At 41.1% G+C, this 57487-nt stretch carries 59 protein-coding genes, 1 tRNA gene and 1 pseudogene (1 of these 61 cut by a window edge); 49 read left to right on the plus strand and 12 right to left on the minus strand.

From position 1 onward, the window contains the following. The first annotated feature begins 102 nt into the window (after window positions 1–102). The 7 genes and pseudogenes from HFM85_RS14165 to HFM85_RS14195 all read left to right on the plus strand — a co-directional run bounded on the left by HFM85_RS14165 (window position 103) and on the right by HFM85_RS14195 (window position 9023). Window positions 103–507, plus strand: coding sequence for an LptM family lipoprotein (locus tag HFM85_RS14165; RefSeq protein ID WP_119235663.1), 405 nt, complete (start codon window positions 103–105; stop codon window positions 505–507). A 51-nt stretch (window positions 508–558) separates the two neighbouring features. Beyond that, complete coding sequence (locus tag HFM85_RS14170) at window positions 559–954, plus strand: DUF6483 family protein (protein WP_005337294.1); 396 nt, start codon at window positions 559–561, stop codon at window positions 952–954. A 54-nt stretch (window positions 955–1008) separates the two neighbouring features. Then, the gene (locus tag HFM85_RS14175; RefSeq protein ID WP_243873897.1) at window positions 1009–1371 is read left to right on the plus strand and encodes a DUF3784 domain-containing protein; all 363 of its coding nucleotides are present in this window, start codon (window positions 1009–1011) and stop codon (window positions 1369–1371) included. Further along, a pseudogene (locus tag HFM85_RS14180) lies at window positions 1362–3764 on the plus strand (LPD16 domain-containing protein). Before HFM85_RS14175 ends, HFM85_RS14180 begins: the two are co-directional and overlap by 10 nt. A 724-nt stretch (window positions 3765–4488) precedes the next feature. Further along, window positions 4489–6591, plus strand: a complete 2103-nt coding sequence (locus HFM85_RS14185; RefSeq protein ID WP_173738616.1) for a penicillin-binding transpeptidase domain-containing protein — start codon at window positions 4489–4491, stop codon at window positions 6589–6591. Between the two features lie 40 nt (window positions 6592–6631). Then, on the plus strand, window positions 6632–7789 hold the full coding sequence (locus tag HFM85_RS14190) for a DUF6070 family protein (protein ID WP_062807810.1): 1158 nt from the start codon (window positions 6632–6634) through the stop codon (window positions 7787–7789). After that, a complete protein-coding gene (locus HFM85_RS14195; RefSeq protein WP_173738617.1) occupies window positions 7776–9023 on the plus strand; it encodes a DUF6070 family protein in 1248 nt (415 codons plus the stop codon). Before HFM85_RS14190 ends, HFM85_RS14195 begins: the two co-directional genes overlap by 14 nt. A 27-nt stretch (window positions 9024–9050) precedes the next feature. Here the strand turns inward: HFM85_RS14195 and HFM85_RS14200 are convergent, their stop codons facing one another. Both HFM85_RS14200 and HFM85_RS14205 read right to left on the minus strand, forming a co-directional pair. Continuing rightward, the gene (locus HFM85_RS14200; protein ID WP_117628248.1) at window positions 9051–10847 is read right to left on the minus strand and encodes a BlaR1 family beta-lactam sensor/signal transducer; all 1797 of its coding nucleotides are present in this window, start codon (window positions 10845–10847) and stop codon (window positions 9051–9053) included. Window positions 10848–10857: 10 nt separating this feature from the next. Next, window positions 10858–11232, minus strand: coding sequence for a BlaI/MecI/CopY family transcriptional regulator (locus HFM85_RS14205; protein WP_092073165.1), 375 nt, complete (start codon window positions 11230–11232; stop codon window positions 10858–10860). 118 nt (window positions 11233–11350) lie between these two features. Between HFM85_RS14205 and HFM85_RS14210 the strand changes: the two genes are divergently transcribed. Beyond that, entirely contained in the window at window positions 11351–11764 is a 414-nt protein-coding gene (locus HFM85_RS14210) for a winged helix-turn-helix domain-containing protein (RefSeq protein WP_005426519.1), read from the plus strand. A 23-nt stretch (window positions 11765–11787) separates the two neighbouring features. On the opposite strand, the gene HFM85_RS14215 is transcribed toward HFM85_RS14210, so the two are convergent. Next, a complete protein-coding gene (locus tag HFM85_RS14215) occupies window positions 11788–13167 on the minus strand; it encodes a relaxase/mobilization nuclease domain-containing protein (protein ID WP_173738618.1) in 1380 nt (459 codons plus the stop codon). Further along, on the minus strand, window positions 13116–13457 hold the full coding sequence (locus HFM85_RS14220) for a MobC family plasmid mobilization relaxosome protein (RefSeq protein ID WP_173738619.1): 342 nt from the start codon (window positions 13455–13457) through the stop codon (window positions 13116–13118). Before HFM85_RS14220 ends, HFM85_RS14215 begins: the two co-directional genes overlap by 52 nt. A gap of 400 nt (window positions 13458–13857) precedes the next feature. Between HFM85_RS14220 and HFM85_RS14225 the strand changes: the two genes are divergently transcribed. Then, a complete protein-coding gene (locus tag HFM85_RS14225) occupies window positions 13858–14217 on the plus strand; it encodes an MmcQ/YjbR family DNA-binding protein (RefSeq protein WP_173738620.1) in 360 nt (119 codons plus the stop codon). Window positions 14218–14265: 48 nt separating this feature from the next. Here HFM85_RS14225 and HFM85_RS14230 read toward each other — a convergent pair whose 3' ends face one another. The 3 genes from HFM85_RS14230 to HFM85_RS14240 all read right to left on the minus strand — a co-directional run bounded on the left by HFM85_RS14230 (window position 14266) and on the right by HFM85_RS14240 (window position 15122). Then, window positions 14266–14604 (minus strand): type II toxin-antitoxin system RelE/ParE family toxin, encoded by a 339-nt coding sequence (locus HFM85_RS14230; protein ID WP_055059021.1) that lies wholly within the window; start codon window positions 14602–14604, stop codon window positions 14266–14268. Continuing rightward, window positions 14591–14764, minus strand: coding sequence for a hypothetical protein (locus tag HFM85_RS14235; RefSeq protein WP_005426514.1), 174 nt, complete (start codon window positions 14762–14764; stop codon window positions 14591–14593). Before HFM85_RS14235 ends, HFM85_RS14230 begins: the two co-directional genes overlap by 14 nt. A 94-nt stretch (window positions 14765–14858) precedes the next feature. Next, window positions 14859–15122 carry a helix-turn-helix domain-containing protein gene (locus HFM85_RS14240; protein WP_173738621.1) on the minus strand — a complete coding sequence of 88 codons (264 nt, stop codon included), beginning with the start codon at window positions 15120–15122 and terminating at the stop codon, window positions 14859–14861. Between the two features lie 170 nt (window positions 15123–15292). Between HFM85_RS14240 and HFM85_RS14245 the strand changes: the two genes are divergently transcribed. Next, window positions 15293–15628, plus strand: coding sequence for a hypothetical protein (locus tag HFM85_RS14245; protein ID WP_243873898.1), 336 nt, complete (start codon window positions 15293–15295; stop codon window positions 15626–15628). A gap of 63 nt (window positions 15629–15691) precedes the next feature. Here the strand turns inward: HFM85_RS14245 and HFM85_RS14250 are convergent, their stop codons facing one another. Continuing rightward, the gene (locus HFM85_RS14250) at window positions 15692–16051 is read right to left on the minus strand and encodes a helix-turn-helix domain-containing protein (RefSeq protein ID WP_015524620.1); all 360 of its coding nucleotides are present in this window, start codon (window positions 16049–16051) and stop codon (window positions 15692–15694) included. Window positions 16052–16782: 731 nt separating this feature from the next. On the opposite strand from HFM85_RS14250, the gene HFM85_RS16855 reads away from it, so the two are divergent. The 8 genes from HFM85_RS16855 (at window position 16783) to HFM85_RS14295 (ending at window position 23154) form a co-directional block, all read left to right on the plus strand. Next, window positions 16783–17433 carry a tyrosine-type recombinase/integrase gene (locus HFM85_RS16855; protein ID WP_330594919.1) on the plus strand — a complete coding sequence of 217 codons (651 nt, stop codon included), beginning with the start codon at window positions 16783–16785 and terminating at the stop codon, window positions 17431–17433. A gap of 279 nt (window positions 17434–17712) precedes the next feature. Next, the gene (locus HFM85_RS14265) at window positions 17713–18978 is read left to right on the plus strand and encodes a sn-glycerol-1-phosphate dehydrogenase (RefSeq protein ID WP_173738970.1); all 1266 of its coding nucleotides are present in this window, start codon (window positions 17713–17715) and stop codon (window positions 18976–18978) included. A gap of 56 nt (window positions 18979–19034) precedes the next feature. Next, window positions 19035–19526 carry a 2-C-methyl-D-erythritol 2,4-cyclodiphosphate synthase gene (gene ispF / locus HFM85_RS14270; RefSeq protein ID WP_274602653.1) on the plus strand — a complete coding sequence of 164 codons (492 nt, stop codon included), beginning with the start codon at window positions 19035–19037 and terminating at the stop codon, window positions 19524–19526. 1 nt (window position 19527) lies between these two features. After that, window positions 19528–20937 carry a cysteine--tRNA ligase gene (cysS, locus tag HFM85_RS14275; RefSeq protein ID WP_173738971.1) on the plus strand — a complete coding sequence of 470 codons (1410 nt, stop codon included), beginning with the start codon at window positions 19528–19530 and terminating at the stop codon, window positions 20935–20937. Further along, entirely contained in the window at window positions 20922–21356 is a 435-nt protein-coding gene (locus HFM85_RS14280; protein WP_173738972.1) for a Mini-ribonuclease 3, read from the plus strand. The genes cysS and HFM85_RS14280 overlap by 16 nt, the downstream gene beginning before the upstream one ends. Before the next feature lies 1 nt (window position 21357). Then, window positions 21358–22083, plus strand: coding sequence for a 23S rRNA (guanosine(2251)-2'-O)-methyltransferase RlmB (rlmB, locus tag HFM85_RS14285; protein WP_173739009.1), 726 nt, complete (start codon window positions 21358–21360; stop codon window positions 22081–22083). Window positions 22084–22115: 32 nt separating this feature from the next. Then, the gene (gene sigH / locus HFM85_RS14290; protein WP_173738973.1) at window positions 22116–22700 is read left to right on the plus strand and encodes an RNA polymerase sporulation sigma factor SigH; all 585 of its coding nucleotides are present in this window, start codon (window positions 22116–22118) and stop codon (window positions 22698–22700) included. Between the two features lie 88 nt (window positions 22701–22788). After that, entirely contained in the window at window positions 22789–23154 is a 366-nt protein-coding gene (locus HFM85_RS14295) for a hypothetical protein (protein WP_173738974.1), read from the plus strand. An 82-nt stretch (window positions 23155–23236) separates the two neighbouring features. On the opposite strand, the gene HFM85_RS14300 is transcribed toward HFM85_RS14295, so the two are convergent. Both HFM85_RS14300 and HFM85_RS14305 read right to left on the minus strand, forming a co-directional pair. Then, a tRNA-Thr gene (locus HFM85_RS14300) sits at window positions 23237–23309 on the minus strand. Between the two features lie 195 nt (window positions 23310–23504). Next, window positions 23505–24218, minus strand: a complete 714-nt coding sequence (locus HFM85_RS14305; RefSeq protein WP_173738975.1) for a hypothetical protein — start codon at window positions 24216–24218, stop codon at window positions 23505–23507. A 211-nt stretch (window positions 24219–24429) separates the two neighbouring features. Here HFM85_RS14305 and HFM85_RS14310 point away from each other — a divergent pair, with 211 nt between their 5' ends. From HFM85_RS14310 to HFM85_RS14345, 8 genes are all read left to right on the plus strand, one after another. After that, window positions 24430–26097: a glutamine--tRNA ligase/YqeY domain fusion protein gene (locus HFM85_RS14310; protein ID WP_173738976.1), complete on the plus strand. Its 1668-nt coding sequence runs from the start codon at window positions 24430–24432 to the stop codon at window positions 26095–26097. A 121-nt stretch (window positions 26098–26218) separates the two neighbouring features. Further along, on the plus strand, window positions 26219–26824 hold the full coding sequence (locus tag HFM85_RS14315) for a Maf family protein (RefSeq protein ID WP_173738977.1): 606 nt from the start codon (window positions 26219–26221) through the stop codon (window positions 26822–26824). 4 nt (window positions 26825–26828) lie between these two features. After that, on the plus strand, window positions 26829–27494 hold the full coding sequence (locus HFM85_RS14320; RefSeq protein ID WP_173738978.1) for an HAD family hydrolase: 666 nt from the start codon (window positions 26829–26831) through the stop codon (window positions 27492–27494). Beyond that, entirely contained in the window at window positions 27487–28290 is an 804-nt protein-coding gene (locus HFM85_RS14325; RefSeq protein ID WP_173738979.1) for an HAD family hydrolase, read from the plus strand. The genes HFM85_RS14320 and HFM85_RS14325 overlap by 8 nt, the downstream gene beginning before the upstream one ends. Window position 28291: 1 nt before the next feature. Continuing rightward, window positions 28292–28549 (plus strand): glyoxalase, encoded by a 258-nt coding sequence (locus HFM85_RS14330; RefSeq protein ID WP_173738980.1) that lies wholly within the window; start codon window positions 28292–28294, stop codon window positions 28547–28549. Window positions 28550–28679: 130 nt separating this feature from the next. Beyond that, window positions 28680–31448, plus strand: a complete 2769-nt coding sequence (locus HFM85_RS14335; protein WP_173738981.1) for a choice-of-anchor D domain-containing protein — start codon at window positions 28680–28682, stop codon at window positions 31446–31448. Between the two features lie 225 nt (window positions 31449–31673). Beyond that, the gene (htpG, locus tag HFM85_RS14340; protein WP_173738982.1) at window positions 31674–33725 is read left to right on the plus strand and encodes a molecular chaperone HtpG; all 2052 of its coding nucleotides are present in this window, start codon (window positions 31674–31676) and stop codon (window positions 33723–33725) included. 298 nt (window positions 33726–34023) lie between these two features. Continuing rightward, window positions 34024–34362 (plus strand): sporulation initiation factor Spo0A C-terminal domain-containing protein, encoded by a 339-nt coding sequence (locus tag HFM85_RS14345; protein WP_173738983.1) that lies wholly within the window; start codon window positions 34024–34026, stop codon window positions 34360–34362. On the opposite strand, the gene HFM85_RS14350 is transcribed toward HFM85_RS14345, so the two are convergent. Then, a complete protein-coding gene (locus tag HFM85_RS14350; protein ID WP_173738984.1) occupies window positions 34363–34866 on the minus strand; it encodes a DUF5721 family protein in 504 nt (167 codons plus the stop codon). Window positions 34867–35025: 159 nt separating this feature from the next. Between HFM85_RS14350 and HFM85_RS14355 the strand changes: the two genes are divergently transcribed. Together HFM85_RS14355 and HFM85_RS14360 are read left to right on the plus strand one after the other, a co-directional pair. Then, window positions 35026–35865 (plus strand): DegV family protein, encoded by an 840-nt coding sequence (locus HFM85_RS14355; protein WP_173738985.1) that lies wholly within the window; start codon window positions 35026–35028, stop codon window positions 35863–35865. Between the two features lie 81 nt (window positions 35866–35946). Next, window positions 35947–36201 (plus strand): hypothetical protein, encoded by a 255-nt coding sequence (locus tag HFM85_RS14360; RefSeq protein WP_173738986.1) that lies wholly within the window; start codon window positions 35947–35949, stop codon window positions 36199–36201. A 277-nt stretch (window positions 36202–36478) separates the two neighbouring features. On the opposite strand, the gene HFM85_RS14365 is transcribed toward HFM85_RS14360, so the two are convergent. Continuing rightward, complete coding sequence (locus tag HFM85_RS14365) at window positions 36479–36679, minus strand: cold-shock protein (protein WP_015525894.1); 201 nt, start codon at window positions 36677–36679, stop codon at window positions 36479–36481. A 313-nt stretch (window positions 36680–36992) separates the two neighbouring features. Between HFM85_RS14365 and HFM85_RS14370 the strand changes: the two genes are divergently transcribed. From HFM85_RS14370 to HFM85_RS14470, 21 genes are all read left to right on the plus strand, one after another. Then, window positions 36993–38285 carry a dihydroorotase gene (locus tag HFM85_RS14370; RefSeq protein WP_173738987.1) on the plus strand — a complete coding sequence of 431 codons (1293 nt, stop codon included), beginning with the start codon at window positions 36993–36995 and terminating at the stop codon, window positions 38283–38285. Window positions 38286–38287: 2 nt separating this feature from the next. After that, complete coding sequence (pyrF, locus tag HFM85_RS14375; protein WP_173738988.1) at window positions 38288–39214, plus strand: orotidine-5'-phosphate decarboxylase; 927 nt, start codon at window positions 38288–38290, stop codon at window positions 39212–39214. 15 nt (window positions 39215–39229) lie between these two features. After that, window positions 39230–40024: a dihydroorotate dehydrogenase electron transfer subunit gene (locus HFM85_RS14380; RefSeq protein WP_173738989.1), complete on the plus strand. Its 795-nt coding sequence runs from the start codon at window positions 39230–39232 to the stop codon at window positions 40022–40024. Continuing rightward, the gene (locus HFM85_RS14385; protein WP_330594922.1) at window positions 40021–40926 is read left to right on the plus strand and encodes a dihydroorotate dehydrogenase; all 906 of its coding nucleotides are present in this window, start codon (window positions 40021–40023) and stop codon (window positions 40924–40926) included. The genes HFM85_RS14380 and HFM85_RS14385 overlap by 4 nt, the downstream gene beginning before the upstream one ends. 144 nt (window positions 40927–41070) lie before the next feature. Continuing rightward, complete coding sequence (gene pyrE / locus HFM85_RS14390; RefSeq protein WP_173738990.1) at window positions 41071–41745, plus strand: orotate phosphoribosyltransferase; 675 nt, start codon at window positions 41071–41073, stop codon at window positions 41743–41745. A gap of 77 nt (window positions 41746–41822) precedes the next feature. Continuing rightward, window positions 41823–41975, plus strand: coding sequence for a hypothetical protein (locus HFM85_RS14395; RefSeq protein WP_173738991.1), 153 nt, complete (start codon window positions 41823–41825; stop codon window positions 41973–41975). A gap of 66 nt (window positions 41976–42041) precedes the next feature. Beyond that, the gene (locus HFM85_RS14400) at window positions 42042–42515 is read left to right on the plus strand and encodes a VanZ family protein (RefSeq protein ID WP_173738992.1); all 474 of its coding nucleotides are present in this window, start codon (window positions 42042–42044) and stop codon (window positions 42513–42515) included. Then, entirely contained in the window at window positions 42499–42813 is a 315-nt protein-coding gene (locus HFM85_RS14405; protein ID WP_119240343.1) for a hypothetical protein, read from the plus strand. Before HFM85_RS14400 ends, HFM85_RS14405 begins: the two co-directional genes overlap by 17 nt. Window positions 42814–42817: 4 nt before the next feature. Further along, entirely contained in the window at window positions 42818–43420 is a 603-nt protein-coding gene (locus HFM85_RS14410; RefSeq protein WP_173738993.1) for an HD domain-containing protein, read from the plus strand. Further along, a complete protein-coding gene (locus tag HFM85_RS14415) occupies window positions 43407–45494 on the plus strand; it encodes an aminopeptidase (protein ID WP_243873899.1) in 2088 nt (695 codons plus the stop codon). Before HFM85_RS14410 ends, HFM85_RS14415 begins: the two co-directional genes overlap by 14 nt. A 135-nt stretch (window positions 45495–45629) precedes the next feature. Further along, on the plus strand, window positions 45630–46136 hold the full coding sequence (purE, locus tag HFM85_RS14420) for a 5-(carboxyamino)imidazole ribonucleotide mutase (RefSeq protein WP_173738994.1): 507 nt from the start codon (window positions 45630–45632) through the stop codon (window positions 46134–46136). A 33-nt stretch (window positions 46137–46169) separates the two neighbouring features. After that, on the plus strand, window positions 46170–47195 hold the full coding sequence (gene purM / locus HFM85_RS14425; protein ID WP_173738995.1) for a phosphoribosylformylglycinamidine cyclo-ligase: 1026 nt from the start codon (window positions 46170–46172) through the stop codon (window positions 47193–47195). Then, window positions 47189–47812, plus strand: coding sequence for a phosphoribosylglycinamide formyltransferase (gene purN / locus HFM85_RS14430; protein WP_173738996.1), 624 nt, complete (start codon window positions 47189–47191; stop codon window positions 47810–47812). Before purM ends, purN begins: the two co-directional genes overlap by 7 nt. Before the next feature lie 32 nt (window positions 47813–47844). Further along, complete coding sequence (purD, locus tag HFM85_RS14435) at window positions 47845–49119, plus strand: phosphoribosylamine--glycine ligase (protein ID WP_173738997.1); 1275 nt, start codon at window positions 47845–47847, stop codon at window positions 49117–49119. 230 nt (window positions 49120–49349) lie between these two features. Beyond that, window positions 49350–50123, plus strand: a complete 774-nt coding sequence (locus HFM85_RS14440; protein ID WP_173738998.1) for an SseB family protein — start codon at window positions 49350–49352, stop codon at window positions 50121–50123. Between the two features lie 74 nt (window positions 50124–50197). After that, entirely contained in the window at window positions 50198–50575 is a 378-nt protein-coding gene (locus HFM85_RS14445) for a GntR family transcriptional regulator (RefSeq protein ID WP_173738999.1), read from the plus strand. Between the two features lie 11 nt (window positions 50576–50586). Then, the gene (locus HFM85_RS14450; protein ID WP_173739000.1) at window positions 50587–53049 is read left to right on the plus strand and encodes an ATP-dependent Clp protease ATP-binding subunit; all 2463 of its coding nucleotides are present in this window, start codon (window positions 50587–50589) and stop codon (window positions 53047–53049) included. A gap of 120 nt (window positions 53050–53169) precedes the next feature. Next, the gene (locus tag HFM85_RS14455) at window positions 53170–53583 is read left to right on the plus strand and encodes an endosialidase (protein WP_173739001.1); all 414 of its coding nucleotides are present in this window, start codon (window positions 53170–53172) and stop codon (window positions 53581–53583) included. Continuing rightward, the gene (gene radA / locus HFM85_RS14460; RefSeq protein ID WP_173739002.1) at window positions 53577–54947 is read left to right on the plus strand and encodes a DNA repair protein RadA; all 1371 of its coding nucleotides are present in this window, start codon (window positions 53577–53579) and stop codon (window positions 54945–54947) included. Before HFM85_RS14455 ends, radA begins: the two co-directional genes overlap by 7 nt. Before the next feature lie 13 nt (window positions 54948–54960). Further along, on the plus strand, window positions 54961–55971 hold the full coding sequence (locus HFM85_RS14465; protein WP_173739003.1) for a glycosyltransferase family 2 protein: 1011 nt from the start codon (window positions 54961–54963) through the stop codon (window positions 55969–55971). After that, window positions 55961–57487, plus strand: partial view of a glycosyltransferase gene (locus tag HFM85_RS14470; RefSeq protein ID WP_173739004.1) — the 5' portion only. 123 nt of this gene lie beyond the right edge of the window; the window shows 1527 of its 1650 coding nt (coding positions 1–1527); its start codon is at window positions 55961–55963; its stop codon lies off the right edge, out of view. Before HFM85_RS14465 ends, HFM85_RS14470 begins: the two co-directional genes overlap by 11 nt.

Here is a 57487-nt window from a genome sequence, read left to right on the forward strand (position 1 = left end):
GAGTGTGGTGTACAGTTAATAGATATGGTATATTTGCAAAGATGTTTATAACTTCCAGTTTTTGAAACTGAGAAATCGGAATTGATGGGGGTAGTGTGAATTATGAAAAAGATTGTATGTGCAATGCTATGTATTCTGCTTGTATTTAGTTTGAGTGCTTGTGGTGGAAGTGTTAATGAAGTAAACACGCATAATGTAGAATCTGAAATATATTCTGAAGAGGATATTGCAGCTGCTATTGACACCATAAAAAAAGAGTTTAAGAGCAACTGGAATGGATGTACTCTTACAGAAATTTATTATGCAGGGGATGACAGCTCTAAAGACCATCAAGATTGGGCAGATAGGAACAATGCAGATGAAGTCATTGTTTTGCTATCTTCATTCGATATTGATTCATCTGGAGGAGATGGTTCTCTGAATCCAAATAGTACATACAATGATTGGAAGTGGATTTTAGTTAGAACAAATGGCGGACAATGGCAACATGTTGACCATGGATATTAAAATAAATTCCAGTTTTTGAAACAGAGAAATCGGTAGTTATGGAGGTGAAAAATGTATTTCACAGACGAAAAAGACTATATTATGCGAATGATAAAAGAAATGGTAAGAGTATTATTTTCTTTAATGTTTGGGAAAAAGTATGTTTCTGTTGAACTTGAAAAAGAAAATAAATATGAAGTATCAGGGAAAAATTTGAAAGATTTTCTTGATATGATTGATTCTGGGAAAATTAACGAAGCAGAGAATATACTTTTAGATAGCATTGATTATACAGACAGAAATGAGGTAATGGCAGCAGCTCTTTTCTACCAATACCTTAGTGAGAAGGATAGTGAGTTTTTGAAAAATAATAATTATACAAAAGAAGAAGTGATGTCTGGTTTTAAGCAATTACTTATGCAGTCAGGATATACTGATTTGCTATGTTTGGTCAAAGCTGAAGAGTAATGTAGAAAATTCAAAGAGATAAGAGTGATTGGCTGAAAGGAGAAATTGTATTATATGTTCTATATTGTTTTTGACTTTATGATGGCAGTGATTATGTTTTTGTTTGGAATGTGGTTTTATAAATCAGAAGGAAAAGCTGCTAAATTCTTGTCGGGTTATAATATGAAATCAGCGGATGAACGAAAGAAATACGATGAGAATGCTATGTGTAAGGCATATGGAAAAAGAATGATGTTTATGTCAGTTCCTTTTATTATTGGAATAATCATAGATATCCAATATCAAGGAATAGGCTGTTGGATCGCATGGGGGATATGGCTTATTATGTTTGTTTTGTTGCTTATTGATAGACATATCTGGATTCCAGAAAGTTCAACATTGATTGTAAGAAAGCTATTGAAGAAGCAATCGTATTAAATTTTGATGGACTGCATTTAAAGGAAGATGCCGCAAGACAAGTGCTGGAACAGTTTGGGAAAGAGCGTATGACGTTTGTTATAGCGAATACGCTCCGGGAACTTTCCTATGATGGCAGATTTTCCAGACAGAACAAAGACTGGGCAGAACATATCGAAATTCCGGAAAATATCAATCAGGGAAAGAATCTGAATCAGGATTATGTGATAGAAAGCCATCCAGCGGTGTTGGACGGATTTATTGACATGGCAAGAGCAGAGATTCGGATGCAGAAGATTGAACAGGCATTAGATGAAGCGGAAGTCACCATTACAGCAGATACCAGAGGATTTGAAGCAGACGGACATGATGGAACCTGGCATACAGTAGATGAAAAAGAGTATGCAGGAGAGAAGTTCTTCTTCATGGAGCATGATGAGTATGGTTCAGATGTGGCAGGGATTATCGTATCGGAACATGGTCAGCTTGTAGCCGAAGATCTCCGGAATGGGTATGATGCAGGAGCATTGGAAGCTATTTCAGAATATCTGCAGGAGAAAGGGATTTCTGTGGAAGGACTTATGCCGGAAATAGAGCCGGATGAACTTGCATATAAGATTGACGATAAGTATTTTGCAATCCAGAGAACAGAGGAAGGATATGATTATACCTTTTATGCTTTGGATTACGATGAGATTGACGGTGGTGTTTATGACAATCCTGATATTTCTATGCGACAGGCAATAGAAGATATTCTGGAGGACGAAGATGTGTCCCTGGAAAATGCAGTTTACGTTGATTATGAAGATTTAATGGCAGAAGTGGAAGAAGCGAATGAACGACAGATGCAGCTTACACAGTTATTAAAGAACTGTCCTCCAAGTATTTTTGAGGACTATGACCGGGAAAAGGCAGTAGATACCTGTGAGGGAATTGCAATGCAGTTTACCAAGAGCAAAGGGTATCTGACCGTACAGGAAACGGAAGAAGGCTATTTTTACATTTTCTATGATTCTGATCTGCATGAAATCAATGCGGGCGATTACGATAATCCAGATATATCTGTTCAGAAGGCTACTTATGAAATCTTGAAAAGTGAAAGAATGGATGATATGGAGTGCGTCAAAGTGGATTACAAGGAATTTGAAGCAATGACCATCCAACATTCCAAAGACTTACTACAGGCAGGTGAACTTCGTGCGACTTCTGAGATTGGAAGAGATGAGGTTGCATTAAATGGTCTTAGCAGGGCAGAAGTGGAACGGGGTGTCTTGTATCACGCACAGGGTATTCTGGAAGATATGGGATTAGAAAATGAAGTAGAGCTGCTTGCAGCAAGGGTGCATGGTTCTAGAAGCAGAGAGGAACTTTACAGAGGTGATTCTGACCTTGATGTGGTGCTTTCTTATCGTGGCAATATCCGGGAGGACAGTTTCTTCAATGAATTAAATGCTCATGGCATCGCAATGGCAGGTATTAAGGTGGACATCAATCCTATTGCCGAAGAAAGAATCACTCTGGCAGAATATATGAAGGAAGCAGATGCTTACCTTGATCAGCAGGAGATCAAAAAGCTGGCGGTGGATTTAGATAATTTCAGCTATGAATATGACACTTACGAATATAAAGATACCGTTGAGAACAGGGAAGAACAGGTGGAGAAAATCACAGAGGACATTTTGAATCAGAAAACAGGGTGTTTAAAGGACTGGCTGGTTGAAGTATCGGAAGAATCTGATATAGACAGTGATGTGATAACTGCCCGGTCATTACTTTCCCGCCTGGAAAATGCAGAAACCTTTTCTATCTTTACCAGACAATCAGAACAGGAACAGCCGGAAGCTACGATTACTTTTTATGTGGCAGAGTGTATGGAGTTTCCGGTCATGGGAGAATACCATAATAATCTTACTCTGGAAGAAGCGATTAAGATTTATGAAAGTATTCCGGCAGATCGACTGCATGGAGGCAAAGGGATTGGTTTTGACCTGTAGGACGGGGATAAGGATTATTCTGGAGAGTACGAACTGATGTGTTGGGACAGAGTAGACAGGGAACTGATAGATATGATTCCGCATTATAAGGAAAGTCCATTGGTACAGAAAGCAATTAACGATATGGAAAAGTATCTGAATGAGAAACATGGAAAAGTGCAGGAAGCAGAACAGACTGTGGAAGTGAAACAGGAAGTTCCAGAAGCACCAGTCAAGAAAGAATCCGTATCAGTAGAACCGAACCGGGAACAAAACAAAGAGCCTGCAAAGGGTGAAAAAGGAGAACTGAAAAAATCTGTACTGCAGTCGTTGAAAGAGTTTCAGGCAAGGGCAAAAGCACAGGAGCAGGAAAATAAAGAAGTAGAAAAATCCAAAGCACACTTGGAAGATTATAAATCGGAACTGGAAGAGGGGGAATGAATTCAAGCCAGAGTGCAGTATAGCAGGTGAAAGATGAGAAGCGAAGGAAAAAGTGTCAGCATTGAGAAGTGTTAACAGGTATATATTGGAAGAATTCAGCCAGGGAAACTCTGGCTGATATAAAAACACATCTGCAGAAACAGAGACTGAAGAAATTTTGAGTAGTGGAATTGGGAAGAAGTATTTAGATACTATAATAAAGAGATTAGCTGGCTTGTATACTGACAGAGAGGACATAGTAAACAGATTTGCGTTATTATCAGGGATTGTAGGGAGATTCCGAAGAGCTTTTGTTCAGATGATGAAACAATAGGATTGGTACAGGAAATATATGGAACAAAAGTTAATAAAGGGATTTGTTGCGTTTTCCGCTATAATAATCTGCCAGCAAAGAATGTGTTGCCTGAATATGTTTGTGATTATAAGAAACGAGCAGGGTTATTTCAAAGATCAGCAGATTTAGAGTAGTTCTTTTTTTCTGAGAGAAAATTAAAAATCGTTTTTGGTTCTTCTGGAGAGTGATTATAGCGTTTGGGAAACATCCGGAGAAACCATTACCTCAGGGTGTCGTAAAGTTCTTTATCAAAGAAGCTTTGAGATGCCCTTTCTTTTTTATCCAAATCTTTTCTTTTGTTTACATATATAAACCTAAGAAAAAGCTTGACGTTTAAATATTACAAGTGTAATATTTAAGAAAATACGAAAAAAGGAGAAATAAAACTATATGAGAAAAAAGAAAAGAAAAAAACACACGAAGATTATCACAAAAATAGTTTTATTTAGCGGTATATTGATTGGTGGTGGAATCGGTATTGTAACAATAATGAATCGTAATGTTCCTGAAAAAAGACTAATGGAATATATGAAATATATTGAAAAAGGGGAATATGAGCAAATGTATGCCATGCTGGATCAGAAAAAAAGCAGCATGAACAGTAAGGAAGAATTTATAGAACGAAATTCTAAAATATATGAAGGCATTGAGATGTCTGATCTGTCCATAACCGATATTACAGCAAAAAGAAAAGAAAACGGAAATGCGGCAGTTTCCTATATAACAAATATGCAGACTGCTGCAGGAAATGTAGAATTTACCAACAATGCGGTATTTTCACATAACTGGACAGGATATCATTTAATCTGGCAGGATCAGTTGATTTTTCCAGAGTTATCTGCAACGGATAAAGTTCAGGTAACGTTAGAAGAGGCAAAAAGAGGAAATATTTTAGACAGAAATGGTCGCCAGCTGGCTGGAGAGGGAACTGCATCTTCGGTAGGAATTGTTCCGGGCAGAATGGAGAACAGGGAAGATACAATAAAAAAACTGGCAGAGTATCTTGGAATTGGAGCAGACGAAATTGAGGATAAGTTAAAAGCCGATTGGGTAAAAGCAGATTCTTTTGTACCAGTAGCAACAATTCCTAAAATACAAGAGGTCGATCTTCTGACAGTGAATCCGGATGAAACTGTTCTGGAAGAAAAAGAAAAGCAGGACACATTATTGAAGATTCCAGGTATTATGTTATCTGATGTAAAAGTACGAACTTATTATCTAAAAGAAGCTGCCTCTCATCTGGTAGGGTATGTACAGGCGGTTACAGCCGAGGATTTGCAGGAACATAAAGGGGAAGGGTATCGTACAAACAGTGTGATTGGAAAGACTGGACTGGAAATGCTTTATGAAAAAGAACTAAAAGGAACAGATGGGTGTGAAATCTGTATTGTAGATGCAAATGGAAATAAAAAAAGTGTTATTGCATATGAGCCTAGAAAAGATGGAGAAGATATCCATACTACGATTGATGGTGATCTTCAAAGTACTCTTTATGAACAATTTAAAGAAGACAGAGGATGTTCTGTAGCTTTGAATCCTTATACAGGGGAAGTATTGGCGTTGGTAAGTACGCCATCTTATGATAATAATGATTTTGTACGTGGAATGGACAACAGCCAGTGGAGTGCATTAAATGAAAATGAAGACAGGCCTTTATACAACCGCTTTCGCCAGACATGGTGTCCTGGCTCAACTTTTAAACCTGTAATTGCTGCAATTGGATTAAAAGTGGGGGCATTTACTGCAAATGACGATTTTGGAAATGAGGGTCTGGCGTGGCAGAAAGATTCCTCGTGGGGAGATTATACAGTGACTACACTTCATGATTATGAACCTGTGATCTTGAAAAATGCGCTTATTTATTCAGATAATATTTATTTTGCAAAAGCAGCATTAAAAATTGGTGCGGATCAACTGATGCAGTCTCTAAATCAAATAGGATTTAATCAGGAACTTCCATTTGATATTAAAATGTCAGAGTCCCAATATTCTAATATGGACAAGATAGAAACAGAAATCCAGCTTGCTGACAGTGGGTATGGACAGGGACAGATTCTGGTAAATCCTTTGCATCTTGCAAGCATTTATACGGCTTTTCTAAATGATGGAAATATGATAAAGCCATATCTTCACGCGGATGGTGGAAGCACTTCCAGTGAAATCTGGATAAAAGATGCTTTTTCACCACAAATTGTTTCGGAGGTTATGGAGGGGTTAGAGGGTGTAGTGAATAACCCGGAAGGAACTGGTTATGGAGCATGCCGGGAAGACATTAGATTAGCAGGAAAAACCGGAACAGCGGAACTGAAAGCTACAAAAGAAGATACATCTGGAACAGAAATTGGCTGGTTTACAGTTTTTACTACAGATAGAGATACAAAGAATCCTATTTTGCTCATCAGTATGGTAGAGAATGTGAAAGATATTGGAGGAAGCGGTTATGTGGTGGAAAAGGATAAGGCGATACTGGATGAATATCTTGGTAATGAATAATTTTTACCTTTAAATATTACAAATGTAAGAGGAAAATGATATGAAAAAAATTTGGAAAATATTTGTGGGAGTTATTTTTCTTGCTGTCTGTAGTGGATGTGGCATAAAGAAAGAGCAGAAAAAGACAATTGAAGATACGAAAGAAAAAATTTACAGAGAGTGTGAAATGCTAGCAGAAGGCTATCGGAACATATATGAGAATGCTGTGAAAGAAAATGCACTATATGAGCTGAGTACAATACAAAAAAGTATGGATTATTTTGGAAAATATGGATATGCAGTAATTGATTCCTACAATCAGCTGGATATGGTTCAAAGTATTAAAGTAGATGATTTTTTGAAAAAAGCAGAAAAAGAGAAGAATGGAAAAACTACTATATTTCAAGTTATAGCAGGGGATCATTTTATCCGGTATGATCTGAAAACCAAACAGGGGAAAATAGACGTTGAAGTAAGCTCTTTTAAATGGAAAGAGGACACTTGGCAGGAAACATATTATCATGAGTTTAGAGCTAATTCATGGAAATATACAGAAAACGGGCATTTCTTTATAGAAGAATATCATCCGGCAGGATATGATGGACCGTCTGGATATCGGGACTTTCGGGTAGCACCGTTAAATAAAAAATGTCGGGAGTTGAATCGAAAATATATACTTCCTTTTGGATATACACTTAATAAATTGTTTACTTCTAATTGGAGTGAAAAAAATTATGATGGAATAAATTTTTATGATGTTTTTGATCGTTTACTTTCAATGGAAGAAAAAACTGATGAATTTAAGGAAGGAAAGACTTATGAAATCCCAAAAGAATCATTTGAAACGATATTTCAAAAATATTTTAATATAAGCGCAGAGATACTGCAGACAGGAACGGTATTTCACACAGAAATACAGACATATCGGTATCGAACCAGAGGAATCGTATATGATTTTGCTCCCACACCATATATTCCATATCCGGAAGTTGTTTCCTACATAGAAAATCAAGATGGAACAATAACACTGGAAGTAAATGCGGTATGGCCACAAAAAGAATTAGATCAGGCGTTTTGTCATAGCGTAACCATTCGGCTGTTAGATAAAGATAGATTTCAATATGTATCCAATTATGTATCAAGGTCAGAAATAGAGGTTACCTGGTATACAGAAAGATTATCAGACGAAAAGTGGGAGGAATGTTATGGAGATAATTGATATGATTACAAAAAGAAAACTGAAAAAGATGATGAGCGTTTTATTTATTTCGGGATGCTTTTTCATAGGAAATACAAAATGTAAAGGGGCTGATTTAGAATATATTTCACAGGAAACTGCGAATTATGCTGTACAAGAAAGAGGATATGATTTGCCAGTAGATGAAGTCGTGAAAGAAGAAGCTATTGAAGATTGTAAGAATGTTATGAATCAGATGAAAGTCATTTATCAAAAGGCGGATAAAGGGACTTCATCGAATGTAGTAGTTTCTGAGACAGTAATGGAAGAAATGCAGGAAGTATTAAAGGAAAAAAATGTCCCTGTTATTACATCAGCGCCGTATTCAAATATGGCTAATTATTCTAAAATGGAAGAATTTCTTTTCAAGGCAGAACAGGATCTGCCAGGAGATATCGTCTTATATAGGATTAACAGGGATGGTGGGATAGAAAGACTCAAATTCAATTATGATGGGACAGATATGTATTTGTTGGCTGTGAAAGTTGTTTGGGGTATGAACGACAATCCATCTATTGTATATGTTTCGTATACAAGGATAGAAGAATGGAAATATACAGAAAAAGGCTGGTTTGGTTATACGCTATGTGTTCCAAAATATCCGGAAGTATCAGAAGCGGTTGATGGCAGTTCTATGATAAGAATTAAACCTTTAAGTGATGAATGCAGGGAAGTTTCAAAGAGGTGTGTGTATTTGCTTGGATATCAGGGGAATAATCTTTTATGTTCTGATTGGGATAGATCTGATATGGAAGGGTTAGATTATAATGGTTTATATGAATATTTATATCGAATGAAATACGGGGAGAGATATGAGTTTTCAGGTAACTCAAGTGGAATTCCGGCAGAAGAGTTTGAAAATCTGATAATGGAGTTTTTGCCGATAACAGCGGAGCAAATTAAAAAATGGGCAGTATTTGATTCGGAACATCAAACTTATGACTGGGAACGATTAGGTTGTTTAAATTATAGCCCTACTTATTTTGGAACATCTTTACCGGAGGTCGTTGAAATAAGAGATAGCGGAGAGGGAAACAATGTGCTGGTTGTTGATGCTGTATGTGATACATTTATATGTAATGATGCCGTTATTACAAGTGAGCTGACTGTTAAGTTCAACGATGATAAGAGTTTTAAATATATGGGGAATAAAATTCTGAATAATGGTACGAAAGAAGTTCCCAAATATCAATATAGAATAAAAAGAAAGAACTGATAACAACTATCAGCCCTTTCATATTTGTTAATTCCATATATGTAATTTTTTTAAGATATTAGAAGTGATTTCAAATGCTTTTTTTCCAGTTGCATTAGAATCACTTTGGATATTGGTTGCAAAATAATAGCTGTTATCGGAAGTTTCTACATATCCGATAAACCAGCCGTTGATATCCTGTCCGTTGACACGACCGGTTCCAGTTTTTCCGTAGAAATTACCATTAGGTGTACTGGCAATTTTTATAGCATTTTTAACAGAAAATACATTTTGGGAATTTAGATGGAATTCATTTGTGTTAAATTTTTTCAATAATGTTACTTGCTCTAAAGGCGAGATTTTTAATGAAAAATCGGACCAGTATAAATCCAGATTTGAACTGGTTGTCTGGTTTCCATATTCTATTTTATTCAAAAATTCCTGGACTCTGTTAATTCCGAGCTGCGAATCAATTGCCTGGAAATACCAGTTAACGGAATTTTGCATAGCAGAGTTTAAATCCTGATCAGCTTCCCAGGATGGAAAAGGAAAGGCATCACCATTCCATGTCATGGAAGAGTGTTCTGGTGTGATGATTCCGGATTCCAACCCTAATAATGCATCGTATATTTTGTAGGTAGACTCTGGCGGAATACGTTTGGTGGCTTCTTCAAGATCGTATATTTTCCAGGAATCCAAATTATTGTCATACAAAACAAATGATCCATCATATGTTCCAAATGTTTCGGATATATCTAACAGGGAGATATTTTTGTCTGTATCACTAAAATGATATACGCTTTGAGTAGAGGCATCAATGGATAAAATGGGTGTACATCCAATAAAAACAGCACTAATGACCAGATAAATTATCAATGCTCTCATTTTTTGATAAAGAGTTTCTTTCCTAAAAACGGCGATGTTGAGAATACGTCGTTTCATCTGCCTGAAATTTCCGGACATTCCAACTGCCAGTGGAGAGGAAAAAGAGGATATTTTTTCTGCAAAATTAATCAGTGTAGTTCCATAAGCTTGGTATTCATCAGCAGAAATCATCTGCAATACAGCAGAATCACAGGCTATTTCACGGTCACAGAGAATTTCTTTTAAAGTGTACCACACAAAAGGGTTAAACCAGTAGAGTATATTACTTATGACCATGAGGAAGCCAATAAATGTATCTTTGTGACGGTAATGCTGTAATTCGTGTAGCAGCATAAAACGCATATCATCAGGATTCAGTTCGGAAATTAAATGGATGGGAATGTAAATTCTGGGATGTATTATTCCGATTAAAACTGGTGATTTTAAAAATGCAGTACTGTAGACTGATACTGGGTGAGAGATTTTAAGTTCCTTTAAACAATTGTAATAAATAGTTTTTACCTGCTGATTTTGAAGCGGGAGAGCAGATCTTTTTATGGAACGTACATAGTTTAATGAATGAAGGGTGAGGACTGACATAATCATAACACCCGTTATCCATATTAGAAAGAGTATGGTATTCAAGCCTCCAGAAAATTGACTACTGATGGAAACTGAAAAATCATTCACCTGGTTTAACAAAATATTTTGTGTATTACTGGTAAGTTCGGATAGCGTGTCGGTACCAGAGTTAAGTCCTGAGTCAGTTTGAAAAAAATGTAACCATGAAAAAAGTTGTGAGCCATGAATCTGTACAGGAAAAAATGGCACGGCAAGTAGTAAAAATAAAAGAAAACAGAGATGGTACTGTGTAGCCGCAGATAAATATTTTTTCAGAAGTTTTTTTGTTCCGATTATTACAAGTGTAAAAATACATATGAAGATATTACTGATTAAAAAGTGGATAATCCAGTTGCTCATTCAAAACCTCCTATTTCTGATGTTTTGATAATAAATGGCGTAAGTTATCAATTTCTGTTGAAGAGAGCTTATCGTCTTCAAGGTAAGAAGCCAGCATAGAAGAAAGATTTCCATTATAATATCGCTTTAAAAAAGAATTGCTTTCCTGGCGTATATATTCATCTTCTTGGACTAATGGAGTATAGACAAATACCCGGCTTTGTTTTTCGTAGGAAAGAGCTTTTTTGGAAACAAGTCTCTTGATAAGAGTTTGAATTGTTTTTGGACTCCAGCTGGTAGTTAGAGTAAGTTTTTCTGTAATTTCATTTGTATTGATGGGAGCATATTTCCATACAATTTTCATAACTTCAAATTCGGCTTCTGAAATTTGGGGTAGTGACATAATAAAATCCTCCTGCTAAATCCTACATATGTAATAAATATATTATATTACTTGTAGAAGAAAAAAGTCAAATGGCAGATGATATATAGAATATAAAATTAATAATGTAGAGGCAATAAAGGTGAAAAAGATAGAAATTATTGAGAGAATCACAGATGCTAATGGAAGCATAAGTGAAAACATATTGACTAGCTGGGAACATAAAAACCAATTCATACCGGAAATTATAAGGTTTGGAGAATTAAAAATATATCTACAGGAACGAATTGTTAAAAAGAATGATAGTGATGTTCATCTTTCAAAATATGAATATGATATTTTACTTCTTTTAGCGAAAAGTCCAGGTAGAATATTTGGAAAAGAAATGGTTTATGATCTGGTATGGAATGAACCTTATTCCGGTGATTATAATGTGGTTATGCGACATATCTGCAATATCAGAGAAAAAATAGAAGATGATCCTGGACAGCCATTATATATACAAACAGTACGAGGTGTAGGATATCGGTTTAACGGGAATTTAGGCAGCGAGTGAAATCGCTGCCTATTATTATGGTTTTACAAAGAAGGAAGTTTGTTATGGGAAGATTTTTCTATTTCAGGATCATCCGGTTTTAGATACTTGGACAAGTTTTGATGTATCAATTCCAACTCTTTCATTTCTTTCCGAAAGGAAACATATTGAGTATTTATTGACTTCTTTCTGGAAATAAGCTCTGAAATTTGAGCTTGTAACTTATTGGTATTGAGCTGTTTCAGGTCTATACCATTTTCCTGTAAAATATGCTCGGCACCAGCGAAAAGGATAATTTGAGATTCATATTTACGGAAATAACGATCTGGATCTTTGGAACTTTTATAATGGTCGTCATAAATTTTATTTTTTTGATATTGTTCGGCATATTTTAGCATTTCTCGAAGATGGTGTATCTGAGACTCGAGAGAAACAACAGAGGTATTTACCTCTTTTTGCTGCATATGTAACAAGGCTATGCGGTCTTCAAGTTCTGAAAAATTATGTAGGTTATGTGTGAGCATCTTGTTATATTCAGCAGAGACAATTTTTAAATTTTCTTTATTTGCCCATTTCTGAAGGCCGATGTTTCCTGTTATATTGGGAGCGTTGGTGTCTATTAACTTCTTGCGAACAGAAGAAATGGCAGTTCTCTGGAGTTTATTCTCAATACGTTCTTTGATACGTTCCTTAGTAAAATTTTTTCCTAAAGATTTAGCACTTCCACGCACTGGACGGGACATATCGGGAGAACGAAAGGTAATGTATTTCCTGCTGCTTTCGCCAAATTCTGCGTTTTTTATTTCATATCCTTTAGCTTCCATAAATGCAAGAAATTCTGAGTAAGTGGAAACGATTCGGATTGTCTGGTTGATATCTTTTCGCAGCTGCGCTTTTTTACTGGATTCAGATTTATTTGCAGCCCATTCATTGTATTTCATTCCTTTTTTACCATTTGGCATAATTGTGGACAGGTTATGTTCTTTACATAAAGTGTCGCTGAGATTTCGTATTTTCCAGTAATTCTTTTTACAGTCATGATAATGAGAAAAAGTGATATTATCTGCAGAACAGAAAATCAAATGGTTATGTACATGACCTTTATCAGTGTGTGTTGTCAGAACATAGGAGTATTTTCCCTCCAGTAAGCGATTCGCAAGTTCTTTGCCAATCTGATGGGCTTCTTCATAGGAAACTTCATCAGGGGAAAATGCCTGAATCAGATGAAATGCCTTATTTGCATTATGCACATCTCGGCAGTCATGTGTGTGATCCAAAGTGTATTTAAAGTCAAGAACTGCTGTTTCAGGAGAGCAGGCAAAGGAAGAAATATATAGTTTCTGGTCTGTTTTATCTGGATTGCAGATGTATTCTATTGCTTTATCAACGGTTGTTTTGATACCATGGATTTTTGTAACTGCCATATTTTTTCCATTAACTCCTTTATATCGTCCAGGTCCTTTTGGTAAACTGTATTGGTACTGTTTATACGATGGGTGATCTGATTCAAATTGCTGCCGATATTGCCCAGCAGGGTATTCATTTTTCGGATATGAGAGTAGTCTACTTCATATACGAATCCATATAAAATCATTTTCCGTAGAAAGGCAGATTTGCTTTTCATTCTGGAAAGACAATATTTTTCTTCTAAAATGTATTGTTCGTCATCATTCAAATAAAATTGTACGGGATGAATTCTGGTACGTTTGCTCATTGAAATCCTCCAATTCGTTTTTTTCTATAAAAAAGAGTACAAAAAAACTGTCTAACCAGTTCGGCTATGACAGTTATGGTACTTGGTTTTATGTTGGTTTGGACAGATGTATCTGTAAGTTATTTTAACAGGACTGGGTGAAAGCGTCAAATTAAGAAATTATAAAATATGAGAGGGCCAGGGATACTTCCTGATACATTTTGGTAGAATGAACCGGAAAGGGAATTTGACAAAATGAGCCAGTTGTCATGACACTGGCAGTGCTTGCTTCTTTTGGGGTGTAGCCTGCAAAGCAGGCTATGCAAAAGCTATAAAACATAAATAGAACTGTGAGAAGTGGTTGAGAATATAATCCTGATAGCGTATAATCAGAGCAAGAAATCGTAAGTGAGGGATAAATTTGAAACGTGAAGAAATTTTTCAATATGTGAAAGAGCAATATGGAACTGAACCGGAATATTTATGGAAAAAAGATCCTGATTCTGCGGTGCTTCGACATAAAAATGGAAAATGGTATGCTATAATTATGGCAGTGGAAAAGAAAACACTGGGATTAGAAGAAGATGGAAAAATTAATATCCTGGATGTAAAATGTGACCCTTATCTGGTTGGGATGTTAATTCAAACGTATGGATTTTTACCGGGGTATCATATGAATAAACGGCACTGGATTACGATTCTTCTGGATGAATCTGTCAGTGAAGCTAAGACGCTGGATTTTCTGGATATGAGTTATGATTTAATTGACAGTGGGAAGTAATTAAAAAGGAAGCCTTTCAGAAAGAATCTCTGATCGGCTTCCGGGTATTTATTCTGGATATGTATAAGTTGATCTTTGCAACAGGATATTTTCCCAATCTCGTTCATGGCGCAACACTCGGAGAATATGAATCTCTTTTGTTTCTTCCATTATAATATAAAAAATAATAGATGGCGGAAAAGATCTTTTATGTATGGAATATCCTCTGTACAGAATTTGAGTTCGGGGAAAGGCAGTACTGAACTGGCTTAAATTCTGCATTTGTTCTTTCAGATCAGATTGAAAACGGTCAGCACGTTGCTGGCCGAATTCTTCTTCAATATAATCTGCAATGTCTGTGACATCGTAAATTGCTTCCCAGGTTAAAATAATTTTATATTCTTGCATTTCTTCGTGCATCCCTTAATTCTGTGATTTTGCGAAAAGCATCTTCCAGTGGCAATTCACGACCAGCTTCCATATCATCAATTCCCCGGTCTAACATGCGGAGAAGATGATTGTTTTCCTGGTTTTTATCGGTTGTAGGGACTTTTTTTGTTAATTCCATGAAATCACTCCAATCATACGGTTTATAAATAGTGTATGTTGTTCAGAAGTATCTATCCATAGTTTAGCATAGAATGGGCAGCAATACAATTGAATTATTTTGCAGGAGCGTCCGTCAGACCAAGAAGATATTCGCAGGAAACATTAAATACTTCGGCCAGTGCGACAACTTCGTAGTCGGGAACGAAACGTGTGCCTTGTTCAATTCGCAGGATTGCCAGATCATTAAAATCATATCCTGCAAGTTGTAATTTGGCAGCGAGTGTTTTCTGAGTAAGATTATGAGCCTTTCGTAATTCTTTTGCCCGTTGTCCTATTCTGTTTTTACTGTTCGTTTTTTTATCCCAATAAATAATCATTCTGATCCTCAAAAGTTTCTAAAGATGAAGTATTATTATTGATTTTAAGGAAAAACATTGTTACTATACTTCTAAAGATGAAGTTTTGGAAAGTTTATTTGATTTTTGAAATAAGAAAATGATAACGCTGCCTGTAATGAGAAATAATTCTAATGAGAGGTGGAAAGAAGATGAATGAATTTTATGAAGCAGTGTCGAATTTATTTGAGGAATTGCGCTGTGATTCCGGAGAAAGAGAATATACAGTACAGCCGGAAGAATGGAAAGAAGCAGAGAAGAATTTGAAACAAATACAAAAGAAGCTGCCACTACATCTGGAAAAAATTCCAGAGCGTGAGCAGAATTTCTGGAATAAATATCTGGATCAGTTAGAACATTTCCATTATGAAGAGGAGCAGCGGGCTTATTACCAGGGAATGATGGATGTAGTTGAGTTTCTTATTAATATAGGGGCAATAAAGAAATCCACAAATGTTAAGAGAATGATAGAAAAATATGTACGTTAAGAGTGGCGGTATGGGAAACCATACCGCTTCTTCAGAATAATTCAGATAGAATTCAAATGAATTTCAGGGATCTTGTTTATCGTGGTCTGTAGGAATTTTGTATGTGCGCAGGTATGCTTCTACGATGGCAAGGATAGCGGTAATTTGCTCATCGTTGCATTTTGACAGGTACATGAGCAGGCGTTGATAATCAAGATTATCTGTATGATTGTTTGGATAAAACAATGGTTCAGGAGGAACATTTAAAGCGCGTACCAGTTTTCTGATTTTATGAAAACTGGGAACTCGGCCCCCATTTTCAATTTCCTTTAAATATCGGCTGGACATTTCTGCTTTTTCAGCTAATTCTTCATAAGTCAATTTTTGCTCGTGTCGGGCGTTCTTAAAAAACAATCCCAGTTCTTTATCTGTTTGTTTTGGCATATGATACACCTCCATGTTTAGTGTATAGTTCCCTTTATTGAAAGAAAATGAACTAATATTTCACTAAAAAAGAGGGTGATATTTCACTTTTTGACAGAATCAAGTAAGTCCCTTGCTTCAATTGCGAAAAGCAATAAGCAGTGGGTGGGGACTTGCTTGTATCAGGAGGAGTGCAAACTCCTTCTGATAAACTGCGGAGCAGTTATTCGGTTATGAGCAAGTAGCGAAGCGGATTGCGAATATCCGCTTGATAAGACATATAAAATTCTGAATTTCCGTAAAACAGATCCGGAGGTATAGGAAAGATTAAGAATTTTATTGTCTGGTATCATATCCGTCATTACGTGACGGATGAAATAGATAAATAGTTCAAAAAAGCAAATAAATTTCTTTACCTCAAAAAGTGAATTATATGCCACAAAAAATGATGGCAAAATATTATCTTTTGATATAAATAGCGTCCGATGGGCTAAAAACTACCCATTAGGACGTTTTTTATATACCTCAAAATACAGGAAAAACAATTTTCTCGTATTTATTAAGAAATTTTTTAAAAATTTCTTCCCACACCCCGACAAATGCACTTATCCGTTTGGGATATGTGTGAAGGGGAAGCAAGAACTTTGCTTATTGCCTACCGGCGGGGAAGGAGGTGAACTCTTATGGAGCAATCCTCTTTTCAAGATGAGCAGACAGTCAGACATCAGTTTGATTCTCTGTGCAAGCTGGCATTGAAAAGTGAAGTTATTAATTATGAAAAGCATATGGCATATCGCCAGAAGTATGAAGTGATGTTGTCAGAATTATCAGAAAAGGAGTTGAGCAGACTTTTTATAATGGATGAGCATGAAATGGAAACACATCGTTTTCAGGTCCTGGGTTACGACATAGAAGTCAAAGATGCATTGATTGCTGAAGCACTGCAGACACTTACTGAAAAGAAAAGGAATGTTGTGTTATTATCATATTTTATGGATATGAGTGATGCAGACATTGCCAGAGAAATGAATCTTGTTTATGAATGTTTTGAACAGATTGTGAAAAACCGTAAAAAAGTAAGGGTTGAGCCGATTATAGATGGATATAGTCGATTCTTATTCCTGGATAAAAAAGATATGCCTGAGGTAGCACTCCATTGGGAAAAACATTTTCAGTGGGCGTTAGGAAAGTATAATCGTACTCATGAGGAACAAATGCCAAAGATCACGCCTCATATGCTGAGACATACGTTTTGCACCAGATGTGCAGAAGCTGGTCTAGATATCAAAGTTTTACAAATGATCATGGGACATAGTGACATAAGCATTACAATGAACATATACAATCATGTAGATGCTGCAAGAGTACAGAATGAAATGAAAAAGCTTGAAAATGTAATGTAATAATCAGAGCCATTCCCTTTATTGGGCGTGGCTTTTTATTATGACAATTTTTGTGACAAACAAAAGAAAATAGACGCAACCAGACGAAACATTGTTTGGCGTAGAAACACCGGAAATCCTTGAAAATAAAGGATTTTTGCTATATGATGAAACAAGTTGAACTCTATCATTGCGTAATAAATAAAAATCCTGTATAATACCAAACTGTAATATTGTATCATTCAGCGGAAAATAAAATACGCTGTGAATTATCAAGATAAGTCAGGAGGATATAAATACATGCGAGTCGATGCGGACGATTTTGCCCGACCTTGCAGCTGCGGGAGGGAGCACCACATAGACGTTAAGGAAATCATTATTGAATCGGGAGCTATCGGGAAACTGGAAGAAGAGATGTCAGACGGAAATCTGAGAGAATATATTTCCCCGCTTCTGATCTGTGACACCAGCAGTTACAAAGTAACAGAAGAACTGATGGAAGATATCTACGACCGGTGTCAGGTACTGATCCTGGATGCCGAGGATCTTGAAGCAGATGAGAGAGCTGTGGAGATCGTGGAAAATTATATGGAAGAGGATATTGATCTTGTACTTGCGGTAGGTGCAGGTACTATTCATGACCTCAGCAGATTTGTTGCCCATCAGTACCGGATTCCTTTCGTTTCTGTGCCCACCGCAGCCAGTTCAGACGGATTTACTTCTACAGTGGCAGATATGACGTGGAATGGCGTGAAGAAAGCAGTGACAGCTGAGGCACCTCTTTATGTTTTTGCAGATACGGATATTTTTGCAAAAGCACCGAAGAGACTTACAGCAGCAGGTGTGTCGGACATTTTGGGTAAATATATTGCCCTGGCTGACTGGAAAATATCCAGTCTCCTTACCGATGAATACTACTGTGCAGAAGTGGTAAATCTGGAAACAAGAGCACTGCGGATGGTGAAGGATAACCTGAAGGAGATTGCAGCAGGAGAGGAAGATGCCTGTGAGAAGCTGATGTATGCACTGGTACTTTCAGGGCTTGCCATGCAGATGACCGGGAATTCCAGACCAGCATCAGGAGCAGAGCATCATCTTGTTCATCTTTGGGATATGGAAGTTCTTAACGGACATCTGGATGCACTTCATGGGGAAAAAGTTTCAGCAGGAACCATGGTTGCCCTTATTGAATATAAGAAGATTGCAGATGCTATCCGCAGAAAAACCTGTAAAGTGCATACTCACATAGAGGAAGACCGGGAATTTCTGCAGAGCACATTCGGGAAAAAAGGTGTTCTCAATGCTATCGAGAAGGAGAATGCACCGGAACTTCTGGATGCGATCAGCACAAGACAGCTCAGTGATGCACTGCCGGAGATCATGCAGATCATTGATGCGCTGCCAGCTGTGACAGATATGCAGGAAATGATGAGCAAGGCCGGGTGCGTAAGCAGAGTCCGTGATATTGGATTGCCGGGAGAAGCGGTTTCCGACAGTCTCCGACTTGCACCGTATACAAGAAGAAGGATGAGCCTTCTGAGACTCCGTAAATTATTGACATATTAAGTACAGATAAAAGACTTCAAAATTTTTTTGCAGGAAAGGCAGGGATGAACGGTTTGATGAGAGTAGGAATGGGATATGATGTACATAAGCTGACAGAAGACAGAGATCTGATTCTTGGCGGAGTGAACATTCCCTGGGAAAAAGGTCTTCTGGGACATTCTGATGCAGATGTACTGATACATGCCATTATGGATGCGCTTCTGGGAGCAGCAGCTCTAGGCGATATCGGAAAACATTTTCCGGACACAGATCCGGCATACAAAGGAATTTCCAGTGTGAAGCTCCTGGTGCATGTGGCAGGACTTTTGAAGGAGAACGGTTATGCAGTAGGAAACATCGATGCAACCATCATTGCCCAGAAGCCGAAGATGGCACCGCATATTCCAAAGATGAGAGAGAATATTGCAGAGGCACTTGGAATTGAGATATCACAGCTGAATATCAAGGCAACCACAGAAGAGGGCCTTGGTTTTACAGGACAGGGAGAGGGAATCTCCTCTCAGGCAATCTGCTCCCTGTATAGAATCGGGAAATTGGAGGAAGAGTAACATGAAGATTTTTAACACACTGACAAGGAGAAAAGAGGAATTCGTACCTCTGGAAGAGGGCAAGGTAAAGATGTATGTCTGCGGACCTACTGTATATAATCTGATCCATATCGGAAATGCCCGCCCTATGATCATTTTTGATACGGCACGAAGATATATGGAATATAAAGGATACGAAGTAAACTATGTATCCAACTTCACGGACGTAGATGACAAGATCATCAAGAAAGCCATTGAGGAAGGAGTTTCCGCAGAGGAGGTCTCCACACGCTATATTAAAGAGTGCAAGAAAGATATGGCAGACATGAATGTTAAACCGGCTACAACAGCGCCGCAGGCTACGCAGGAGATCCAGGGAATGATCGACATGATCCAGACTCTCATTGATAAAGGCTACGCTTATCCGGCAGCAGATGGAACTGTATACTTCCGCGTAAAGAAATTTAAGGAATACGGTAAACTCTCTCACAAGAACCTGGATGATCTTCAGTCAGGATTCCGTTCCCTGAAAGTATCCGGCGAAGATCAGAAAGAAGATCCGCTTGATTTCGTACTCTGGAAACCGAAGAAAGAGGGCGAGCCTTCCTGGCCGTCACCATGGTGTGACGGCCGTCCTGGCTGGCATATTGAGTGTTCCGTTATGTCCAAGAAATATCTTGGCGAGGAGATCGATATCCATGCAGGTGGAGAGGATCTGATTTTTCCGCATCATGAGAATGAGATCGCACAGAGTGAGTGCTGCAATGGCAAAATTTTTGCAAGATACTGGATGCACAACGGTTTCCTGAACATCGATAACCGCAAGATGTCCAAATCTCTTGGAAACTTCCGTACAGTCCGCCAGATTGGTGAGCAGTATGATCTTCAGGTGCTTCGTTTCTTTATGCTGAATGCACATTACAGAAGCCCATTAAACTTCAGTGCAGATCTGATGGAAGCTGCAAAGAACTCTCTGGAGCGTATCCTGGAGGCAGCAGGCAAACTTAAGGACCGTAAAGACAATGCAGCCAAAGAGAGCATTACAGAAGAAGAGCTTGAACTTCTCAAAGAAGCAGAAGGCTTTGTTACCAAGTTTGAAGATGCCATGGATGATGATTTTAACACAGCAGATGCCCTGGCTGCAATCTTCGAGCTTGTCAAATTCGCAAATACAAATGTAGATGAGAACAGTTCCAAAGAGTTTGCAGGCGGTCTTTATGAGGAGCTTTTCAAGCTCAGTGATGTACTTGGTCTGAAGATTGAGAAGAAAGAGGAAATCCTTGACAAAGAGATCGAAGATCTGATTCAGGAGCGTCAGGCTGCAAGAAAAGCAAAAGACTTCAAGAGAGCAGATGAGATCCGTGATGAGCTTCTCAAGAAAGGTATCATTCTTAAAGATACAAGAGAAGGTGTGAAATGGCAGAGAGCTTAAATCGGCTTAAAGAGCTGTTTGCTCTTAAAGATACAGATCTTCGGACTTATTCACCGCTGACGCTGGCTTATATCGGGGATGGTGTTTACGAGCTTGTGATCCGGACAATCCTTGTAAAAAAAGCAAACTGTCCGGTAAATCGACTTCATAAAAAAGCCAGCAGCCTTGTAAAAGCGTCTGCTCAGTCTGGAATGATGGAAGCGATTGAGCCGCTTCTGACAGATGAGGAAAAAAATGTTTACCGCAGGGGAAGAAATGCTCATTCTGCTACTATGGCGAAACATGCTACTATGGCAGATTACAGACGTGCCACAGGTTTTGAGGCACTGATGGGATATCTGTATCTGAAAGAGGATTTTTCAAGGATACTGGAACTGGTCCGCGCAGGACTTGAGAAGGAGGAGTTTAAAGTTGACTGAGATGATAGAAGGAAGAAATGCGGTTCTTGAGGCATTTCGTTCCGGTAAATGTGTAGATAAACTTTTTATACTGGATGGATGCCAGGATGGTCCGGTGCGTACTATCGCAAGAGAGGCCAGAAAGCATGATACGATTGTGAAATTTGTTCCAAAGGAACGTCTGGATTCCATGAGTGAGACTGGTGCACATCAGGGAGTGATCGCTCAGGTAGCAGCTTATGATTATTCCACAGTAGAGGATATCTTGAAGAAAGCAGAAGATAAGGGAGAGGCTCCTTTTATCATTCTTCTTGATAATATCGAAGATCCTCATAATCTTGGAGCTATCATCAGAACTGCCAATCTTGCAGGAGCTCATGGCGTGATCATCCCGAAACACAGAGCTGTAGGTCTGACAGCTACAGTAGCGAAGACTTCTGCAGGTGCATTGAATTATACACCGGTAGCCAAAGTAGCCAATCTTGGACAGACCATTGATGAGCTGAAGGAAAAAGGCATCTGGTTCGTTTGTGCAGATATGGATGGTGAAGTGATGTACAGACAGAATCTGACAGGTCCGATCGGTCTTGTGATCGGAAACGAAGGAAACGGCGTCAGCCGTCTTGTGAAAGAAAAATGTGACTTTACAACTGCGATCCCGATGAATGGAGATATCGATTCCCTGAACGCTTCCGTAGCTGCAGGAGTCCTTGCTTTTGAGATCGTAAGACAGAGAATGTCAAAATAAGCATATAACAGCAGAAGCTGTGCGGAGAAAAAATGTGCCGATATAATGAAACAGCGGATGAAACACTGATCAGAAGGCTTCGGGCCGGGGAATCCGCTATTGCAGATTATCTTATGGAAAAGTACAAAGGACTGGTCAAAAAAAAGGCCCGTGCCATGTTCCTCATAGGAGGAGATACCGATGATCTGATCCAGGAAGGTATGATCGGACTGTTTAAGGCAGTGCGTGATTACCAGCCGGACAGGGAGGCTTCTTTTCAGTCCTTTGCTAATTTGTGCATTGACAGGCAGATTTACAGTGCAATCAAAAGTTCCAACCGCCAGAAGCATCAGCCGTTGAACACATATGTATCATTGAGCAGCAGTGAAACAGAAGAAGATCTCAGAGATACTTATGCAGAGCATGATAATCCGGAGTCGATCCTTATTGACAGAGAGAATGTAAGTGCTTTGGAGAATGAGATGGAAAAGAGTTTAAGCTCTCTAGAAAACCGGGTGCTGCATCTGTATCTGGAAGGAAATAGCTACATTGAAATCGCAGAGATCCTGGGGAAAACACCTAAATCTATTGACAATGCACTGCGCAGAATCCGTAAAAAAATAAAAAAATATTTCTGAATAATTCTTCTTGATTCTCTTTCATTTTGAGAATAAAAGTATTACAATAAAGGGTAAAAGAAGCGGAAAAAGAAAGGAGACCAAGACCATGGCAAAGATCAATAAATATTGGGGACTGGTTGCTGTAGGCGCACTGACAGCTGCGGCAGCAGGTGCAGTTGTAGCACTTGTGACAAGAAAGAAAGCGTATGAAGAAGACTTCGAAGATGATTTCGATGATCTTGACGATTTTGAAGAAGACGACAAGAAAGAAGAAAAAGAAGAGAAAGAAGTTTTCCAGGACTGGGATAAGACAACATCTGAGACTGTAGATGCAGCGAAAGAAGAAACATCGGTTGAGGATAAAGCTGAGGAGGATTCCGAGGAAGGATCTGAGACAGAGGAATCTTTAGAAGAAGCAGCAGAGACGGAAACTGCTGAGAACGGAGACGAGACAGACAACACAGAGGAATAAAAAAAGAAATCCCACAGAAATTACCGATAAAAGCGGATTGATTCTGTGGGATGTTTTTTTAGAGCATTTAACCAAAAAATAAAGCTGCTGACGGGAATCGAACCCGTGACCTCCGCCTTACCAAGGCGACGCTCTACCGACTGAGCCACAGCAGCTTGTTTTGCGATGTTTGCACCGCTCACAGTTGTTTATATTATCAGATGAAAGGCATATTGTCAACAGTTTATTTTGAAAAAAATTCATCAGGTATTAGGCTGCTAAGTATTATGTGAAATATAGGATAATTAAAAAGATACCGCAAGAGCATCTGTAATGATGTTTTGCGGTATCTTTTGAGAAATAAACAGTTGTTATTTGAAAACAATCTGGGTTTCAACGCAAGCGTTTGTTTTCTGATTGCGTGTATAAATGGATAAAATATAATTTCCCTTTCCACCTGTTGCACGTACTTTAGCAGAAGTAAATTTGCCGGCATGCTTGTAATCACCGTAAGCGGCATAAAAAGATTTAGTAACAAATCCTTTTTTATCTTTTATCTGGACACGATCAACAATCCAACCTTTTTTAGGAGTTAATTTGAAGGTCTGGGTTTTTTTGGAGTAGGCATTATAACTCATATAAATTTTATCAGTTTTATTAAATCTGCTTCCGGAAATACGGGTATTTCCAAGTTTTGAAGAAGAAACCGGGTTCTGATAATTTAAAATAATAAATGGATATTTATCAATTTCCTTAAATGTTGTTTTGTAGGAATCATAGCTGTTCAGGTATGTGGTGGTAACTGTTGTTTTTCCGGCTTTTGTTGGATAGAAAGAATACCAGTAGTAACCATAAAGATCTTTTCGGGTAGTTTTTACTTTTCCGATTTTTTTGTTATAGGCGAATTTGACTTTCTGTTTCGGGTGAAAAGAGCCGACCATTTTGCTGCAGCCAATACGAGGCTGAAGATAGACATATTCTTTTGCCATTGTTTCAGTGACAGTCTTCGCAGACACCGGAACAGCAGATAAAACTACTACCAGAGCTACAATAAGTGTCAGAAATTTTTTGAAGTGCTTTTTCATAACTTTTTCCTCCTTAGAATGTATGAAATTTAATACATATTTATTATATTCCTGCGATATAGTAGTGTCAATAATGTACGATCATGACAAAACATGAGTAAAAATGTAAAAACATAAGAAAACTTTTAATTAAATACAGTTTTTGTGGGTTTCAAAAACTCAAAATTTATGATAAGATAAAACATCAGGATGATATTTAGGAGGGAGATCAATGGACAACGAGACAGTTTCCAAGAATTTTATTGAGAATATTATAGACAAAGATCTTGCAGAAGGTGTGTACGACACTGTGCATACACGTTTTCCGCCGGAGCCGAACGGCTATCTTCATATCGGACATGCGAAATCCATACTTTTAAACTATGGACTGGCTCAGAAATACAACGGAAAATTCAATCTTCGTTTTGATGATACCAATCCTACAAAAGAGAAATCAGAATTTGTAGAATCCATCAAGGCTGATGTGAAATGGCTCGGAGCAGACTGGGAAGACAGACTTTTCTTTGCATCTGACTATTTTGACCAGATGTATGAAGCGGCTGTGAAGCTTATTAAGAAGGGTAAGGCTTTTGTATGTGACCTGACAGCAGATCAGATCCGTGAATACAGAGGAACCCTTACAGAACCAGGTAAAGAGAGCCCGTACAGAAACCGTACAGTAGAGGAGAACCTCCAGCTCTTTGAAGAGATGCGCGAAGGTAAATACGGCGATGGAGAGAAAGTTCTCCGTGCGAAGATTGATATGGCGTCACCGAATATGAATATGCGTGATCCGGTTATCTATCGTGTGGCACGTATGACACACCATAATACAGGTGATAAATGGTGTATCTACCCGATGTACGATTTTGCTCATCCGATCGAGGATGCTATTGAAGGCGTAACACATTCTATCTGTACACTGGAGTTTGAGGATCACAGACCGCTTTATGACTGGGTTGTAAAAGAACTGGAGTATCCGCATCCACCGAAACAGATTGAGTTTGCGAAGCTTTATCTGACCAATGTTGTTACCGGTAAACGCTATATCAAAAAACTTGTGGAGGACGGCATCGTAGATGGCTGGGATGACCCGAGACTGGTTTCCATCGCTGCACTTCGTCGACGTGGATTTACACCGGAATCCATCCGTAAATTCGTAGAACTCTGCGGTGTTTCCAAGGCTAACAGCTCTGTTGATTATGCAATGCTTGAGTACTGCATCCGTGAGGATCTGAAGCTGAAACGTCCGCGTATGATGGCAATTCTTGATCCGATCAAGCTTGTGATCGATAACTATCCGGAAGGACAGGTAGAGTATCTGGAAGCCCCGAACAACATGGAGAATGAAGAACTGGGTACCAGAAAGATTCCTTTCAGCGGAGAGCTTTATATCGAGCGTGATGATTTCATGGCTGAGCCGCCTAAGAAATATAAACGTCTTTACATTGGAAATGAAGTGCGTCTGATGAATGCATATTTCGTGACCTGTACAGGATATGAGGCAGACGATGACGGAACGATCCGTGTGGTACACTGCACATATGATCCTGAAACCAAGGGTGGAAATGCTCAGGATGGCCGTAAGGTAAAAGGAACCATTCACTGGGTAGAAGCATCCAATGCAGGTAAAGTTGAGGTGAGACTTTACGAGAACATCGTAGATGAGGAAAAAGGTGTTTACAATAAGGAAGACGGATCTCTCAATGTAAATCCGAATTCCCTCATTGTAACAAGTGCTTACGTAGAGCCGGAACTTCTCAAAGCAAAAGGCTATGACAGCTATCAATTCGTCCGCAACGGATTCTTCTGTGCAGACATTCACGATTCCCGGGAAGGTGCACCGGTATTTAACCGTATCGTTTCCCTGAAGAGTTCTTTCAAACTGCCGAAAGCCTGAGAAAACAAATAAAGATTAACAGATACGCCGGGATGTATATTTCCCGGTGTATTTTTTTGCCGGTTGCACCTCTCCCGGAAAAAGGTTATACTGGTAACACAGGAAAGAGAGGAACACATAGATGAAAAAAATCGTACTTGCTTCCGCATCTCCGCGGAGACGGGAACTTTTAAGTCAGGTCGGCGTAACATTTGAAGTGATGCCAGCTGATGGCGAAGAACGAATCACCAGCACAGAACCTTCAAAAGTCGTGGAGGAGCTTTCCTATCAGAAAGCTATGTTCACAGCCAAAGCTCTGGAAAAGCAGAATGGTCATGTGCCGGAGGGTTTTGCAGTGATCGGTGCCGATACCATTGTATCCTATGAAGGCAGAATTTTAGGAAAGCCTTCCGGCAAAGAAGATGCAGTCCAGATGCTCCGTATGCTTCAGGGAAATACACATCAGGTTTATACAGGCGTTACGATACTGGCAGAAGAAAACGGCAGCTGGAAGTCCCTTACATTTTTTGAATGTACAGATGTGATTTTTTACCCGGCAACAGATGAGGAGATCACAGCATACGTAGAAAGCGGAGATCCTATGGATAAAGCAGGAAGCTACGGTATTCAAGGGGCCTGGGGAGCCTATGTGAAAGGAATCCGGGGAGACTACAACAATGTGGTAGGCCTGCCTGTGGCAAGACTGATCTACGAGACGAAAAAAAACGGAATAAACCTGAAAGGATGAAAAAATGATAAAAGCGTGTATATTTGACCTGGACGGAACACTTGCAGATACACTGGAATCCATGGCTTATGTAGCTAATGAGATCATGGAAAAATTCTCACTGAAACCTCAGCCGACAGATAATTTCCGGTATTATAGCGGCGAAGGTGCAGACATGCTGATCAAAAGATGTCTTATTGATGCTGGTGATCCGGAGCTCATTCATTATGAAGAAGTAAGAGAGCTCTATCGAAAAAAATTCGACGAGGATCCTTTATATAAGGTGGTTCCATACAAGGATATGCCTGAGACAGTTGAGGAACTGAAAGCAAAGGGAATGAAGCTGGCAGTCTGCTCCAACAAGCCGCATATTGCCGCACGGAAAGTAGTGAAGGCTATGTATGGGGACATTTTTGACGAAGTTATGGGACAGCAGGAAGGAATCCGCAGAAAACCGGCACCGGACGGCCCTTTAAAGATTGCGGAAAATTTCGGGGTAAAACCAGAAGAATGTATGTACATCGGGGACACCAAGACAGATATGAAGACAGGTAAGGCGGCGGGCATGTATACAGTTGGCGCACTCTGGGGATTTCGTGACAGAGCGGAACTGGAAGGAAACGGCGCAGATGTAATTGCCGGTGGCCCGAAGGATCTGCTTTCTGTATATAAGGAGAAGAATCATGATTAAGATGGTGTCCAGTGATCTGGACGGAACCCTTCTTACAGGCGGCAGCCAGACGATTCCGGAGGAGATTTTTTCCCTGATAAAAGAACTGAAAGATATGGGGATTCTTTTTGTGGCAGCCAGCGGAAGACAGTATGCCAATATGCGGAATCTTTTTTTACCGGTAAGGGATGATATGGCATTTATCAGTGAAAACGGCGGTCTTGCAATTCAAAATGAGAAGCTTCTTTATTGCGACAGCTTTGATAAAGATCTTGTAATGGAGATCATTGAGGCAATCCATGAGAAAAAAGACGCTGAGTTTTCCTGCTCTACAAAAGATTTTTATTATATCATGCCAAAAACAGAGCATTACCGTCATCTGATGGTGGAAGAAGTAAAAAATCAGTGCAGGATCATAGAAAGCCTGGATGAGATCACAGACCCCTGTATGAAGGTGGCAGTTTATGAACGCAATGGAATGACAGAAGAGTCTATCCGTTACTGGAGAGAACGGTTCGGGGATCGCTGTACAGTTGTTACATCGGGATTTGCGTGGGTGGATTTTATCCCGTTTACTACCAACAAGGCTAAGGGAATCCGGAAATACCAGGAAATTTTTGGAATCGGACCGGAGGAATGTGTGGCCTTTGGTGACGAATACAATGATATTGAAATGATGAAATCTGTGAAATACAGCTTTGCCATGAAGCATGCGAAACAGGGTGTACGTGAGGCGGCAGCCTACGAGACAGAAGAAGTTGCGCCGGTGCTTCGAAAACTGATACAGGCAGGCGGAAATATAAAGGAGATATTTTGATATGTACAAGAAAGAATATGTTGAGACATTTCTGAAAAACCAAGGCCGGCTTTTTGATGAGTCGGTAGCAGATGATTTTGAGGAGGCAGAGGCATTCCTGGAGGACTGTATGGCTGTTGTTCTGGATTCCCTTAAAGATGTAAAAAAATACTTGGACGGAATGGGAGCTGACGTGGAGGGGCTTTCCTTTAAAGAGCTTGAGGAAGAGAGCGAAGTATTCAAACTTCCGGATGGTAAATATCTTATTGTGGAAGGCTGACTAATCCTTCGTAAAGCGTGAATTACATTGCAGAAAATTAAATATGATAAACTTGCATCAGCAAACAGAGAGCTCTGCGTATGAATTAGAGATACGGGGAGAAAAAAATTGATGTAAAGGAGGAAGGAATATGAGGAAAAACAGAGTACTGGCAATTGTGATGGCTGTGCTTATGGTGATGACTCTGATTCCGTCTGTGGTGTTTGCGTCAGCAGCTCCGTCAGGAGCTTTGGATGGAACACTTAAGATCAAGGGGAGCGCAGCTGTTGGAACAACATTAAGCGCCGATTATTCAAAAGTGAAACCGGAGGGGATCACAGATGATCTTGTAGATTTTTCATGGTCACTGAAAGATGGAGATCTTCTTACAGAGGTCAGCACAGATAAGAGCTATAAGATTGATGAGACCGCAGTTGGACTTCCGATTGTCCTTAAGATAACAGGAAAAGAGGATAAAGGAATCAGCGGAAGCCTTACAGCTGCAATATATGAGGTTTCTGAGACAGAGGAAGAAGCTAAGGCTTTTGCTGAGCGGAAGAAAGAAGAAGCCAAAGATTCCGGAAAAACGGAAAAAGCAGCAGATTCAGAAGACAGCAGTTCAGAAACAGATCCTGCAGACAGTGCTGATACAGAAGCTGCCGGTGAAACTTCCGGTGAGACCGAAGAAAACAGCGGATCCCAGAATGACAGCAGTGAGGAAGCTGGCACAGATTCCCAGGAATTTTCTTATTCCGCAGAAATAACTACAGAAGATGGAAGCGGTATTCTGGATTTTGGCTCTGCAGAAGAGGGATATACAGTAATTCCGGATGCGCAGTATGTTTCCATTAAGAATACCGGAACTGGTGAACTGAACTTCAAAAGCATGTCGCCGGATCATTTCATGGTGGCGGATATCAATGACCAGCCACTGAAAGCCGGGGAGACCACAACTGCATGGGTAGTACCAAGAGAGGGACTTTCTGTCGGAGAATACAAAGATACTATTACTTATGAAACAGAAGAAGGAGTAAATATATCTTTTGAAGCTGATTTCACAGTAAAAGAGGCTCAGAACGCAGATCCGGGAGAAATACCGGATTCCGGAAAAGATCAGGAAAAAACATATAAGCTCAGTGTGGCAGATGATAATTCAGAGCTTACTTTTGATACCCTGACAGAAGGATATGAGGAACTGGAAACACGTACAGTTACCATTTGTAATGATGGATCAGAAAATGTAACACTTGTACAGCCGACAGCGGATCATTTTGATGTTACACCGGTAACTTCAGTGGAAACAGAGGGAAATATCCAGCTTGCATCCGGAGAAGAGCAGATGTTTACAATACAGCCGAAGAAGGGTCTTTCTGCTCAGAGCAATCCTTATGAAGATGAAATTGTTTTTTCTGTCGAAGAAGATGAAGCAGCCAGAGCAACAGTAACTGCCAGGGTGAGCGTAAAGGAAGCTGTTAAAGAGGAGCCATCTGTGAGTGTGGATCCTGCTGAATGGGATTTCGGCAGCCTGGAACAGGGATATGATACAGCTCCGGAGGCAAAGACGATCACTGTCACCAACACAGGCACTGTGGCTGTTCGTCTGGCACAGCCGACAGCTGTCAATTATGAAGTAGGAACGATCACGTCAGAAGTTATCAATCCTGATGAGAGTGCTTCATTTACAGTACAGCCGAAAACCGGCCTTTCCGCAAATCAATACAATGGCAGAATCAGTGTAAAAGATATTGATGGCAATACACTGACTTCGGTTTCTGTATCTTTTGCAGTGACAGAACCACAGCCTGTATACGATCTCTCCATCAGTCCGGAGAGCCTTGAATTTGGAACTTCTGAAGAAGGATACAAGAATGCACCGGCAGTGCAGACTGTTACAGTAACAAATACAGGAAATACCAGCATTACGCTGAAGCAGCCAGGGAGTGATTATTATATCATTGGAGAGCTTTCTGCATTGGAGCTTTCCGCAGGCAGCAGTGCAACATTTACCGTACAGCCTAAGAACGGACTTACTCAGGGTGAATATCTGGAAGATATCAGTGTTTTCAACAGTGGAAACGTAAGCTGCTATGTGAATGCTCATTTCAGCGTTTCCAAGAAAACAGTTACTGCCAATAATCTTACAGGAATCAAAAAGCCATCAGATATCAAGGATCTTCCTAATGGAACTGAGAAATCTCAGAAGGCACTGAAACTTCCATCAACAGTGAAGATCACAACAACAAAAGGTGAAACGAAAGCATCTGTAAAATGGGATGTAAAAGGTTGTTCTTACAACCCGTCTTCTGCTGACAGGCAGATTTTTAATGTCAAAGGTACTGTTATACTTCCGGATGGAGTGAAGAATCCGGATAATATCAGTACTGTTATTGCCGTGAGTGTCACAGTAAAAGCATACAAAGGTACTCAGGCCAAAGAAACAGAGAATAAGATCACAGGTATTGATGCCAATGGCAAGTATGATACAAACAGCAAGATCACATTTACAGCGGTTGGCGCAGGTATGGATAATGAAAGCCCGAAGAAGGGAGATACAAGATATCTGCCGGGAAGCTGGAAGATCACAGAAACACGTACCTGGGATGCAGCTCCGTATACTGCTACTTTCCGTGTAAGCAAAGCAGGACAGTATACTCTTGCTGTTACGTTTAAGCAGCAGAAATACAATGGCTCAAAATGGGAGAATACAGGAAGCGAATCTTCCAAAAAAGTTACTTTTAATGTATCACAGGCAGCTAGTGTGACTGCAACAATTACACCAAATCCTTCTGTTACCGGAACAAATAAGAAATCAGCAGTACAGACAGGAGATAGTACACCAATCGTTCCATTTGCGATCATTCTTGTAGCTGCAGCTGCGTGCATTGGCGGAATCCTTGTGTACCGAAAAAATAAAAAATAAAACAGATAACGGATAAACCAGCATCCCTGCATGAAAAATGCAGGGATGTTTTTGATATGTAGAACAGAAGATGTGAAAATTGTTGCTAGCACTCAAAATTGGCGAGTGCTAAATTTTGCTTGACTTTTGCAAAAAGTCGTATTAGTATATATTTATTAAAAAAACAGAAACAAGTTTCCGGTTCGCCGGAACATAAGGAATAAGAACAAAAGGAGAGTGACATACATGTCAGCAAAACATGGAAGTTTATCAATCAATAGTGAAAATATTTTCCCTATTATCAAGAAGTGGTTATATTCAGACCATGATATTTTTGTAAGGGAGATGATCTCAAACGGATGTGATGCGATCACCAAACTGAGAAAACTGGAAGTTATGGGTGATTACACATTCCCTGATGGTTACAAGCCAGCTGTCAATGTTATTGTAGATCCGGATCAGAAGACTCTGAAATTTATTGATAATGGTATCGGTATGACAGCAGATGAGGTAGAAGAATATATTACCCAGATCGCTTTTTCCGGTGCTACAGAGTTCCTTGAGAAATATAAGGATAAGACAACAGATGATCAGATGATCGGACATTTCGGACTTGGATTCTACTCTGCATTTATGGTAGCAGATGAAGTACACATTGATACACTTTCCTATAAAGAAGGCTCCGCACCGGTTCACTGGACCTGTGATGGCGGTACAGAGTACGAGATGGCAGATGGAAATAAGACAGTACCGGGGACTGAGATCACACTTTTCCTGAATGAAGAGAGCCTGGAGTTTGCCAATGAATACCGTATGAGAGAGGTTATTGAGAAATACTGTTCTTTTATGCCGGTAAACATCTACCTTTCCAAAGCTAATGCAGAGCAAGAATATGAGACAATTGATGAGGCAGATCTCCGTGAGGATGATGTGGTAGTTGAGCACATTCATGAGGAAGCTAAGACGGAGGAGCAAGAGAACGATAAAGGTGAGAAAGAAGTCGTAGAAGTATCTCCTGCAAAAGATAAAGTAAAGATCAATAAACGTCCGGTATCCTTAAGTGATACCAACCCGCTGTGGATGAAACATCCGAATGAATGTACAGATGAAGAGTATAAAGAATTTTACCGCAAGGTATTTATGGATTACAAAGAGCCGCTGTTCTGGATCCATCTGAACATGGATTATCCGTTTAACCTGAAAGGTATCCTGTATTTCCCGAAGATCAGAACAGAGTATGATTCCATTGAGGGAACTATCAAACTTTACAACAACCAGGTATTTATCGCAGATAATATCAAAGAAGTTATTCCGGAATTCCTGCTCCTTCTCAAAGGTGTGATCGACTGTCCGGATCTTCCACTGAATGTCTCCCGTTCTGCCCTGCAGAATGATGGTTTTGTAAGAAAAATCTCCGAGTATATTACCAAGAAAGTTGCGGATAAGCTTACTGGAATGTGCAAGACTGACAGAGAATCCTATGAGAAATACTGGGATGATATCAGCCCGTTCATTAAATTCGGATGCATCAAAGATGCTAAATTCGGAGAGAAGATGAATGATTATATTCTCTTTAAGAACCTGGATGGCAAATATCTCACTCTGAAAGACTGCATTGAAGAGAACAGGAAAGAAGAGATAAAAGAGGCAGAGAAAGAATCTGAGGAGAAGGCATCTGAGGAAAACAAGAAGGAGGAAGCTCCGAAGACAGTTATCTATTATGTGACAGATGAGGTTCAGCAGAGCCAGTATATCAATATGTTCCGGGAGGCAGGCAAGGATGCTGTGATCCTGAAACATGTGATCGATTCTCAGTTTATTTCTCATCTGGAACAGCAGGATCAGACTGTACAGTTCAAGAGAATTGATGCAGATCTGACAGAAGAACTTCGTGAGGACGGCGAGACAGATGAGACTACAGTTAAGACGTTGACAGATGTATTCCGCAAGAACCTCGGTAAAGATAAACTGGAAGTGAAAGTTGAGAAACTGAAAAACGAAGGAACTGCAGCGATGATCACTCTTCCGGAGGAGAGTCGCCGTATGCAGGATATGATGAAGATGTATAATATGTACGGAATGGATCCGAACATGTTCGGCGGACAGGAAGTACTGGTACTTAATGCTAATCATCCACTTGTAAAATTCGTAGCTGAGAATCAGGAATCCGAGCATGTTCCGGTGATCTGTGAGCAGCTTTATGATCTGGCTATGATGAGTCATAAACAGCTTTCACCAGAAGAAATGACAAAATTCGTCAAGAGAAGCAACGATATTCTGATGGTTCTTACAAAATAAAATGATTTTTTCGAAAGTCTCTTGTCCGGTGATGGACAAGAGGCTTTTTTATGTCGAAAAAAGCAGATATTTTTTATACAATATGCGTATCTTTAACACAATTTCTGCGATTTGATGTAATATACTGCGCATAACAGAAAAATAAGGGAATGAAATAAAATTTGTAGCATATCAGCCTTCGAATATTATCTTAAGTATATATATAAAATAAATTTTCAGAAGAAAGCGAAAAATATATATAAAAGTCGTATTATATATGAGGGAATATTCGAAAAAAAAGAAAAGCGGAGGAAAATGTATGAAAAAAATATACGGTTTAATAAGAAAGCTTGGTGCGAATTCAAAATATAAAGGGTATTTTTTTACAGCAGATGCCATTCGCATGACAATGACCTATCAGGAGAAACCTCTGCGGATCACAAAAGATATCTATCCGAATCTGGCTAAAAAGTATAAATCCACACCTACCAATGTAGAGCATGATATCCGTACACTGGTAAATGTCTGTTGGGAAGGAAATCGAAAGTTCCTGGAGGAGATAGCAGGATATTCACTGAACTACAAACCAACTAACAGTGAATTTATTGATATGCTGGCATATTATCTGCTTGAAATGGAAGAAAGTGAAAGCGCCTGATCAGAGCTGCTCAAAGAGTATCTGGTTCTGATCAAGGAAATGGAGGATCATGTCATCCCATAGCTGTTCCGGACGTTTATCCATAGAGAAAGTCCGGAGAGAAAGTCCGGTAGTACAAAGGAGACTATTGTTTTTGAACTGAAGGTTCAAAAATAAGCCGTCAATTTGTTCAGAAGAAATTCCCATATCTGTATTTCGCACTGCGGCTTCCACACCGCTTCGACTTAAATGAAGTACAATCTTGAAACTCAGCGGGGTGCGCTTCCCACGTATCACAGACCAGCAGAAAGGTCGGATATCCTTCCAAAGTGAGTGAGTCCGTCCATGTTCTGTGATTTTATTCAAACTGTCTGTATCAAAAAAATCTTTCAGAAGTCTGCCGTCAATACTAAAAGTATTAAAAGTAGTTATGGAGGCTTCCGTCAGACAGAATTTGTCAAAAACTTCTCCTATAAAAAGTTTGTTGGTAAAATCCCGGATATCGGTGATCTTCAGTGCCAGCATGTTACACTTCCTTTCGTTTGTAATCGCATGTAGGGATATTATAGCTCAGATAAAGAAAAAAGAATAGACTTTTTAAAAAACTCTTTTCAAATACGTGTTTATGTGATACCATAGATGTGGTATTAAATACTACATATAATGGAAAAGAGGACGATATAATTGAGTTATAAGATTACGATAGATAGCTGTGGAGAACTTTTGAATGAATGGAAAGAGGACGAGAGAGTAGAATCTGTACCGCTTACCTTGATGGTAGGCGATGAGAGTATCATAGATGATCAGACCTTTGATCAGAAGAGCTTTCTGAAAAAAGTTGCGGAGTGCCCGGAATGCCCGAAATCTGCATGTCCGTCTCCGGAATGCTATATGAAGGCATATGAGAATGAAGCAGAACATATTTATGCTGTGACTCTTTCTTCCGAGCTGAGTGGTTCCTATAACAGTGCAGTATTGGGGAAAAATCTGTATCTGGAAGAACATCCTGAAAAGAAGATACATGTTTTTAATTCCAAGTCAGCATCCGGTGGCGAGAGTCTGATCGCTATGAAGATCATTGAATGTGAGAATAAGGGACTTTCTTTTGAAGAGGTTATTAGTACAGTAGATGAATATATTGAAGAAATGAGCACTTTTTTTGTACTGGAGAATCTGGAAACCCTGCGTAAGAATGGCCGTCTCAGCAGAGTGAAGGCTCTGGTTGCCAGTGCATTAAAGATCAAACCTGTAATGGGATCCACACCAGAGGGGAATATCTGCCAGCTGGATCAGGCCAGAGGCATGAACAAGGCTATCGTCAAGATGGTAAATCACATTGGTGAGAAAGGAATCAATATCCAGTCCAAGACAGTTGCTATTACACACTGCAACTGTCCGGAGAGAGCAAGGATGCTGGAAGAAGCCATTCGTGAGAGACTGAACCCGGCCAATATCGTAGTGATGGATACTGCAGGCGTCAGCAGTATGTATGCCAACGATGGTGGAGTGATCGTAGCAGTATAATAACGTGAACTCTTTACTTTTCTTTTGGAAACAGATGTGCTATAATAGACGAAGTATTTGAACCGGCAAAGGAGAAAGACAATGAGCCAGAAGAAAGTTGATAAATATAAGAATAGCAAATCTACACGTACCAGTGCCATGAAGAAAGAACGTGCGGAGTTTGTTCTTGAGATGGCAGCATGGATTCTGATTGCAGCTTTATTTGTAGGATGGATTGGCTATTCTGCTTATACGAAGATCCAGGCTAAGGAGAACAGTGTTAAAGTAGATACAGTAATGGATACTTCTGCACTGACCGATTACATTTCCGGTCTGTCCACAGACAGTGCAGAATAACAGGATCGCCTGGAAAATAAGCAGCGGTCAGCGAAGAACAAATATAAGAAAATCCCCGGGGTGTTCAGAAATTATCCTCCAGAGAATGGTTTGTTTTTGGGGAGGATGGTTCAGCATTCCGGGGGATTTTTATATTTAATGCAGGGAATAATGTAAAGCGGCAATGGTAAAACAGCAGTAAATATCAGAACGGATCATATATTAAAAACGGGACTACTCATATGAGCAGTCCCGTTTGACTTATACGTTTCTTATGGTTATAGATTTATCTGATAAATTATAACTTTGTAACGTTAGCAGCCTGCATTCCGCGTGCGCCTTCTGTTAAGTCGTAGGATACAGCCTGTCCCTCCTCGAGAGATTTGAAGCCCTCACCGTTGATAGCGGAGAAGTGTACGAATACGTCCTGTCCGTCCTCACCTGTGATAAAACCATAACCTTTTTCTGCGTTGAACCATTTTACAGTTCCCTTGTTCATTTTGTGTTACCTCCATAGAAATAAAAAAGTTAAAATAGCCTTCTGATGATAATAAAAAATCACCAGATTTTACAGACTATATTCATGTAAATATAATCTCTAAAAACTAGTGATTTTACATTAAATATCTTGCCATGTTCTGATTATATAACCCGTGTTTTGAAATGTCAAGGAGAAAATTCCAACAATTTCCGCGCCCAAAAGCACTCAGAAATCCTTTGTAAAAAAATTCTTTATAAAAAGAGAATTTTCGTGTATGATATAATAGAATATATTATAAATACTACTATAAGAAGATGAGAGGAGAACATAAATGGGGATTCTGATTCAGGGAGGCCGGATCGTGGATGCGGCCACAGATACAGATAAAACAGGCGATATTTATCTGAAAGACGGAATCATCACGGAGATTGGACAGAAACTGAAGAAGAAAGACGGCGACATAGTAATCAATGCAAAGGGACTTTTGGTAATGCCGGGAATCATTGATCTTCATGTACATTTCCGTGATCCGGGACAGACACATAAGGAAGATATCATGAGCGGTTCTGCAGCAGCAGCCCGCGGTGGTGTGACAACCGTAGTTGCCATGCCCAATACAACTCCCACCATCGACAATCCGGACAGAGTAAATTATGTACATAACAAGGCTGCACAGGTATCAGGTATCCATGTACTTCAGGCCGGGGCTGCCACGAAAGGCGAGAAAGGAACAGAACTTGCAGACATCAAAGGAATGGCAGAGGCTGGAATTCCGGCTGTTTCCGAGGATGGAAAATCTGTAATGAATACAGCACTTTGTAAGGAAGCTATGAAGATTGCGGCGGAATGTGGTATTCCGTTTTTTGACCACTGCGAGGATATCGATCTCCGCGGTGATGGATGTATGAATGATGATGAGAATGCCAGAAGACTGGGACTTCCGGGAATCTGCAATGCAGTGGAAGATACTATCACAGCAAGGGATATCATTCTTGCGCTTGAAACAGGCGTACATCTTCACCTCTGCCACTGCTCCACATACGGAGATGCCCAGATGATGAAGTTCGTAAAAGAAAAAGGCTACGACAACATTACAGCAGAAGTATGCCCGCATCATTTTATTCTTTCTTCTGATGATATTAAGACAGATGATCCGAATTATAAGATGAATCCGCCTCTTCGTACACCGAAGGATGTGGAAGCGCTGAAACAGGGCCTTAAGGACGGTACGATCCAGGTGATCAGTACAGACCATGCACCGCACAGTGCCCAGGAGAAAACAGGATCCATGAAGAACACACCATTTGGCATCGTGGGAATTGAGACAAGCCTTCCGCTTACCTACACAGAGCTGGTTGAAAAAGACGTGATCACCCTAAAGCAGATGGTAGAGAAGATGTGCCTGAATCCTGCGAAGATCTTAGGTCTTGAAAGCGGTACTTTGCAGAAAGGTCATCCTGCAGATGTGATCATCGTAGACACAGAGCATGAATATGCTATTGATAAGAAAAAATTTGTTTCTAAAGGACATAACACACCGTTTGACGGCTGGAAAGTAAAAGGAAAAGTTCTTTATACTATCTGTGACGGAAAAATTGTATTTAAAAACCAGGAGGAGAAATAATTATGATTAACAAACTGATCAGCAACATCCGAAAAACAAACGCACCAATCGTTGTAGGACTGGATCCTATGCTGAACTATATTCCGGAACATATCCAGAAGAAAGCTTTTGCAGAATTCGGTGAGACACTGGAAGGTGCAGCAGAGGCAATCTGGCAGTACAATAAGGGAATCGTAGATGCAACATATGATCTGATCCCGGCAGTAAAGCCGCAGATCGCAATGTATGAGCAGTTTGGAATCCCGGGACTGGTTGCATACAAGAAAACAGTAGATTACTGTAAGGCAAAAGATCTGGTAGTAATTGGAGATATCAAACGTGGTGATATCGGTTCCACATCTGCAGCTTATGCAGTAGGACATCTTGGCCATGTGCAGGTTGGCTCCAAGAAATATGCAGGTTTTGACGAAGATTTTGCAACAGTCAATCCATATCTTGGATCTGATGGTGTGAAACCTTTCATGGATATCTGCAAGGAAGAGAAGAAGGGTATCTTTGTACTGGTTAAGACATCCAACCCGTCAAGCGGTGAGTTTCAGGACCGCGAGATCGACGGTCGTCCGCTGTATGAGCTGGTTGGTGAAAAAGTTGCACAGTGGGGTGATGAGCTCATGGGTGACGGCTACAGCTATGTTGGCGCAGTTGTTGGAGCAACTTATCCGGAAATGGGTAAAGTATTAAGAAAGATCATGCCAAAAACATTTATCCTTGTTCCTGGATACGGTGCACAGGGCGGAAAAGGTGCAGATCTTGTTCATTTCTTCAATGAGGACGGACTTGGTGCTATCGTAAACTCCTCCAGAGGAATCATTGCTGCATACAAACAGGAAAAATATAAAGAATTTGGCGCAGAGAATTATGCAGATGCTTCCAGACAGGCTGTAAAAGACATGATCGCAGATATCAGCGGCGCATTGGAGAACAGATAAAACAGGAGGCATCATATGAGCACATCAGAAATCAAAAAAACAAAAAGATCCTGTAAGATCATCAGTCAGGAATGTATTGGAAAAGATATCTACAGTATGTGGCTGAATGCAGGTGAGATCGCGAAGAACGCAGTTCCGGGACAGTTTGTCTCTCTTTACAGCCGTGACGGAAGCAAGCTTCTTCCCAGGCCGATCAGTCTCTGTGAGATTGATAAGGAAGAAGAAAAGCTGAGACTGGTATACCGTGTTACAGGCAGGGGAACCGGTACAGAAGAATTTTCCGGACTTCATGCAGGGGTACCTATCGAGACACTTGGGCCTCTTGGAAACGGATTTCCGCTGGATGCAGTCAAAGGAAAAAAAGTATTTCTCATGGGCGGAGGAATCGGAATCCCGCCAATGCTTGAGACAGCGAAACAGCTGGATGCAGAGAAAACAATGGTTCTCGGGTACAGAGATGAGCTGTTTTTAAATAAAGAATTCGAAGCTTACGGTGACGTATATGTGGCAACAGAGGATGGATCTGCCGGAACAAAGGGAAATGTTATGGATGCGATCCGAGAGAATGGTCTTGAGGCAGATGCGATCTTTGCCTGCGGTCCTGCACCGATGCTCCGCGCAATCAAGGCTTATGCCCTTGAGAAAGGGATTCCGTGCTGGATTTCCATGGAAGAGCGAATGGCCTGCGGTGTAGGTGCATGTCTGGCCTGTGTGTGTAAGTCCAAAGACGTGGATTCTCACTCTCATGTACACAATAAGAGAGTCTGCAAGGACGGACCGGTATTTTTAAGCACGGAGGTAGAGTTATGAGCAAAATGAATGTAAATCTTGCCGGCGTAGAACTTAAAAATCCGGTGATGACAGCTTCCGGAACATTTGGTTCCGGAACGGAGTACAGTGAATTTGTAGATTTAAATAAACTTGGTGCAGTTGTAACAAAGGGCGTAGCCAATGTACCATGGCCGGGAAATCCAACACCAAGAGTAACAGAAACTGCTTCCGGGATGCTCAATGCCATCGGGCTTCAGAATCCGGGAATTGATGTTTTCTGTGAGAGGGACATTCCGTTTCTCAGGAAATATGATACAAAAATTATTGTCAATGTCTGCGGAAAATCCACAAAGGATTACTGCGAGGTTGTAGAACGTCTTGGAAATGAGCCGGTAGATATGCTGGAGATTAATGTTTCCTGTCCGAATGTTAAGGAAGGCGGAATCGCTTTCGGTCAGAATCCAAAAGCTCTTGAGGACATTACAAAAGAAGTAAAAAAATATGCAAAGCAGCCGGTGATCATGAAGCTGAGCCCAAATGTAACGGATATTACAGAGATGGCAAAAGCGGCAGAAGCCGGCGGTGCAGATGTTCTTTCTCTGATCAATACACTGACAGGTATGAAAATCGATATTAACAGACGTACTTTTGCCCTGGCGAATAAGACCGGTGGAATGTCCGGCCCGGCTGTAAAACCAGTAGCAGTCCGCATGGTATATCAGGTTGCCAATGCAGTATCTCTTCCGATCATCGGAATGGGTGGAATCGCAACTGCTGAGGATGCACTTGAATTTATCATGGCAGGGGCAACAGCAGTTTCTGTAGGAACAGCTAATTTTTTCAATCCTTATGCAACTGAGGAGATCGTGGAAGGAATCCAGACATTCCTTGAAAAACAGAATGTGGAAGATATCAATGAGCTGATCGGTGTTGTGAAATAATTGTGTGCTGTCAGCAGAATTGCAATTCTGTTACACATATGTTAGAATAAACCCGATATCAGTGATGTGCTTATGTTTATTATATAGCAGAACGGAATACAGATTCGCTCTGAAGCATATGAGAAAATATGGAGGATTATACAAATGGAACAGTATAAGCAGGAATTTATTGAATTTATGATCGACTGCAATGTCCTGAAATTTGGAGATTTTGTTACCAAGTCAGGAAGAAAGACCCCGTTTTTTGTAAATACAGGATTTTACCGTACAGGTGCACAGCTGCGTAAACTTGGCCAGTACTATGCAAAAGCAATCGAGAGCAAATTCGGTCTTGATTTTGATGTGCTTTTCGGACCGGCTTACAAGGGTATTCCCCTTTCTGTAGCAGCAACAATGGAGATCAGTGAGATGTATGGTAAGGATATCCGTTACTGCTCCAACCGTAAAGAAGTCAAGGATCACGGAGATAAGGGAATTCTTCTTGGAAGCCCGATTCAGGATGGAGATAAGGTTGTGATTATCGAGGATGTTACAACAGCCGGAACTTCCATTCAGGAGACACTTCCGATCATCAAGACACAGGGAGACGTAAATCCTATCGGTCTTGTTGTTTCTGTTGACCGTATGGAGCGCGGACAGGGAACCAAGAGTGCCCTGAAGGAGATTGAGGAGAAATATGGCCTTGAGACAACAGCTATCGTAACTATGGCTGAGGTTGTAGAGCATCTCTATAATAAAGAGTATAAAGGTCGTGTTGTGATCGATGACAAGCTGAAAGCTGCCATTGATGCATATTATGAGGAATATGGTGCAGAATAATAATGCACTATACAATGCCTATGTAATAAGAGAGCCGCGGATTCCGAATGTCCGCTTGAACTGGGAGGACACAGCTCATGAATGAAAAAATATATAAAACCATGGCGAGCAGCGGGGCAGGAAGCCTTGCACTTGGTATTGTCGTTCTGGTGACGGGGCTTGTCACAGGAATTCTGATGATCGTAAACGGTGCGAGACTGCTCAAAAGAAAATCAGACATATTGATATAAAGAGATAACTGAAAAGCCGCACGCAGCTTCGTGTGGCTTTTCGGATTATTTAAGCAGGGGAGACTATTGAATAAAGGGACAAAACGCAGGGTGAAAAAACTCGGCACAGTTTTTTTTGTACTGTATGTTCTTATCCTGGTATACCTTCTGTTCTTTTCGGAAGGATATGGACGGGTAGCACAGGCGGAGAGAGAATACCGTTATAATCTTGTCCCGTTTGTGGAAATAAGACGTTTCTGGACATACAGGGAACAACTGGGAATGTTTGCGCTTTTTACAAACATTTTCGGGAATGTGCTGGGATTTGTACCCTATGGATTCGTTCTTCCGGTGATTGCCAGAAGAATGAGAAACGGATTTTTTATCATTTTATCTGGATTCTGCATCAGCCTGAGTGTGGAGGTGATCCAGCTTATCACGAAGGTTGGATGTTTTGATGTGGATGATATGATACTGAATACTCTGGGCGCAGCACTGGGATATGGAATCTATGCAGTCTGCGAAATTTTTAGGAGAAAACATAATGGCAAGAAGATATAGATATGCATTTGCAAAAAAGAGAGAAGCGGCCAGGGGTAAGCTGTCAGTCGGCCTGGCAGCTGCTTCCTTCGGGCTATTTGCTGCGGCAGTGGTGCTTGAACTTTTTCTTGATGGAAAAATGGGCGGGCTTATCGGAGGTACAGGCTTTTTTGCAATGCTTCTTTCTGTATACGGCTTCGCAATGGGGCTTTCAAGTTTTTCAGAAGAAAACCGAAAACACAGAACCAGCATGATCGGGTCCATCTTAAACGGTGTGATCATGGTTATTTGGCTGGGACTTTTTTTATCAGGAGTATGATCAGATGGATGAAAAAGAACGTTTAAAAAAACAGCTTGATTTTATTCTGGAAGTAGATAAAGTCAAGAATATCTTTCGTCAGACATATCTTGCTGACGGAAACAGAAAAGAGAATGATGCGGAACATTCCTGGCATCTGGCACTGATGGCAGTGCTTTTGAAAGAATACTCCAATGAAGAGGTGGATCTTGGAAAAGTAATTCCTATGGTACTGACTCATGATCTTGTAGAGATCAACGCAGGAGATACCTATGCCTACGATGAAAAAGGTGCGCAGACAAAAGATGCAAGGGAGCGCAAGGCGGCAGAGCGGATTTACGGGCTTCTTCCGGAGGAACAGGGAACATGGCTTAAAGAACTCTGGGAGGAATTCGAGGCTTACGAAACACCGGAAGCGAAATTTGCCCATGTTCTGGACAACTGCCAGCCGCTTTTCCTTAATGATGCTTCTAACGGAAAGAGCTGGGAAGAACATCAGGTAAAAAAGAGCCAGATCTACAAGCGGAACAGGAAAACAGGAGAAGGTTCAGAAGCAATCTGGGAATATATGAAAGAACTGATCGACAAGCACATTGCCATGGGGCACGTGATCGATGATGAGAAATAAGATGGGAGATGAGAAATTGGACGAATGTATGAAAGAGCGTTATGAATTGGCGGAAACAAGAATCCGTGAGATCATAACGGAAAACACAGTAAAAGAGCCATTTGGAACTTTTTTCCGAAAAATGGCAGAGTTTCTTTCCATGGCAGCAGATGTGATGGATGAGGATGATGCAGAATTTTCCATCAAAGAGTTAAAGGAACGCAACTATCGGTTTTATAAAGATATCCTTCCGGAGAACTATGAGAACAGCTATGGCAATCCGGCTTATGCTGTAAAAAAGCTGGGAGATTGCGGAAAAGCATTCAGTTTTCTGTATGCGGAGCTTATGGGAGTAACGGCATATTCCCATGAAAAACGACTCTGGGATATGACTGTATCCATGGAATTGTTTCTGGAACTGTATTCTGCATTCTGTGAGGAGGAGCTTCCGGAAGCTTCTACAGTAGAAGGAATCTTACGTTCCTATGTAAATGATTACTGTCAGGATATGATGGAGCAGAGAATCCGTGAAGGCGTTGATCCAAAGATTGATTTTGCAGCAGATATTATCATGAATTCCGATCTTTCTGATCTCAGATATCTGTATAAATATGGAGAATATGTTTCAGAGAATGAGATCGGCGTGGCAGAATTCCTGAATTCTCTTTCCCAGGATGAGATTGACAAGATGGCATCTACTTATACAGAAGGATACAGGATCGGTTTTATCACGGGACGCAAGGATATCACGAAGAAAAAAACAGTAAACATCCGCTACAGTCTTGGGTTTGAGCGAATGGTAAAAGCTGCTATCATTCAGTTCAGGAAGATTGGACTGGATCCGGTGATCTACCGTCATGCAGTACATGCGGTAAATAAGAGAGGCTCTGTCCGTGTGGGATATACTGGCGGCGTGGCAAATCCTCAGTATGATTATGATCACCGTCAGGACAGTGCACTGTTTCTGGATGGAGATTTTGTGCAGCGCAAACTTCGTGCAATGCAGACATCCTACGAGAAATATAAAGATCTGGCCAATGTACATGGCGGTCCGGCCTGCATCGATACTTTCGGTGAAGCTCCGTTTTCACCGGTAAGCAAACCCGAAGCCTATACATTAAATGAAACACAGCAGAAACTGCAGACAGAACTGGATAATGAGTCAGGACAGATTGTAAACCGCTACATCAAAGGCGATGAGAGAAGTTTTACCATTATCGCATATCCTGTTCCTGAGATCGGCGGCAATTATGAAGAAATCTTCCGTGAGATCGTGAAGATCAATACACTGGATTATCATCTCTACCAGGAAATCCAGCAGACGATCATCAATACACTGGATACCTGTGAGTGGGTGGAGGTTAAGGGACGTGGAGATAATGACACAGATCTTCTGATCCATCTGCATGAGATTTCTGATCCGGAAAAACAGACAAATTTCGAGAATTGTGTAGCTGACGTGAACATTCCGGTAGGTGAAGTATTTACTTCTCCGCAGCTTGCAGGAACAGGCGGTATCCTTCATGTGAAAAAGGTATATCTCAACGGACTTCAGTTCCGTGACCTGAAGCTTGTTTTTGACTGTGGACAGGTAATTGATTATACCTGCTCCAATTTTAAGACAGAGGAAGAGAACAGAAAGTATATCGAGGATAATATCCTTCACCATCATCCGAAGATACCGATGGGTGAATTTGCCATCGGAACCAACACTACAGCTTATGTGGCTGCAATGAAATACGGAATTGCTGATAAGCTTCCGATTCTTATTGCAGAGAAGATGGGACCGCATTTTGCAGTGGGTGATACCTGCTATAGCTGGGCGGAAGACACACCTGTATATAATCCTGATGGAAAAGAGATCATTGCCAGGGATAATGAGATTTCTGAGATGCGTAAAGATGATGTAAGTCTTGCGTATTATGGATGTCATACAGATATTACCATTCCATATGATGAGCTTGGCAGCATCCGCGTGATCGATGATGAGGGCGAAATGATCTCCATTATTGAGAACGGAAGATTTGTGCTCCCTGGAACAGAGGAATTGAATAAGCCTTTTAATCATCTTCCATTAAATAAAAATATAAGTTAATTAGTAAATTTACAGTTTTCCCGTTCGTATTGACAGAAAATGAGATTGTACGTAGAATAACCATAACAGCCGCAGTCAGTAAAGCGGCAGACAACACACAAACGAATGTAAGATGTACCACGAAAGGAGAAAAACATGGCAAAAGTAGGAATTGTAATGGGTAGTGATTCAGATATGCCAGTTATGAGTAAAGCAGCAGATATTCTGGAGAAACTGGGAATTGATTATGAGATGAAGATCATTTCCGCACACAGAGAACCGGATGTATTTTTCGAGTATGCCAGAACAGCAGAAGAAAAAGGCTTCAAAGTAATCATTGCAGGCGCAGGAATGGCAGCTCATCTTCCGGGAATGTGCGCGGCAATCTTTCCAATGCCGGTCATCGGAATCCCGATGCATACCACATCACTGGGAGGAAGAGATTCCCTTTATTCCATCGTACAGATGCCAAGCGGTATCCCGGTTGCAACAGTAGCAATCAATGGCGGTGCCAATGCGGGACTCCTTGCAGCGAAGATCCTTGCAACTTCAGATGAAGAGCTTTTAGGCAGATTGAAAGCCTACAGCCAGGAGCTGAAAGAGCAGGTAGAGAAGAAGGACGCAAGACTTCAGGAAGTTGGATACAGGAATTATAATAAATAATAAACAAAAGAGTGTTGCTATAAGGAGGAAATTATGGATTACAAGACTTCAGGCGTAGATATAGAGGCTGGTTACAAATCAGTAGAACTGATGAAAAAACATATTGCCAAGACAATGAGACCGGAGGTACTTGGAGGAATCGGAGGTTTCTCAGGTGCATTTTCCATGGAGAAATTTAAAGACATGGAGGAACCGACACTTGTTTCCGGAACAGATGGATGTGGAACGAAGGTTAAAGTAGCCATGGTCATGGATAAGCATGATACTATCGGAATCGATGCGGTAGCCATGTGTGTGAATGATATTGCATGTGCAGGTGGAGAACCACTGTTCTTCCTGGATTACATTGCCTGTGGCAAGAACTATCCGGAGAAAATCGCTGAGATTGTAAAGGGTGTTGCAGAAGGCTGTGTACAGTCAGAAGCTGCTCTTATCGGCGGTGAGACAGCAGAACATCCCGGACTTATGCCTGAGGATGAGTATGACCTTGCAGGATTTGCAGTAGGAGTCGTTGACAAAAAAGATCTTCTTACAGGAGAATCCCTGAAACCGGGAGATGTACTCATCGGCATGGCTTCCACAGGAGTTCACAGTAACGGATTTTCTCTTGTACGTAAAGTATTTGATATGACAAAGGAATCTCTGGATACCTATTATGAGGAGCTTGGCACAACACTTGGTGAGGCTCTGATCGCACCGACCAGAATCTATGTAAAAGCATTAAAGAGTATCCGCAATGCCGGTGTGAAGATCCATGCCTGCAGCCATATCACAGGCGGCGGATTTTATGAGAATATCCCGCGTATGCTGAAGGAAGGTACAAGAGCAGTTGTTAAGAAAGACAGCTATCCGGTACTTCCGATCTTCAAACTTCTTGCAGAAAGAGGAAATATTGATGAGCATATGATGTATAATACATACAACATGGGACTTGGAATGATCCTTGCAGTAGATCCGGCAGATGTTGACAAAACAATGGAAGCTATCCGCAGCACAGGAGACAAGCCGTATGTTGTAGGAAGTATTGAAGCAGGTGAAAAGGGAGTGACCTTATGTTAAAAATCGGAGTTCTTGTTTCCGGCGGCGGGACCAATCTCCAGGCAATCCTGGATGCAATTGATGCCGGAGATATTACCAATGCAGAAGTGGATATCGTGATCAGCAATAATGCTTCTGCCTATGCGCTGGAGAGAGCCAGAAAGCATAATATCGAAGCTTTGTGCATTGCGCCGAAGGACTATCCGGACAGGGAAGCTTTTCACAGAGCACTTCTTGCAAAACTTCAGGAGAGAGGAGTGGATCTGATCGTTCTTGCCGGATATCTGGTTGCTATTCCGCCTATGATGGTGGAAGCTTATCCGAATAAGATCATTAACATTCATCCGTCCCTGATACCGTCATTCTGCGGCAAAGGTTATTACGGACTTAAAGTTCATGATGCAGTGCTTGCAAGAGGCGTGAAGGTAACAGGTGCTACTGTACATTTTGTAGATGCAGGCACAGATACAGGTCCGATCATCCTTCAGAAAGCTGTAAAAGTGAAAGATGGAGACACCTCTAAGGAACTTCAGAGAAGAGTGATGGAGAAGGCTGAGTGGAAGATCCTTCCGGATGCTATTGATCTCATTGCAAATGACAAGATTACAGTGACAGATGGGATCGTTTCTTTAAAGTAATCACAGGATAGATGAAACAAAGGAGTAAACAGATGAAGATATTAATCGTAGGAAGCGGTGGAAGAGAACACGCTATCGCATGGAGCGTTGCAAAAAGCCCGAAGGCAGATAAGATCTACTGTGCACCTGGAAATGCAGGAATTGCAGAGTATGCAGAATGTGTGGATATCGGGGCAATGGAATTTGAAAAACTGGCTGCATTTGCCAAAGAAAAAGAGATTGATCTCACCATCGTCGGAATGGATGATCCTCTTGTTGGCGGTATTGTAGATGTATTTGAGACACAGGGACTTCGGGTGTTCGGACCTCGCAAGAATGCAGCAATCCTGGAAGGCTCCAAGGCTTTTTCCAAAGATCTTATGAAAAAATATGAGATTCCGACTGCTGCCTATGAGAATTTCGATGATCCGGAGAAGGCACTTACATATTTAAGAACAGAAGCAAAATTTCCGATTGTTCTGAAAGCTGACGGACTTGCACTTGGTAAGGGCGTTCTGATCTGTAAAGATCTGAAGGAAGCTGAGGACGGCGTAAAGGAGATCATGGAAGATAAAAAATTCGGAAATGCCGGAAATACCATGGTCATTGAGGAGTTTATGACAGGCCGTGAAGTTTCCGTGCTTTCCTTTGTTGACGGAAAAACGATCCGCACCATGACTTCCGCACAGGATCATAAACGTGCACAGGACGGAGATCAGGGACTGAACACAGGCGGTATGGGAACTTTCTCTCCAAGCCCGTTCTATACAGAAGAAGTTGATGAGTTCTGTAAGAAATATATCTATCAGAAAACAGTAGATGCCATGGCAGCAGAGGGACGTCCGTTCAAAGGAATCATTTTCTTCGGGCTGATGCTTACTGCAGATGGCCCGAAGGTTCTTGAGTACAATGCAAGATTCGGTGATCCGGAGGCACAGGTCGTTCTCCCGCGTATGGAGAATGATATCCTTGAGGTAATGGAGGCCTGCGTTGACGGTAAATTGGATCAGATCGATCTGAAATTCCAGGATAATGCGGCAGTATGTGTAGTTCTTGCAAGCGACGGTTATCCGGTGAAATATGAGAAAGGTATCCCGATCCATGGATTTGAGAATTTCAAGGACAAGGACGGATATTACTGCTTCCATGCAGGAACCAGATTTAAAGATGGCGAGATCGTTACAAACGGCGGACGTGTTCTTGGCATCACAGCCAAAGGAAAAACTCTCAAAGAAGCCAGAAAGAACGCATACGAAGCTACTGAGTGGATTGATTTTGCAAACAAATATATGCGTCACGACATTGGAAAGGCCATTGACGAGGCGTGAATCATAAATTCGTTATTGTCCTGTCCATTCTGCAACAGTAACATAAATTCTACAACTATTAGCACACAGCTTGACGAAATTATAGATTATATTGTAAAATAATGTTAACTATGAATGCCATAAATAGTTATCAATAATAAAAGCTGGATGCTGACAGAACACGATAAGAACGAACCATTTTCTTTGATGCAGTGTCACATCCAAATGATGAGGCAGAGAGGACAGGAAAAATGGGAATCAGTGTAGAAGAAGCAGTTCAGGAACTCAGAAACAGGGAGGAAGTTTTTGTAGCATATTCTCAGGCTACCAAGCTTCCGTATGTTACCTGCGATGAGGAGACATTTAATGATCAGGCAAGGATTTTTGCAACAGAAGAAGAGATTAAAGAATATGGAAAACAGCTCCTGGAGGACAAGATTCTTCTTATGGGCATGAAATACGAAAAGAAAGATTTTCCGAGACTGTACGGTACTCTGTATGCGATTGGCGTAAACAGTGTGATCTGGACAGATGGGGACAAGCAGATTGAAGTAGAGATTCAGAGGATCGCAAGTCAGAGAGATATGAGTAAGATCGAACCGGCCAAGAGACCGCTTCTCAATCCTTCTCTTGAGCTTTCCGGCATTTACTTCATGCAGGAGCTTCGCCGCCCGGTGAAACAGGAAGAACATAAGAATATCCGTGAGCTGGAGGAAGAGCTGATCGCAAACCTCCGAAAAGCGGAATTCTTGATTGCCATCAATGCAGAACAGGAAGAAAACGGAAAACTTCATATTCCATATCTTAAGAACAAAGATGACAAGATCCTTCAGCCTGTATTTACAGATGTTATGGAATTTGAGAAATTCGGAAGAGGAAAGAACCTCCGTGTTGCGAAAGTAACCATGGATAAACTTCCGGGCTTGATGATTCCGCAGGCGAGTGCTTATGTGGTAAATCCGCTTGGATTCAATCTGATCCTGAATAAAGAACAGGTGGAGAAGATCGCAGGAGTCGCCAAATAAAAAATTAAATCACAGCAGGCTGCCAGGATATGAAACTGTGCAGCCTTTTGCTGTTATAGAGGAGAGATTGCCCGATGGTGATAGAAATTGATTTTAACAGTGATGAGGCGATCTACATGCAGATCACCAATCAGATCATAATGGGGATAGCCACATCCAGGCTTCATGAGGGGGATGCTCTGCCTTCTGTACGGCAGCTTGCGAGCATTGCAGGGATCAATATGCATACGGTAAATAAAGCATATGCACTGCTTCGTCAGGAAGGCTTTGTAACCATTGACAGACGAAAAGGAGCAGTGATCTCCATTGATGCAGATAAGGTAAGAGCCCTGGAAGAGATGAAACAGAATCTCACAGTAGCGATGGCCTGGGGCTGTTGCAAGAATGTAACAAGAGAAGAGATCCATCAGCTGGTGGATGAGATTTTTGATGAATATGACGCAGACAGATAGGAGGAGACATCATGCAGGAACGATTTACAAAGCAGGCACAGAATGTTCTTGCTCTGGCGAAACAGGCAGCAGGCTCCTGCGGACATAGTTATATCGGTACTGAGCATTTGTTGGTAGGCCTTTTGCAGGAAGAAGAGGGCACAGCAGGCAGAGTGCTCGAGGAATTCGGTATCCAGGCAGAGAATGCCCTGGCACTGATCGATAAACTGATCGCACCGCCGGGAAATACAGCTGTTACCCAGAAACCGGGATTCAGCCCGAGAACCCAGAGAGTTCTTGAAAATGCGTATGCAGAAGCTGAATCTATGCATTTTGAGAAAGCAGGAACCGAGCATCTTCTGCTGGCTATGCTGAAAGAAACAGACTGTGTAGGCACGAGACTTTTGTATACAATGGGAGCGAATATCCAGAAGCTGTACGCAGCAGTGCTTGCAGCAATGGGAATGGACAGCGATGCCATTGCAGAAGAATTTCAGGCAGTAAAAGCGGCCCGGAACAGAAACGGCAGCACAACACCAACGCTTGACCAGTACAGCCGGGATCTTACTGAGATGGCGGAGGAAGGCAGACTGGATCCTGTAGTGGGAAGAGATAAAGAGATCGCCCGCCTGATCCAAATCCTAAGCCGCAGGACCAAGAATAATCCATGTCTGGTAGGAGAGCCAGGTGTTGGAAAAACAGCTATTGTGGAAGGCCTCGCACAGCGGATCGTTACAGGAATGGTTCCTGATACAGTGAAGGATAAAAGAGTAGTTGTACTGGATCTTTCCGGAATGGTTGCAGGAAGTAAATACAGAGGTGAATTTGAGGAGCGTATCCGAAATGTCATTGATGAGGTAAGAGAACAGCAGGGGATTCTGCTTTTTATCGATGAGATCCACACGATTATCGGAGCCGGAGGCGCAGAAGGTGCACTGGATGCTTCCAATATTCTGAAACCGTCACTTTCCAGAGGAGAGATTCAGCTGATCGGAGCTACAACTCTGGAAGAATACAGGAAATATATAGAAAAAGATGCTGCACTGGAGCGGCGTTTCCAGCCGGTAACAGTGGAAGAGCCAACGGAAGAAGAGGCCGTGAAGATCTTAAGAGGGCTGCGCCCGTATTATGAGAAGCATCACGGCGTTGAGATCCTGGATGAGGCTCTGGAGGCAGCAGTGAAGATGTCCATCCGTTATATCAATGATCGTTTTCTTCCGGATAAGGCCATTGATATTATTGATGAAGCGTCATCCAAGGTACAGTTGGCAGGATATCATCCGTCCCCGGAGGCGGAAGTCCTGGAACGCAAAATCCATGATATTCTCAAAGAAAAAGAGCAGGCAGTTGTAAATGCTGACCTGGAAGGTGCAAAAGCGGCACAGGCAAGACAGAATGAGGCAGAAGAAGAGCTTGAGAAGATCCGCAAAAAAGCTGAACGCAGAAATAAACGGAAATCTCTAACAGTAGGAGAGGCAGCAGTTGCAGATATTGTATCAGATTGGACGAAAATTCCCGTACAGCGTCTCACAGAAGGGGAATCCCGCCGTCTTGCAAACCTGGAAAAAGTTCTTAAGAAGCGTGTGATCGGGCAGGATGAAGCAGTGTCTGCAGTGGCCCGTGCAGTGAAACGAGGCAGAGTCGGCTTAAAAGATCCTTCAAGACCAATCGGTTCTTTTCTGTTCCTTGGTCCTACAGGTGTCGGAAAAACAGAGCTTTCCAAGGCACTGGCAGAGGCAGTCTTTGGAAGTGAGCAGGCTATGATCCGTGTGGATATGTCTGAGTATATGGAGAAACACAGTGTTTCCAAGATGATTGGATCACCGCCAGGATATGTAGGCTATGAGGAGGGTGGACAGCTCAGTGAGAAAGTACGCAGAAATCCATATAGCGTGATTCTTTTTGATGAGATTGAGAAGGCACATCCGGATGTGTTCAATATCCTTCTGCAGGTGCTGGATGACGGACATATTACAGATGCCCATGGAAGAAAAGTTGATTTTAAGCAGACGATCATCATTATGACATCCAATGCAGGTGCACAGATGATCATGGAGCCAAAGCATCTTGGGTTTATGTCCGGAGATACCGAGAAGCAGAATTACGACAGAATGAAGTCTGGTGTTATGGAAGAAGTACGCCGGATGTTCAAACCGGAGTTCCTCAATCGAATTGATGAGATCATGGTGTTCCATTCTCTTAATAAAGAAAATATCCGCAAGATCGTTACGATTCTTCTTAAAAATCTTGAGAATCGCTGCCAGGAACAGCTGGGTATTACATTGAAGGTCACAGGTGCGGCAAAAGATCTCATTGCAGACGCAGGTTTTGACAGCAAGTATGGTGCAAGACCTTTAAGAAGGGCTATCCAGACGAAGATCGAAGATGAGATGGCAACGGAAATTCTTGAGGGACATATTAAATCCGGAGATGCTGTGCAGGTAAAAGTAAAAGATAAAAAGATCTGCTTTGCAGTGACAGATTCCGGGGAATAAAAAATCACAATTATGAAAAGTATAAGAATTTTGTCACTTCCTATAGCCAAAAAATACGAAATAAGTTATAATTAAACTTACAAAATTTACAACAAAAGAATTTCAGGAGGACATAAGATCATGGCAGTGGTACAGGAATTGATCCGTACAGAAGACAACGGTACTATCAGTTTTGGAGATTATGAGTTAAATCAGAAATCCAAGCTGTCAGATTATCAGTATCAGGGAGATATGTATAAAGTAAAAACATATAAGGAGATCACCAAGCTTGAGCGCAATGGAATGTTCGTATATGAGTCCGTTCCGGGAACAAGTGTATTCCACCTTCAGCAGGATGGAACTGCAATGAGCTTCGAGGTACAGGGCTTTGAGGATTCTCAGATCACAGTAGAGCTTGAGGCTGAGACTGAGTATCAGGTGTTTATTGACGGAGCGAGCACAGGTACCATGACTACGAACCTGGGCGGTAAGCTTTCTTTCAGTGTTGAGCTGGATGCGGACACCAAAGCTGAAGTAAAAATCGTAAAATGCTAAAAAATAAAAAAACAGTATATTTCTGCCAGGAATGCGGATACGAATCTGCCAAGTGGATGGGACAGTGTCCTGCATGCAAGGCATGGAATACTTTTGTGGAGGAGACAGTTTCTGCAAAGAAAGCATCCTCCGGCAGTACAAACACAACACAGAAAAAAACTGAACCCGTAATTCTGAAAGACATCAGCCTTTCTTCTGATGAACGTCAGAGCTGTGGGATCGGTGAACTGGACAGGGTGCTGGGAGGAGGAATTGTTCCTGGCTCCCTCGTTTTGGTGGGCGGAGATCCCGGTATCGGTAAATCCACCCTGCTCCTTCAGGTATGCAGGAATCTTTCAGCTCAGGGAGTATCTGTATTGTATATTTCCGGTGAGGAATCACTCAGACAGATCAAGCTCAGGGCAGACAGGCTTGGAAGTTTTAATGACAGACTCAAGCTCCTCTGTGAGACAAATCTTGAGAATATCAGAGAGATCATAGAACGGACAAAACCAGATGTTGCTGTTGTGGATTCTATCCAGACTATGTTTCATGAAGATATTACTTCCGCACCTGGAAGTGTTTCACAGGTGAGGGAATCTACTAATGTTCTGATGCAGATTGCCAAGGGAATGGGAGTTTCCATTTTTATTGTGGGACATGTGACCAAGGAAGGAAATGTGGCAGGCCCACGTGTGCTTGAGCATATGGTGGATACAGTTCTGTATTTTGAAGGAGACAGGCATGCTTCCTACAGGATCTTGCGTGCAGTGAAAAACCGCTTCGGGTCTACCAATGAGATCGGCGTTTTTGAGATGCAGAATACAGGTCTTGAAGAAGTAAAAAATCCTTCGGAATTTCTTCTGAACGGAAGGCCGGAGAATGCTTCCGGTTCTGTTGTTGCGTGCTCCATGGAAGGCACAAGACCGATTCTGGTGGAGATTCAGGCTCTTGTCTGCCAGAGTAATTTTGGAATCCCCAGACGTACGGCAGTTGGAACAGATTTTAACCGCGTAAATCTGCTTATGGCAGTTCTGGAGAAGAAAGCAGGTGTTCATCTTGCATCATCGGATGCATATGTGAACATTGCAGGTGGAATGAAGATGACAGAACCGGCTATTGATCTTGGTATTTGTCTGGCCATTATTTCCAGCTGCAAGGATATTGTGATCCCGGATAATGTGATGGTCTTTGGTGAGATCGGCTTAAGCGGTGAGGTACGTGCAGTCAGCATGGCCGGACAACGTGTGCAGGAAGCGAAAAAACTGGGATTTGAAACTGTGATCCTGCCGGAAGTAAACAGGGCAGCGACTGAGAGCATCAAAGGGATACGTCTGGTATACGTAGCAGGGATCCGTGATGCAATCTCATATATAATAAAATAAGAGGTTGGAAAGTATGAGAAAGATTTTGTCGGTTATCATTCCAGTCTATAACATGGAAAAATATATCCGCCAGTGTCTGGAATCACTGATGATCAGAGAAATTCTGGATAAAATAGAGATTCTGGTCGTACTGGACGGATCAACAGACCGGTCAGAGGAAATCGCACTGGAGTTTTCCAAGGCACATCCGGAATCTGTCCGGGTGATCAGTAAACCTAATGGTGGTCACGGATCGGCCATTAATACAGGAATGGATAACGCAGCAGGCGAATATGTAAAAGTTCTTGACAGTGATGACTGGGTAAACAGAAAAGGCTTCATCCGGCTGGTAGAGGGACTGGAGAAATATGATACAGATATTGTCTGGAGTAATTTTTTCTGGGTCTATGAACCAAGCGGAAAGAAAAGCATCCAGAACAGACATCCGTTCCCGGGAGTAGAATATGGCAAAAAATATGATTTCAGGGAAATAGCGGAAAAAACATTTGTCAAGATGCATTCTATGACAGTAAAGACAGATTTGGTTCGCAGGACAGGAATGAGGATTGATGAAAACTGCTATTATGTAGACGTGGAATTTGTAATGTATCCGATTCCGGAAGTAAAGACAATCACATTTCTGGATGAATTTGTATATATGTACAGGCTGGGACGTCAGGGACAGAGCATGACATTGGAAAAAATGCGCCAGAATCACCGTAATCATGAACGTGTCCTGAAAAGTCTGTTGAGATATTACCGGAATCTCAAAGCAAGGGATACTGACAGAGAGTATCTTATCTATCTGGAAAAAGGAATCGCCAATGTACTTAGCAGCCATTTTAAAATATATTTGAGTTTCCCTTGTTCAGCCAGAGTATGCCGCAGATTGCGCAGAATGGACGGCACGATTCGGGGCAGATATCCGGAAATCTATAATGCTGTCGAAAATAAATTCGTATGGGCTATCCGAAAGAGCGGATATCTGTTATACTATCCGGGGCATTTTATCATGAGGCTTAGGGAGAAATTGAATGAAGTATAAAACAATACAGACGCTGATGCTTCCGGACAGTGAAGAGGAAAATTACGGACTTTATTATCAGGGGACTGAAGGCGTCAGGCTGATCGGCGGTGAGGAGAAATCCTTATATATACCGGAAAATGGAAATGTAGAGCTTTTTACATATTTTAATGGATTTTACCCGAAGCAGTGGGCTCAGTACGCAGAATTAAACGGGCTGCATGTAAAGGTTACGGTGAGCGGAAGCTGCAGTATAAGTCTGTGCCATACAGATGGAAAGAGAACTGTTGTGAACGGTGAGGAAGAATGTCTGGCGGGAGATGAAGAGCGGACAGTGACTTTTGAAGTACCGGATCCGCAGCACTCCAAAGTTTTCTGGATTTCTGTGAAAGGCCTGAAACAAGGTGGATATCTTAGAAATATAACAGTTCAGACAGAAGTGGAAAGACTGCAGGAAGTCAATTTGGCAGTAGTGATCTGCACCTGCCGCCGTGAAAAAGAAGTCATAGGAAATCTTGAGAGGATTTCCAGAATGGACATAAAAGAACGTCCGGAGATTTTTCTCATAGATAATGGGAATACTCTCACAGAGGATATGGTCCCGGAATGGGTACATCTTGTTCCGAACAGGAATTGCGGCGGAGCCGGCGGATTTACAAGAGGTATGATAGAAGCTTTGAAAGATCCTGCATTTACCCATGTGATCCTGATGGATGATGATATTATCCTTAATCCGGATGTTCTCAGAAAAACAGGTTATTTTCTTTCTGCTGTAAAGAAAGAATGGCAGGATGCGCCTTTGGGAGGAGCTCTTATAGAAAGGGATATTCCGTGGAAACAATTTGAGTGCGGAGCTTTCTGGAACAGAGGAAAGATCCAGGGCTGCGGACAGAATCTGGATCTTCGAAGGAAAGATTCGCTTCTGAAGAATACAAAGGTACAGAACTGGGAATACGGCGGTTGGTGGTACTGTGCCATACCGGTATCAGCTATCCGGGAAAAGGGTCTTCCGCTGCCTTTGTTTATCCACAGGGATGATATCGAGTACGGCATCCGCCTGGGAAAACTGATGACACTGAATGGCATTGGAGTATGGCATGAAGCCGTTATCAAGAAACTACCTCAGATGGGAGAATATTACGATATCCGGAATATGGCTATCGTAAATGCGATTCATTATGATGATTGGGATAGTCTCCAGTGGAAGAAATTCCTTATCAAATGGGTTGCGGGAAATCTTCTGCGGGGCAGATACTCTTATATTTATCTGAATATCTGTGCTATGATGGATTTCCTGAAAGGTGAAAAATGGCTGGAAAAAACAGATGGAGTAGAGATCCACGCAAAAGTAGCTGCAAGAGTTCCTAAACTGCAAAAAACGGGTCACACGGAAAAAAATGTGTTTTATACAACTCCGGATGTCAGTGTATACACTGCAGCCAAAAAGAAACATATCGTTTATGAAGATTCCGCAGGATTTTGCCTGAAGGCAGATAAGAACCTGCCGGAAACAATACGTCTGAGCATATATTTATTA

Source organism: Blautia schinkii (assembly GCF_013304825.1).
Classification (GTDB): domain Bacteria; phylum Bacillota; class Clostridia; order Lachnospirales; family Lachnospiraceae; genus Blautia_A; species Blautia_A schinkii_B.

What these genes read in the sequence shown, in the direction of transcription:
- HFM85_RS14165 (WP_119235663.1), top strand. Translation starts at nt 103, where the DNA reads ATGAAAAAGATTGTATGTGCAATGCTATGTATTCTGCTTGTATTTAGT.
- HFM85_RS14170 (WP_005337294.1), top strand. Translation starts at nt 559, where the DNA reads ATGTATTTCACAGACGAAAAAGACTATATTATGCGAATGATAAAAGAA.
- HFM85_RS14175 (WP_243873897.1), top strand. Translation starts at nt 1,009, where the DNA reads ATGTTCTATATTGTTTTTGACTTTATGATGGCAGTGATTATGTTTTTG.
- HFM85_RS14185 (WP_173738616.1), top strand. Translation starts at nt 4,489, where the DNA reads ATGAGAAAAAAGAAAAGAAAAAAACACACGAAGATTATCACAAAAATA.
- HFM85_RS14190 (WP_062807810.1), top strand. Translation starts at nt 6,632, where the DNA reads ATGAAAAAAATTTGGAAAATATTTGTGGGAGTTATTTTTCTTGCTGTC.
- HFM85_RS14195 (WP_173738617.1), top strand. Translation starts at nt 7,776, where the DNA reads ATGGAGATAATTGATATGATTACAAAAAGAAAACTGAAAAAGATGATG.
- HFM85_RS14200 (WP_117628248.1), bottom strand. Translation starts at nt 10,847, where the DNA reads ATGAGCAACTGGATTATCCACTTTTTAATCAGTAATATCTTCATATGT.
- HFM85_RS14215 (WP_173738618.1), bottom strand. Translation starts at nt 13,167, where the DNA reads ATGGCAGTTACAAAAATCCATGGTATCAAAACAACCGTTGATAAAGCA.
- HFM85_RS14220 (WP_173738619.1), bottom strand. Translation starts at nt 13,457, where the DNA reads ATGAGCAAACGTACCAGAATTCATCCCGTACAATTTTATTTGAATGAT.
- HFM85_RS14230 (WP_055059021.1), bottom strand. Translation starts at nt 14,604, where the DNA reads ATGCAAGAATATAAAATTATTTTAACCTGGGAAGCAATTTACGATGTC.
- HFM85_RS14235 (WP_005426514.1), bottom strand. Translation starts at nt 14,764, where the DNA reads ATGGAATTAACAAAAAAAGTCCCTACAACCGATAAAAACCAGGAAAAC.
- HFM85_RS14240 (WP_173738621.1), bottom strand. Translation starts at nt 15,122, where the DNA reads ATGATTATTTATTGGGATAAAAAAACGAACAGTAAAAACAGAATAGGA.
- HFM85_RS14245 (WP_243873898.1), top strand. Translation starts at nt 15,293, where the DNA reads ATGAATGAATTTTATGAAGCAGTGTCGAATTTATTTGAGGAATTGCGC.
- HFM85_RS14250 (WP_015524620.1), bottom strand. Translation starts at nt 16,051, where the DNA reads ATGCCAAAACAAACAGATAAAGAACTGGGATTGTTTTTTAAGAACGCC.
- HFM85_RS14265 (WP_173738970.1), top strand. Translation starts at nt 17,713, where the DNA reads ATGCGAGTCGATGCGGACGATTTTGCCCGACCTTGCAGCTGCGGGAGG.
- ispF (WP_274602653.1), top strand. Translation starts at nt 19,035, where the DNA reads ATGAGAGTAGGAATGGGATATGATGTACATAAGCTGACAGAAGACAGA.
- cysS (WP_173738971.1), top strand. Translation starts at nt 19,528, where the DNA reads ATGAAGATTTTTAACACACTGACAAGGAGAAAAGAGGAATTCGTACCT.
- HFM85_RS14280 (WP_173738972.1), top strand. Translation starts at nt 20,922, where the DNA reads ATGGCAGAGAGCTTAAATCGGCTTAAAGAGCTGTTTGCTCTTAAAGAT.
- rlmB (WP_173739009.1), top strand. Translation starts at nt 21,358, where the DNA reads ATGATAGAAGGAAGAAATGCGGTTCTTGAGGCATTTCGTTCCGGTAAA.
- sigH (WP_173738973.1), top strand. Translation starts at nt 22,116, where the DNA reads ATGTGCCGATATAATGAAACAGCGGATGAAACACTGATCAGAAGGCTT.
- HFM85_RS14295 (WP_173738974.1), top strand. Translation starts at nt 22,789, where the DNA reads ATGGCAAAGATCAATAAATATTGGGGACTGGTTGCTGTAGGCGCACTG.
- HFM85_RS14305 (WP_173738975.1), bottom strand. Translation starts at nt 24,218, where the DNA reads ATGAAAAAGCACTTCAAAAAATTTCTGACACTTATTGTAGCTCTGGTA.
- HFM85_RS14310 (WP_173738976.1), top strand. Translation starts at nt 24,430, where the DNA reads ATGGACAACGAGACAGTTTCCAAGAATTTTATTGAGAATATTATAGAC.
- HFM85_RS14315 (WP_173738977.1), top strand. Translation starts at nt 26,219, where the DNA reads ATGAAAAAAATCGTACTTGCTTCCGCATCTCCGCGGAGACGGGAACTT.
- HFM85_RS14320 (WP_173738978.1), top strand. Translation starts at nt 26,829, where the DNA reads ATGATAAAAGCGTGTATATTTGACCTGGACGGAACACTTGCAGATACA.
- HFM85_RS14325 (WP_173738979.1), top strand. Translation starts at nt 27,487, where the DNA reads ATGATTAAGATGGTGTCCAGTGATCTGGACGGAACCCTTCTTACAGGC.
- HFM85_RS14330 (WP_173738980.1), top strand. Translation starts at nt 28,292, where the DNA reads ATGTACAAGAAAGAATATGTTGAGACATTTCTGAAAAACCAAGGCCGG.
- HFM85_RS14335 (WP_173738981.1), top strand. Translation starts at nt 28,680, where the DNA reads ATGAGGAAAAACAGAGTACTGGCAATTGTGATGGCTGTGCTTATGGTG.
- htpG (WP_173738982.1), top strand. Translation starts at nt 31,674, where the DNA reads ATGTCAGCAAAACATGGAAGTTTATCAATCAATAGTGAAAATATTTTC.
- HFM85_RS14345 (WP_173738983.1), top strand. Translation starts at nt 34,024, where the DNA reads ATGAAAAAAATATACGGTTTAATAAGAAAGCTTGGTGCGAATTCAAAA.
- HFM85_RS14350 (WP_173738984.1), bottom strand. Translation starts at nt 34,866, where the DNA reads ATGCTGGCACTGAAGATCACCGATATCCGGGATTTTACCAACAAACTT.
- HFM85_RS14360 (WP_173738986.1), top strand. Translation starts at nt 35,947, where the DNA reads ATGAGCCAGAAGAAAGTTGATAAATATAAGAATAGCAAATCTACACGT.
- HFM85_RS14365 (WP_015525894.1), bottom strand. Translation starts at nt 36,679, where the DNA reads ATGAACAAGGGAACTGTAAAATGGTTCAACGCAGAAAAAGGTTATGGT.
- HFM85_RS14370 (WP_173738987.1), top strand. Translation starts at nt 36,993, where the DNA reads ATGGGGATTCTGATTCAGGGAGGCCGGATCGTGGATGCGGCCACAGAT.
- pyrF (WP_173738988.1), top strand. Translation starts at nt 38,288, where the DNA reads ATGATTAACAAACTGATCAGCAACATCCGAAAAACAAACGCACCAATC.
- HFM85_RS14380 (WP_173738989.1), top strand. Translation starts at nt 39,230, where the DNA reads ATGAGCACATCAGAAATCAAAAAAACAAAAAGATCCTGTAAGATCATC.
- HFM85_RS14385 (WP_330594922.1), top strand. Translation starts at nt 40,021, where the DNA reads ATGAGCAAAATGAATGTAAATCTTGCCGGCGTAGAACTTAAAAATCCG.
- pyrE (WP_173738990.1), top strand. Translation starts at nt 41,071, where the DNA reads ATGGAACAGTATAAGCAGGAATTTATTGAATTTATGATCGACTGCAAT.
- HFM85_RS14395 (WP_173738991.1), top strand. Translation starts at nt 41,823, where the DNA reads ATGAATGAAAAAATATATAAAACCATGGCGAGCAGCGGGGCAGGAAGC.
- HFM85_RS14405 (WP_119240343.1), top strand. Translation starts at nt 42,499, where the DNA reads ATGGCAAGAAGATATAGATATGCATTTGCAAAAAAGAGAGAAGCGGCC.
- HFM85_RS14410 (WP_173738993.1), top strand. Translation starts at nt 42,818, where the DNA reads ATGGATGAAAAAGAACGTTTAAAAAAACAGCTTGATTTTATTCTGGAA.
- HFM85_RS14415 (WP_243873899.1), top strand. Translation starts at nt 43,407, where the DNA reads ATGATGAGAAATAAGATGGGAGATGAGAAATTGGACGAATGTATGAAA.
- purE (WP_173738994.1), top strand. Translation starts at nt 45,630, where the DNA reads ATGGCAAAAGTAGGAATTGTAATGGGTAGTGATTCAGATATGCCAGTT.
- purM (WP_173738995.1), top strand. Translation starts at nt 46,170, where the DNA reads ATGGATTACAAGACTTCAGGCGTAGATATAGAGGCTGGTTACAAATCA.
- purN (WP_173738996.1), top strand. Translation starts at nt 47,189, where the DNA reads ATGTTAAAAATCGGAGTTCTTGTTTCCGGCGGCGGGACCAATCTCCAG.
- purD (WP_173738997.1), top strand. Translation starts at nt 47,845, where the DNA reads ATGAAGATATTAATCGTAGGAAGCGGTGGAAGAGAACACGCTATCGCA.
- HFM85_RS14440 (WP_173738998.1), top strand. Translation starts at nt 49,350, where the DNA reads ATGGGAATCAGTGTAGAAGAAGCAGTTCAGGAACTCAGAAACAGGGAG.
- HFM85_RS14445 (WP_173738999.1), top strand. Translation starts at nt 50,198, where the DNA reads ATGGTGATAGAAATTGATTTTAACAGTGATGAGGCGATCTACATGCAG.
- HFM85_RS14450 (WP_173739000.1), top strand. Translation starts at nt 50,587, where the DNA reads ATGCAGGAACGATTTACAAAGCAGGCACAGAATGTTCTTGCTCTGGCG.
- HFM85_RS14455 (WP_173739001.1), top strand. Translation starts at nt 53,170, where the DNA reads ATGGCAGTGGTACAGGAATTGATCCGTACAGAAGACAACGGTACTATC.
- radA (WP_173739002.1), top strand. Translation starts at nt 53,577, where the DNA reads ATGCTAAAAAATAAAAAAACAGTATATTTCTGCCAGGAATGCGGATAC.
- HFM85_RS14465 (WP_173739003.1), top strand. Translation starts at nt 54,961, where the DNA reads ATGAGAAAGATTTTGTCGGTTATCATTCCAGTCTATAACATGGAAAAA.